The 55,525-nt window shown below is 63.8% G+C and carries 53 protein-coding genes (1 of these 53 cut by a window edge); 28 read left to right on the top strand and 25 right to left on the bottom strand.

Annotated elements, in window-relative coordinates; translation table 11 throughout:
* The first annotated feature begins 181 nt into the window (after positions 1–181).
* From AC1RRT_RS04365 to AC1RRT_RS04350, 4 genes are all read left to right on the top strand, one after another.
* The gene (locus AC1RRT_RS04365) at positions 182–1,324 is read left to right on the top strand and encodes a TRAP transporter substrate-binding protein (RefSeq protein WP_493012504.1); all 1,143 of its coding nucleotides are present in this window, start codon (positions 182–184) and stop codon (positions 1,322–1,324) included.
* A 116-nt stretch (positions 1,325–1,440) separates the two neighbouring features.
* Complete coding sequence (locus AC1RRT_RS04360; protein ID WP_493012502.1) at positions 1,441–2,034, top strand: TRAP transporter small permease subunit; 594 nt, start codon at positions 1,441–1,443, stop codon at positions 2,032–2,034.
* Entirely contained in the window at positions 2,031–3,461 is a 1,431-nt protein-coding gene (locus AC1RRT_RS04355; protein ID WP_493012500.1) for a TRAP transporter large permease, read from the top strand. Before AC1RRT_RS04360 ends, AC1RRT_RS04355 begins: the two co-directional genes overlap by 4 nt.
* Positions 3,462–3,659: 198 nt before the next feature.
* Entirely contained in the window at positions 3,660–5,333 is a 1,674-nt protein-coding gene (locus AC1RRT_RS04350; protein WP_493012498.1) for an L-lactate permease, read from the top strand.
* 68 nt (positions 5,334–5,401) lie between these two features.
* On the opposite strand, the gene AC1RRT_RS04345 is transcribed toward AC1RRT_RS04350, so the two are convergent.
* From AC1RRT_RS04345 to AC1RRT_RS04315, 7 genes are all read right to left on the bottom strand, one after another.
* Positions 5,402–7,531, bottom strand: a complete 2,130-nt coding sequence (locus AC1RRT_RS04345) for a 3-hydroxyacyl-CoA dehydrogenase NAD-binding domain-containing protein (protein ID WP_493012496.1) — start codon at positions 7,529–7,531, stop codon at positions 5,402–5,404.
* Between the two features lie 29 nt (positions 7,532–7,560).
* Positions 7,561–8,769: an acetyl-CoA C-acetyltransferase gene (locus tag AC1RRT_RS04340; protein ID WP_493012494.1), complete on the bottom strand. Its 1,209-nt coding sequence runs from the start codon at positions 8,767–8,769 to the stop codon at positions 7,561–7,563.
* A 66-nt stretch (positions 8,770–8,835) separates the two neighbouring features.
* The gene (locus AC1RRT_RS04335) at positions 8,836–9,984 is read right to left on the bottom strand and encodes an acyl-CoA dehydrogenase family protein (RefSeq protein WP_493012492.1); all 1,149 of its coding nucleotides are present in this window, start codon (positions 9,982–9,984) and stop codon (positions 8,836–8,838) included.
* A 67-nt stretch (positions 9,985–10,051) separates the two neighbouring features.
* Complete coding sequence (locus AC1RRT_RS04330) at positions 10,052–11,845, bottom strand: acyl-CoA dehydrogenase C-terminal domain-containing protein (RefSeq protein ID WP_493012490.1); 1,794 nt, start codon at positions 11,843–11,845, stop codon at positions 10,052–10,054.
* A gap of 38 nt (positions 11,846–11,883) precedes the next feature.
* Positions 11,884–14,202, bottom strand: coding sequence for a 3-hydroxyacyl-CoA dehydrogenase/enoyl-CoA hydratase family protein (locus AC1RRT_RS04325; RefSeq protein ID WP_493012488.1), 2,319 nt, complete (start codon positions 14,200–14,202; stop codon positions 11,884–11,886).
* Between the two features lie 25 nt (positions 14,203–14,227).
* Positions 14,228–15,364 (bottom strand): thiolase family protein, encoded by a 1,137-nt coding sequence (locus AC1RRT_RS04320; protein WP_493015131.1) that lies wholly within the window; start codon positions 15,362–15,364, stop codon positions 14,228–14,230.
* Between the two features lie 96 nt (positions 15,365–15,460).
* Complete coding sequence (locus tag AC1RRT_RS04315; RefSeq protein ID WP_493012487.1) at positions 15,461–15,913, bottom strand: MerR family transcriptional regulator; 453 nt, start codon at positions 15,911–15,913, stop codon at positions 15,461–15,463.
* A gap of 164 nt (positions 15,914–16,077) precedes the next feature.
* On the opposite strand from AC1RRT_RS04315, the gene AC1RRT_RS04310 reads away from it, so the two are divergent.
* The 6 genes from AC1RRT_RS04310 to AC1RRT_RS04285 all read left to right on the top strand — a co-directional run bounded on the left by AC1RRT_RS04310 (position 16,078) and on the right by AC1RRT_RS04285 (position 23,264).
* On the top strand, positions 16,078–16,449 hold the full coding sequence (locus AC1RRT_RS04310; RefSeq protein ID WP_493012485.1) for an Mpo1-like protein: 372 nt from the start codon (positions 16,078–16,080) through the stop codon (positions 16,447–16,449).
* A 153-nt stretch (positions 16,450–16,602) separates the two neighbouring features.
* Positions 16,603–17,526 (top strand): sulfite exporter TauE/SafE family protein, encoded by a 924-nt coding sequence (locus AC1RRT_RS04305; RefSeq protein ID WP_493012484.1) that lies wholly within the window; start codon positions 16,603–16,605, stop codon positions 17,524–17,526.
* A complete protein-coding gene (locus AC1RRT_RS04300) occupies positions 17,523–18,296 on the top strand; it encodes a TIGR02186 family protein (protein ID WP_493012482.1) in 774 nt (257 codons plus the stop codon). Before AC1RRT_RS04305 ends, AC1RRT_RS04300 begins: the two co-directional genes overlap by 4 nt.
* A gap of 81 nt (positions 18,297–18,377) precedes the next feature.
* The gene (locus AC1RRT_RS04295; protein ID WP_493012481.1) at positions 18,378–19,538 is read left to right on the top strand and encodes an acyl-CoA dehydrogenase family protein; all 1,161 of its coding nucleotides are present in this window, start codon (positions 18,378–18,380) and stop codon (positions 19,536–19,538) included.
* Between the two features lie 4 nt (positions 19,539–19,542).
* Complete coding sequence (locus AC1RRT_RS04290) at positions 19,543–20,805, top strand: MFS transporter (protein ID WP_493012480.1); 1,263 nt, start codon at positions 19,543–19,545, stop codon at positions 20,803–20,805.
* Positions 20,806–20,930: 125 nt separating this feature from the next.
* Complete coding sequence (locus AC1RRT_RS04285) at positions 20,931–23,264, top strand: xanthine dehydrogenase family protein molybdopterin-binding subunit (protein WP_493012478.1); 2,334 nt, start codon at positions 20,931–20,933, stop codon at positions 23,262–23,264.
* A 74-nt stretch (positions 23,265–23,338) separates the two neighbouring features.
* Here the strand turns inward: AC1RRT_RS04285 and AC1RRT_RS04280 are convergent, their stop codons facing one another.
* Both AC1RRT_RS04280 and AC1RRT_RS04275 read right to left on the bottom strand, forming a co-directional pair.
* A complete protein-coding gene (locus tag AC1RRT_RS04280; RefSeq protein ID WP_493012477.1) occupies positions 23,339–23,788 on the bottom strand; it encodes a response regulator in 450 nt (149 codons plus the stop codon).
* 25 nt (positions 23,789–23,813) lie between these two features.
* Positions 23,814–25,286, bottom strand: coding sequence for a sensor histidine kinase (locus AC1RRT_RS04275; protein ID WP_493012475.1), 1,473 nt, complete (start codon positions 25,284–25,286; stop codon positions 23,814–23,816).
* A gap of 110 nt (positions 25,287–25,396) precedes the next feature.
* Between AC1RRT_RS04275 and AC1RRT_RS04270 the strand changes: the two genes are divergently transcribed.
* The 4 genes from AC1RRT_RS04270 (at position 25,397) to AC1RRT_RS04255 (ending at position 29,744) form a co-directional block, all read left to right on the top strand.
* A complete protein-coding gene (locus AC1RRT_RS04270; protein WP_493012474.1) occupies positions 25,397–25,828 on the top strand; it encodes an NUDIX hydrolase in 432 nt (143 codons plus the stop codon).
* Between the two features lie 80 nt (positions 25,829–25,908).
* Entirely contained in the window at positions 25,909–27,018 is a 1,110-nt protein-coding gene (locus AC1RRT_RS04265; protein WP_493012473.1) for a hypothetical protein, read from the top strand.
* Positions 27,015–28,430 (top strand): hypothetical protein, encoded by a 1,416-nt coding sequence (locus AC1RRT_RS04260; protein WP_493012472.1) that lies wholly within the window; start codon positions 27,015–27,017, stop codon positions 28,428–28,430. Before AC1RRT_RS04265 ends, AC1RRT_RS04260 begins: the two co-directional genes overlap by 4 nt.
* Positions 28,431–28,478: 48 nt before the next feature.
* On the top strand, positions 28,479–29,744 hold the full coding sequence (locus AC1RRT_RS04255) for a pentapeptide repeat-containing protein (RefSeq protein WP_493012471.1): 1,266 nt from the start codon (positions 28,479–28,481) through the stop codon (positions 29,742–29,744).
* 12 nt (positions 29,745–29,756) lie between these two features.
* On the opposite strand, the gene pgi is transcribed toward AC1RRT_RS04255, so the two are convergent.
* From pgi to AC1RRT_RS04235, 4 genes are all read right to left on the bottom strand, one after another.
* Positions 29,757–31,406, bottom strand: coding sequence for a glucose-6-phosphate isomerase (gene pgi / locus AC1RRT_RS04250; RefSeq protein ID WP_493015129.1), 1,650 nt, complete (start codon positions 31,404–31,406; stop codon positions 29,757–29,759).
* A gap of 44 nt (positions 31,407–31,450) precedes the next feature.
* Positions 31,451–33,088, bottom strand: a complete 1,638-nt coding sequence (locus AC1RRT_RS04245; RefSeq protein WP_493012470.1) for an alpha-D-glucose phosphate-specific phosphoglucomutase — start codon at positions 33,086–33,088, stop codon at positions 31,451–31,453.
* 14 nt (positions 33,089–33,102) lie between these two features.
* A complete protein-coding gene (glpX, locus tag AC1RRT_RS04240; protein ID WP_493012469.1) occupies positions 33,103–34,065 on the bottom strand; it encodes a class II fructose-bisphosphatase in 963 nt (320 codons plus the stop codon).
* Between the two features lie 207 nt (positions 34,066–34,272).
* Complete coding sequence (locus AC1RRT_RS04235; protein WP_493012468.1) at positions 34,273–35,121, bottom strand: DUF1194 domain-containing protein; 849 nt, start codon at positions 35,119–35,121, stop codon at positions 34,273–34,275.
* Positions 35,122–35,223: 102 nt separating this feature from the next.
* On the opposite strand from AC1RRT_RS04235, the gene AC1RRT_RS04230 reads away from it, so the two are divergent.
* The 5 genes from AC1RRT_RS04230 (at position 35,224) to AC1RRT_RS04210 (ending at position 39,193) form a co-directional block, all read left to right on the top strand.
* A complete protein-coding gene (locus AC1RRT_RS04230) occupies positions 35,224–36,480 on the top strand; it encodes a UbiH/UbiF/VisC/COQ6 family ubiquinone biosynthesis hydroxylase (RefSeq protein ID WP_493012467.1) in 1,257 nt (418 codons plus the stop codon).
* A 92-nt stretch (positions 36,481–36,572) separates the two neighbouring features.
* Positions 36,573–37,742 carry a PepSY-associated TM helix domain-containing protein gene (locus AC1RRT_RS04225; protein ID WP_493012466.1) on the top strand — a complete coding sequence of 390 codons (1,170 nt, stop codon included), beginning with the start codon at positions 36,573–36,575 and terminating at the stop codon, positions 37,740–37,742.
* Complete coding sequence (locus AC1RRT_RS04220) at positions 37,742–37,909, top strand: hypothetical protein (RefSeq protein ID WP_493012465.1); 168 nt, start codon at positions 37,742–37,744, stop codon at positions 37,907–37,909. The genes AC1RRT_RS04225 and AC1RRT_RS04220 overlap by 1 nt, the downstream gene beginning before the upstream one ends.
* Positions 37,910–38,041: 132 nt before the next feature.
* Positions 38,042–38,206: a hypothetical protein gene (locus tag AC1RRT_RS04215; protein WP_493012464.1), complete on the top strand. Its 165-nt coding sequence runs from the start codon at positions 38,042–38,044 to the stop codon at positions 38,204–38,206.
* A 21-nt stretch (positions 38,207–38,227) separates the two neighbouring features.
* The gene (locus tag AC1RRT_RS04210) at positions 38,228–39,193 is read left to right on the top strand and encodes a TAXI family TRAP transporter solute-binding subunit (protein ID WP_493012463.1); all 966 of its coding nucleotides are present in this window, start codon (positions 38,228–38,230) and stop codon (positions 39,191–39,193) included.
* A 30-nt stretch (positions 39,194–39,223) separates the two neighbouring features.
* Here AC1RRT_RS04210 and AC1RRT_RS04205 read toward each other — a convergent pair whose 3' ends face one another.
* Genes AC1RRT_RS04205 through AC1RRT_RS04190 form a run of 4 tightly spaced genes read right to left on the bottom strand, consistent with a single transcriptional unit; the run spans position 39,224 to position 41,568 of the window.
* Positions 39,224–39,619 carry a gamma-butyrobetaine hydroxylase family protein gene (locus tag AC1RRT_RS04205; RefSeq protein WP_493012462.1) on the bottom strand — a complete coding sequence of 132 codons (396 nt, stop codon included), beginning with the start codon at positions 39,617–39,619 and terminating at the stop codon, positions 39,224–39,226.
* A gap of 7 nt (positions 39,620–39,626) precedes the next feature.
* Positions 39,627–39,866: a Trm112 family protein gene (locus tag AC1RRT_RS04200; RefSeq protein ID WP_493012461.1), complete on the bottom strand. Its 240-nt coding sequence runs from the start codon at positions 39,864–39,866 to the stop codon at positions 39,627–39,629.
* Positions 39,867–39,893: 27 nt separating this feature from the next.
* On the bottom strand, positions 39,894–40,583 hold the full coding sequence (locus AC1RRT_RS04195; protein WP_493012460.1) for an LON peptidase substrate-binding domain-containing protein: 690 nt from the start codon (positions 40,581–40,583) through the stop codon (positions 39,894–39,896).
* Positions 40,584–40,587: 4 nt separating this feature from the next.
* The gene (locus AC1RRT_RS04190; protein ID WP_493012459.1) at positions 40,588–41,568 is read right to left on the bottom strand and encodes a tetratricopeptide repeat protein; all 981 of its coding nucleotides are present in this window, start codon (positions 41,566–41,568) and stop codon (positions 40,588–40,590) included.
* A 199-nt stretch (positions 41,569–41,767) separates the two neighbouring features.
* On the opposite strand from AC1RRT_RS04190, the gene amt reads away from it, so the two are divergent.
* Positions 41,768–43,891, top strand: coding sequence for an ammonium transporter (gene amt, locus AC1RRT_RS04185; RefSeq protein WP_493012458.1), 2,124 nt, complete (start codon positions 41,768–41,770; stop codon positions 43,889–43,891).
* Positions 43,892–43,895: 4 nt separating this feature from the next.
* On the opposite strand, the gene AC1RRT_RS04180 is transcribed toward amt, so the two are convergent.
* Positions 43,896–44,084, bottom strand: a complete 189-nt coding sequence (locus tag AC1RRT_RS04180; RefSeq protein ID WP_493012457.1) for a hypothetical protein — start codon at positions 44,082–44,084, stop codon at positions 43,896–43,898.
* A gap of 79 nt (positions 44,085–44,163) precedes the next feature.
* Here AC1RRT_RS04180 and AC1RRT_RS04175 point away from each other — a divergent pair, with 79 nt between their 5' ends.
* Complete coding sequence (locus tag AC1RRT_RS04175; protein WP_493012456.1) at positions 44,164–45,054, top strand: LysR family transcriptional regulator; 891 nt, start codon at positions 44,164–44,166, stop codon at positions 45,052–45,054.
* Here AC1RRT_RS04175 and AC1RRT_RS04170 read toward each other — a convergent pair.
* Positions 45,051–45,998, bottom strand: coding sequence for a LysR family transcriptional regulator (locus AC1RRT_RS04170; RefSeq protein WP_493012455.1), 948 nt, complete (start codon positions 45,996–45,998; stop codon positions 45,051–45,053). The two genes, AC1RRT_RS04175 and AC1RRT_RS04170, sit on opposite strands and share 4 nt — an antisense overlap.
* 72 nt (positions 45,999–46,070) lie before the next feature.
* Between AC1RRT_RS04170 and AC1RRT_RS04165 the strand changes: the two genes are divergently transcribed.
* Together AC1RRT_RS04165 and AC1RRT_RS04160 are read left to right on the top strand one after the other, a co-directional pair.
* The gene (locus AC1RRT_RS04165; RefSeq protein ID WP_493012454.1) at positions 46,071–46,664 is read left to right on the top strand and encodes a carboxymuconolactone decarboxylase family protein; all 594 of its coding nucleotides are present in this window, start codon (positions 46,071–46,073) and stop codon (positions 46,662–46,664) included.
* Positions 46,665–46,675: 11 nt separating this feature from the next.
* Positions 46,676–47,104 (top strand): nuclear transport factor 2 family protein, encoded by a 429-nt coding sequence (locus AC1RRT_RS04160; RefSeq protein WP_493012453.1) that lies wholly within the window; start codon positions 46,676–46,678, stop codon positions 47,102–47,104.
* Here AC1RRT_RS04160 and AC1RRT_RS04155 read toward each other — a convergent pair.
* Positions 47,068–47,469 (bottom strand): hypothetical protein, encoded by a 402-nt coding sequence (locus AC1RRT_RS04155; RefSeq protein WP_493012452.1) that lies wholly within the window; start codon positions 47,467–47,469, stop codon positions 47,068–47,070. The genes AC1RRT_RS04160 and AC1RRT_RS04155 overlap by 37 nt on opposite strands.
* Before the next feature lie 294 nt (positions 47,470–47,763).
* Between AC1RRT_RS04155 and AC1RRT_RS04150 the strand changes: the two genes are divergently transcribed.
* From AC1RRT_RS04150 to AC1RRT_RS04140, 3 genes are read left to right on the top strand one after another with little or no spacing between them, the layout of a single operon-like run.
* Positions 47,764–48,528 (top strand): outer membrane protein, encoded by a 765-nt coding sequence (locus AC1RRT_RS04150; RefSeq protein WP_493012451.1) that lies wholly within the window; start codon positions 47,764–47,766, stop codon positions 48,526–48,528.
* Positions 48,529–48,537: 9 nt separating this feature from the next.
* Positions 48,538–49,029, top strand: a complete 492-nt coding sequence (locus AC1RRT_RS04145; RefSeq protein ID WP_493012450.1) for a hypothetical protein — start codon at positions 48,538–48,540, stop codon at positions 49,027–49,029.
* Position 49,030: 1 nt separating this feature from the next.
* A complete protein-coding gene (locus AC1RRT_RS04140) occupies positions 49,031–49,252 on the top strand; it encodes a nuclear transport factor 2 family protein (protein ID WP_493012449.1) in 222 nt (73 codons plus the stop codon).
* A gap of 6 nt (positions 49,253–49,258) precedes the next feature.
* Here the strand turns inward: AC1RRT_RS04140 and AC1RRT_RS04135 are convergent, their stop codons facing one another.
* From AC1RRT_RS04135 to AC1RRT_RS04120, 4 genes are all read right to left on the bottom strand, one after another.
* Entirely contained in the window at positions 49,259–49,759 is a 501-nt protein-coding gene (locus AC1RRT_RS04135) for a hypothetical protein (protein ID WP_493012448.1), read from the bottom strand.
* 64 nt (positions 49,760–49,823) lie between these two features.
* A complete protein-coding gene (locus AC1RRT_RS04130; protein WP_493012447.1) occupies positions 49,824–50,843 on the bottom strand; it encodes a zinc-dependent alcohol dehydrogenase family protein in 1,020 nt (339 codons plus the stop codon).
* A 17-nt stretch (positions 50,844–50,860) separates the two neighbouring features.
* On the bottom strand, positions 50,861–51,652 hold the full coding sequence (locus AC1RRT_RS04125) for a 2-keto-4-pentenoate hydratase (RefSeq protein ID WP_493012446.1): 792 nt from the start codon (positions 51,650–51,652) through the stop codon (positions 50,861–50,863).
* Positions 51,653–52,741, bottom strand: a complete 1,089-nt coding sequence (locus AC1RRT_RS04120) for a malate/lactate/ureidoglycolate dehydrogenase (protein WP_493012445.1) — start codon at positions 52,739–52,741, stop codon at positions 51,653–51,655.
* A gap of 81 nt (positions 52,742–52,822) precedes the next feature.
* On the opposite strand from AC1RRT_RS04120, the gene AC1RRT_RS04115 reads away from it, so the two are divergent.
* Both AC1RRT_RS04115 and AC1RRT_RS04110 read left to right on the top strand, forming a co-directional pair.
* On the top strand, positions 52,823–53,263 hold the full coding sequence (locus AC1RRT_RS04115; RefSeq protein WP_493012444.1) for a hypothetical protein: 441 nt from the start codon (positions 52,823–52,825) through the stop codon (positions 53,261–53,263).
* Between the two features lie 14 nt (positions 53,264–53,277).
* Positions 53,278–53,583 (top strand): NIPSNAP family protein, encoded by a 306-nt coding sequence (locus AC1RRT_RS04110; RefSeq protein ID WP_493012443.1) that lies wholly within the window; start codon positions 53,278–53,280, stop codon positions 53,581–53,583.
* Between the two features lie 20 nt (positions 53,584–53,603).
* On the opposite strand, the gene polA is transcribed toward AC1RRT_RS04110, so the two are convergent.
* On the bottom strand, positions 53,604–55,525 hold the 3' portion of the coding sequence (polA, locus tag AC1RRT_RS04105) for a DNA polymerase I (RefSeq protein WP_493012442.1). It continues 988 nt past the right edge of the window; only the last 1,922 of its 2,910 coding nucleotides appear in the window; its start codon lies off the right edge, out of view; its stop codon occupies positions 53,604–53,606.

Below are 55,525 nucleotides of genomic sequence, written 5' to 3'. Positions count from 1 at the left end.
GAAATCAGCCGTAGACGGCTTAAACCGGTCGACGCCTGAAGAATTGTGCAGTGCAAGGAGTAACCCGCGCATAAAAAAATCTGGACGGGTTCAGCGTATACGTCCAATGATGACGGCGCTCGAATTTACGTTTCGAAATTATAGGCCGGCTACCGGCGCAAAACACCAACGGGAGGGAACGATGACCGAGCAGTCCAAGAGCACAATTACGTCCAAAAAGAGCGGCCGTCGCCAGTTCCTGCGTGGGGCCGGCCTGGCCGGCGCTGCCGCTGCCGCCACTGTGGCGATGCCGAACGTGTCGCGTGCCCAGACGGTGACGTTGAAGTATCAGTCGACCTGGCCGACCAAGGACATCTTCCATGAGATGGCCACCGACTTCGCCACCCGTGTCAACGATCTGTCGGGCGGCCGCCTGAAGCTCGACGTTCTAGCCGCCGGTTCGGTAGTGCCCGCCTTTGGCATGCAGGACGCCGTGCACAGCGGCGTGCTGGATGCCGGCCATGGTGTGGCGGCCTACTGGTACGGCAAGCACAAGGCCTTCTCGCTGTTCGGTACCGTGCCGCCATATGGCTGGGACGCCAATGGCGTGATGGCCTGGATGAACTACGGTGGCGGCTATCAGCTCTATAACGAGCTGATGCACGACATCCTGAAGCTCAACCTCGTCGGCTTCATGTCAGGGCCGATGCCGGCGCAGCCGCTAGGCTGGTTCAAGAAGGAAATCAAGACCGCCGACGACCTGAAGAACATGAAGTACCGCACGGTCGGCCTCTCGGCCGATCTGTTCAAGGAAATGGGTGCGGCCGTCACCATCGTGGCCGGTGGCGAAATCGTTCCGGCGATGGATCGCGGCCTGCTCGACGGCGCGGAATTCAACAACCCGTCGTCGGACCGTGTGCTCGGCTTCCCGGACGTTTCGAAGGTCTACATGCTGCAGAGCTATCATCAGGCAGCCGAGATGTTCGAAATCCTGATCAACAAAACCAAGTACGATGGCCTGCCTGCCGAGCAGAAGCAGATCCTCAAGTATGCGGCCGAAGCCGCATCTTCCGACATGTCGTGGAAGGCGCTCGACCGTTACTCGAAGGATCTGGCCGAGATGCAGACCAAGGACAAGGTCCGCGTCTTCCGCACGCCGCGCGTCGTGCAGGATGCGCAGCTCAAGGCCTGGGATAATGTGCTCAAGGCGCAGAACGAAGAAGCCTTCTTCGCCAAGGTGAGCAAGTCGCAGCTGGAGTGGGTCCGCCGCACGGTGCGTTACGAACTGCTGAACAACCCGAGCAAGGAAGTGGCCTACAATCACTTCTTCAATCGCAAGGGCTGAGTGCAAATACATTGAGTATCAGGGGAACCGCCGGGTGACCGGCGGTTCCCTTCGTTTAAGAAGCAGCCTCATAAAATCCGCATAAACATAGAGGCGGAAGGGCATACGGGGAGCGCATGGATAATCGATTGGTATTCTGGATCGACACGATCAATACATGGATCGGTAAGATCTTTGGCTGGTGTATCGTCCTTCTGACGGCGGCGACGTCATATGAAGTCTTCGCGCGCTATGTGCTGCAAGCCCCCACCGAGTGGGCCTTCGATGCGGCCTACATTCTGTACGGCACCCTGTTCATGATGGCCGGCGCCTACACACTGGCGCGCAACAGCCATGTGCGCGGCGACTGGATCTATCGCAACTGGTCACCCCAAACGCAGGCGAAGTCGGACCTGATCCTTTACTTCCTGTTCTTCTTCCCAGGCATCATCACGCTGCTCTACACGGGCTGGGATTACGCCGCCTATTCCTGGTCGGTGAAGGAGCGCAGCCTGTTCACGCCGGCCGGCCCGATCATCTATCCGTTCAAGACCGTCATTCCGATCGCCGGCACCATGCTGATCGCCCAAGGCGTGGCTGAAGTGCTCCGCTGCGTTTATTGCATCAAACATGGAAACTGGCCGCCCCGGTTGGGCGATGTGGAGGAGTTGGAGCAGGTGTTGCAGAAGCAGTACAGTACCGATGGTAAGTCTGGGGAGACCGGCAAATGACTGATCCCCAGGTTGGCATTCTGATGCTGGTGGTGTTCCTGTTTGCCATCGGCTTCGGGTTTCCCATCGCTTTCACCCTCATGGCCATTGGCGTCGGCTTTGGCTACTACGCCATGGGCAGCCATATTTTCGAGCTGTTCGTGCAGCGCACCTTCAGCGTCATGGCCAATGACGTTCTGATCTCGGTGCCCCTGTTCCTGTTCATGGGTTACATCGTCGAACGCGCCAATATTCTCGACCGATTGTTCCTGAGTATCGAGCTGGCAGCGAAAAACCTGCCAGGCTCGCTGGCAGTGGCGACGCTGCTGACCTGTGCGCTGTTCGCAACCGCGACAGGCATTGTTGGCGCAGTGGTGACGCTGATGAGCCTGCTGGCTCTGCCGGCGATGCTGCGTGCGGGGTATGATCCCAAGCTGGCGGCCGGTGTTGTCTGCGCTGGCGGTTGCCTGGGCATCCTGATCCCGCCCAGCGTGTTGCTGATCCTCTATGGCGCCACGGCCGGCGTCTCGGTGGTCAAACTCTATGCCGGCGCCTTCCTGCCGGGCCTGATGCTGGCCGGCCTGTACATGGCCTATGTGATTGGTCGGGCCGTCATCAATCCCTCGCTGGCGCCCAAGCCGCCGAAGGAAATCCTGGATGTCCCGCTCAAGAAGGTGATCTGGGCGCTGGCGACCTCCTTCCTGCCGCTGGCTTTGCTGATCGTCACCGTGCTTGGCGCGATCCTGTTTGGCCTGGCGACACCGACGGAAGCTGCGGCGGTGGGTGCGGCCGGCGCGGTGGTGCTGGCGATCTGCTACAACAGCTTCAGTATCGCCAAGCTGACCGAGTCCGTGTTCCTCACGGCCCGTTCGGCGGCGATGGTCTGCTGGCTGTTTGTCGGCTCGGCCACCTTCTCGGCGGTCTTCGCCTATCTGAACGGCCATGAAGTGGTACGCGCGCTGATCGACTACCTCGATCTGTCGGGCACGCAGTTCATGATCCTGGCGCAGTTTATTATCTTCCTGCTGGGCTGGCCGCTGGAATGGACCGAGATCATCGTGATCTTCGTGCCAATCTTCATGCCGTTGCTGCAGCATTACGGCGTTGACCCGCTGTTCTTCGGCATCCTGGTCGCGCTGAACCTGCAGACGTCGTTCCTAACCCCGCCTGTGGCGATGGCGGCCTTCTATTGCAAGGGCGTGGCGCCAAAAAGCCTGTCGATCGATGAGATATTCAAGGGTATCTATCCCTTCGTCTTCATTGTGCTGTTCTCGATGGTGCTGATGTACATCTTCCCCGAGATCGCCCTGTGGCTGCCGGATCAGCTGTATGGCAGTGGCGGTGAGGTGGGAGATGCATTGCCAGGCAGCGAGGGTGGCAACACCACGTTGTTCGATACATCCGACGATCCATCGTCGGGTGAAGGTGAAGTGGCAGCGCCAGACTGATCGGCGCCAAGTCTGCTCAATAAAAAGGCCGGGGGAACCCGGCCTTTTTTTATGCGTTGTTTACGCGGTTTCGCGGAAAAGCAGCGCAAAAACGCTTTCCCTTGCCGCGAATCAAAAAGCCGTTTCTCATCCGCGGGCGATCCGAAGCGGTCGCGAGGAAATGCTCAACATCAATTAGAGATTATTGGAGGGGCCTCCATGTGGAGTCAGGTCTATAACCCGCTCGGCAGCGCAGTGCTGTCTACCGCCATTGCCGCAATCCCGATTGTCATTCTGCTCGGTCTGATCGCCTTTGCCCGCATGCAGGCGCATCTGGCCGCCGTGATTGCGCTGATCGGCGCAATCGTCGTCGCCGTCTTCGGCTTCACCATGCCGATGGATCTGGCGCTCAAGGCCTCCTGGCTCGGCCTGCTCACCGGCCTGTTCCCGATCGGCTGGATCATCCTCAACGTCATCTTCCTCTATCGCCTGACGCGCGATAACGGCTATTTCGAGATCCTGCAGAAATCCATCGCGGGCATCACGCCGGACCGCCGCCTGCAGCTGCTGATGGTGGCCTTTTCGTTTGGCGCCTTCTTCGAGGGCGCGGGCGGTTTCGGCACGCCGGTAGCCGTCACGGGCGCGATCCTGATCGGCCTGGGCTTCTCGCCGCTGGCAGCCTCGGGCCTGTCACTGATCGCCAATACGGCCCCGGTGGCCTTCGGCGCACTCGGCACACCGATCGTGACGCTGGGCGCCGTGACCGGCATGGATGTATTCCAGCTTGGCGCCATGGTCGGCCGTCAGCTGCCGTTCTTCTCGCTGATCGTGCCGTTCTGGCTGATCTGGGCCTTCGCCGGCTGGCGCGGCATGATCGCCATCTGGCCGGCCATCCTGGTCTGCGGCGCCAGCTTCGCCATCCCGCAGTATCTGGTATCGAACTACCACGGCCCCTGGCTGGTCGACGTGGTCGCCGCCCTGGTGTCGATGGGTTGCCTCTTCGCCTTCCTCAAGGTCTGGAAGCCGGCGGAAATCTGGCATTCGCCCAAGCTGCGCAACCGCGAGGACAATTCGGCGGTTGGCGTACCCGGCGTGGGTGCGCCGGCGCCCAGCATTGCCTCGCCCTCGCAGGGTCAGGTGCTGGCGGCCTGGATTCCGTGGATCATCCTCTGCGTCTTTGTCTTCGTCTGGGGCACCCAGACCTTCAAGGATGCGGTGAATCCCTGGTTCTTCCCCAAGTTCACCATCGAGGGCCTGCATAACATGATCCAGAAGGTCCCGCCGGTGGTGGCCAAGCCGATCCCCGAGGGCGCGATCTTCAACTTCAACATCCTGACCATGACGGGCACGGCGATCTTCCTCGCCGCGATCATCTCCGGTCTGGTGATGAAGTACTCGCCGATGCAGCTGGTCAAAGCCTATGGCGCGACCATCTGGGCGGTGCGTTACTCGCTGATCACCATCGCCGCCATGCTGGCGCTGGGCACGCTGACGCGCTACTCGGGCGTCGATGCGACACTCGGTCTGGCTTTTGCAGCAACCGGCGTGCTGTATCCCTTCTTCGGCACCCTGCTCGGCTGGCTGGGCGTGGCGCTGACCGGTTCGGATACGGCCTCCAATGTGCTGTTCGGCGGCCTGCAGAAGATCACGTCTGAACAGCTCGGCCTGTCGCCGATCCTGATGGGCGCCGCCAATTCATCGGGCGGTGTGATGGGCAAGATGATCGATGCCCAATCCATTGTGGTGGCCTCCACCGCCACCAACTGGTTCGGCCATGAAAGCGAGATCCTGCGCTATGTGTTCTGGCACTCGATCGCGCTAGCCTGCCTGGTTGGTGTGCTGGTGACGTTACAGGCCTATGTCTGGCCGTTCTCGGCCATGGTTATCCACTGAGGATCGCCTGATCCAAAAAAAGGCCCGGGGAAACCCGGGCCTTTTCGTTTGTGGCGGTATTCGTTGCGTCAAGCGGCGTAGAAGGATTTGCCTCCTGCCGCCATGTCGCGCAGCAGCTTGGGCGGCGTGAAGCGCGCGCCGTGCTTCTGGGCCAGTTGGTCGCATTCGGCCACGAAGGGCTGCACGCCCACGGTATCGATGTTGCTGATGGTGCCGCCACGGAAGGGCGGGAAGCCCCAGCCCATGATCGAACCGACATCGGCATCGCGCACGTCGATGATGACGTTCTCTTCCACGCAGCGGGCGGTCTCGACCGACTGGATATAGACCAGACGCTTGATCACATCGGACAGCGCCGGCTGTTCGGCCTTGACCGGGAAATGCTTGCCCAGCTCGGTCCACAGCTTCTTTTTGCCATCGGCGGGATATTCGTAGAAGCCCTTGGCCGCTTTCTTGCCCAGGCGTCCGAGCTTTTCGACCATCAGCGACAGCACGGGAGCCGAGCCGTCGGGCTTGTAGGCATCGCCCAGGTCCTTCTGGGTCTGGGTGCGCACGCGGTGCATCAGCTCCAGCGAAACCTCGTCAGCCAGCGCCAGCGGGCCGACCGGCATGCCGGCGGCCTTGCCGGCATTCTCGATCAGGGCCGGTGCCACGCCCTCGGACAGCAGGGTCAGGCCCTCGCTGACGTAAGTGGCGAAGACGCGGCTGGTATAGAAGCCACGGCTGTCATTGACGACAATCGGCGTCTTGCGGATTTTCTTCACGAAATCCATGGCGCGCGCCAGCGTCTCGTCCGAGGTCTGCTTGCCGCGGATGATCTCGACCAGCGGCATCTTGTCGACCGGCGAGAAGAAATGCAGGCCGATGAAGTTGGCCGGCCGGCTGCTGGCCTCGGCCAGGCCACTGATCGGCAGGGTCGATGTGTTGGAGGCAAAGATGGCGGTCGGCGCGATCTGCGCCTCGGCCTTCTTGGTCACATCGGCCTTGATGGCGCGATCCTCGAACACGGCCTCAATCACCATGTCGCAGCCCTTGAGGTCGTCATAGGAGGTCGTGGCCTTGATCAGGCCGAGCTGCTTCTCCTTGTCGGCCTCGCTGGCCTTCTTAGCCTTGACGCGCTTATCAAGAAGCCCGGCGGTATAGGCCTTGCCCTTGTCGGCCGAGTCCTGGGTGCTGTCGAGCAGCACGACCTGCAGACCGGCCGAGGAGGCGGAATAGGCGATGCCCGCGCCCATCATGCCGGCGCCCAGGATACCGATCTTGGTGTAGGCCTGGGTCGGGATGTTCTTCGGGCGATTGGCCAGCTTGTTGGCGTCGCCGATCGAGAAGAACAGCGAGCGGATCATGTTTCGCGCTTCCTTCGACTGGGTGCAGGCGACGAAATAGCGGCTTTCAATCTTCAGGCCGGTGTCGATATCGACCAGCATGCCCTCGTAGACGCAGGACATGATGTATTGCGCATTGGGGTAGTTGCCCATGGTCTTGGCCCGCAGCATGGCGTTGCCGGCGGTGAAGATCTGCGCGCCCTTCGGTGTGTTGGCGGCTTCCGGCACGCGGAAGCCCTTCTGGTCCCAGGGCTTCACATGGCCGGTCTGGCCCTCGGCCAGGATCCAGGCCTTGGCGCGGGCCAGCAGCTCAGCGGGTGCGACAATCTCGTCGATCATGCCCATGCCAAGCGCCGTCTTGGCGTCGACCTTCTTGCCTTCCAGCATCATCGGCAGCGCCTTGGACACGCCGATCAGGCGCGGCAGGCGCTGGGTGCCGCCGGCACCCGGCAGCAGCCCGATGGTGGCTTCCGGCAGGCCGATCAGCGTCTTGGGGTTATCGGCGGCGATGCGGCGATGGCAGGCAAGGCAGATCTCGTAGCCGCCGCCTAAAGCTGTGCCATTGATGGCCACCGCGAAGGGCTTGCCGGCCTTTTCGATGTCGCGGAACAGCTTCTGCAAAGCGAAGCTGTTCTGCAGCGCCTTGGCCGGATCCTTCGATTCTTCCAGCATGCTGACTAGGTCGCCGCCGGCGACGAAGTCGGGCTTCGCCGAAGTGACGATCACGCCCTTCACGGCCTTGTCGCCGATGGCCTTGGCAACGGCATCGCGGAAAGCGCCGATGCTGTCCCTGTTCATCACATTCATCGGCCGGTCGGCCATGTTCCAGGTAATGGTGGCGACGCCGTCGCCGTCAACGGAATAGTCGATCATGGAATCAATCTCCGAAATGCAGCGGCGCTTTAGACGCGCTCGATAATGGTGGCAGTACCCATGCCGGCGCCGACGCAGAGCGTGATAAGCGCCGTGCTTTTGCCGCTGCGCTCCAACTCGTCGACCATGGTGCCCAGGATCATCGCGCCGGTCGCACCCAGCGGATGGCCCAGCGCGATGGCGCCGCCATTCACGTTGATCTTGTCATGCGGGATGTTGAGCGCCTGCATGAAGCGCAGGACGACCGAGGCAAAGGCCTCGTTCAGCTCATAGAGGTCGATATCAGACGGCTTCATGCCGGCCAGCTTCAGCGCCTTTTCGGCTGCGAAAGACGGGCCGGTCAGCATGATGGTCGGCTCTGAACCGATGGAGGCGAAGCTGCGGATGCGGGCGCGTGGCTTCAGGCCTGATGCCTTGCCGGCGTCCTTGTTACCGATCAGCACGGCGGCCGCGCCGTCCACGATGCCCGAGCTGTTGCCGGCATGATGGACATGCTCGATGCGCTCGACTTCGGGATAGCGCTGGGTGGCGACGGAATCGAAGCCGAACTGCTCGCCCATCACCGTGAAGGACGGATCGAGCGAGGCCAGCGTCTGCATGGTGGTGTCGGGGCGCAGATGCTCGTCGCGGTCCAAAATGGTCAGGCCGTTGATGTCCTTGACCGGGATGATCGACTTCTTGAAGCGGCCCTCGTCCCAGGAGCGCTTGGCGCGCTTCTGGCTCTCGACCGCGTAAGAATCGACATCGTCGCGGCTGAAGCCGTATTTGGTGGCGATCAAGTCGGCCGAGATGCCCTGCGGCACAAAATAGGTCGAGATCGCCACGGCCGGATCGGTGGCCCAGGCGCCGCCGTCGGAGCCCATCGGCACGCGGCTCATGCTTTCCACGCCGCCGCCGATCGCCATCTGCGACTGGCCCGACATCACCTGCGCGGCCGCCATGTTGCAGGCTTCCAGGCCCGAGGCGCAGAAACGATTGATCTGCACGCCGGCGGTCGTCTCGGCATAGCCGGACTGGATCACGGCGACGCGGGCGATATCCGAGCCCTGTTCACCCACCGGCATGACGCAGCCGAGAACCACGTCATCCACGAGCGAGGTGTCGAGCTCGTTGCGGTCGCGCACGGCTTCCAGCGCCGTGGTGGCCAGGCGCATCGGGGTGACTTCATGCAGGGCGCCGCTGGCGCGGCCCTTGCCGCGCGGCGTGCGCACGGCGTCGTAGATGAAGGCTTCGGTCATGGTTCTCTCCCTAGGCTTGTTTGTTCCGCCGGATTCCCGGATATCGATTCAAAGCGCCATACTTGCTCAAAGCGTACGACTGATCAGTTCCTTCATGATTTCGTTGGTGCCGCCATAGATGCGCTGCACGCGGGCATCGGCATAGGCGCGGGTGATCGGGTATTCCCACATGAAGCCGTAGCCGCCGAACAGCTGCAGGCAGCGATCCAGGATCTTGCACTGCAGGTCGCTGCACCAGTATTTCGCCATCGCCGCCGTGGCCGGGTCCAGCTTGTGCTGGGCCACCAACTCGATGCATTTGTCGACAAAAACGCGGGCGATCTGCGTCTCGGTCTTCATCTCGGCCAGCTCGAACTTGGTGTTCTGGAAGTCCAGCACGCTCTTGCCGAAAGCCTTGCGCTCACGGGTGTAGTCGATGGTCCATTTCAGCGCACCCTCGCAGCCGGCCACCGCCATGATGGCGATCTGCAGCCGTTCCCAGGCCAGTTCCTGCATCAGGTAGAAGAAGCCCTGGCCTTCACCGCCCAGCATGTTCTCTGGCGGCACGCGCACGTCGGAGAAGAACAGCTCCGAGGTGTCCTGGGCCTTCATGCCCAGCTTTTCCAGGTTGCGGCCCTTGGTGAATCCCTCGCGACCGGCCTCGACCAGGAACAGCGTGGTGCCCTTGGCGCCCTGCTTGGGATCGGTCTTGGTCACCACGATCACCAGATCGGCATTCTGGCCGTTGGTGATGAAGGTCTTCTGGCCGTTGATGACGTATTCATTGCCGTCTTTCAGCGCCGTGGTCTTCACGGCCTGCAGATCCGAGCCGCCGCTGGGTTCGGTCATGGCGATGGCGCCGATCACTTCGCCGGTGGCCATCTTGGGCAGCCACTTTTTCTTCTGCTCTTCCGAGCCATAGGCGAGGATATAGGGGGCGACAATGTCGGAATGCAGCGAGAAGCCCGGGCCGGTGCAGCCGGTATAGGCCTGCTCTTCCATCAGGATGGCCGAATAGAGGCGATCGACGCCGGAGCCGCCATATTCCTCCGGCATGGTCGGGCAGAGGAAACCGTTCTCGCCGGCCTTGCGCCAGATCTCCTTCGGCACCACACCGTCCTCTTCCCACTTGGGGTGGTTGGGGACGACTTCGCGCTCGAAGAACTTGCGCGCCGCCTCACGGAACATCTGATGATCTTCCGTGTAGATGGAACGCGGGATGCCGTATTCGGTCATTCTTGTCGTTTCCTCCGGCTAGACCCAGATTCTTGCACTGGGGCCACGTATTACGCGGCTTGCATGGTCAGAAATTGGCGGCCTTCAGCATCATGGTGCTTTCCGAGCCGGCCTGGATCTTGGCCAGCTGCGCCGCCGTATCGGGCAGCATGCGCTCCATGAAGAAGCGGGCGGTGATCAGCTTGGTCTCGTAGAATTCCTTGTCGCCCTCGCCATCGGCCAGCTTCTGCTTGGCCACCTTGGCCATGCGGGCCCACATGTAGCCCAGCGCGACCAGCGCAAAGAGATTCAGGTAATCCCACGAGGCGGCGCCGGCTTCGTCCGGGTTCTTCAGGCCACGCTCAGAGACCAGCGCGGTGGCGGTCTGCAGGCGGGCGAAGGCCTTGGCCAGCGGCATGACGAAGTCCTTGCCGATGCCAGAGTCCATCATGTTCTCTTCGACGAAGCTCGAGACCGGATGGAAGAAGCGGCGGGCGAGGCGGCCGATGCCGGTGGGCAGCTTGCGGCCAACCAGGTCGAGCGCCTGGATGCCGTTGGCGCCTTCATAGATCATGGCGATGCGGGCATCGCGCACGAACTGCTCCATGCCCCATTCGGCGATATAGCCGTGGCCGCCATAGACCTGCTGGGCCATGGTGGCGCACTGGTAGCCGTAATCGGTCATGTAGGCTTTCACCATCGGCGTCAGGAAGGCGACCAGATCGTCGGCCTCCTGGCGGCGGTCGGCATCCGGATGCTTGGCAGAAATGTCCAGCTCGATGCCGGTCCACAGCGCCAGTGCGCGGCTGCCCTCGGTGAAGGCCTTGATGGTCAGCAGCATGCGCCGGATGTCGGGATGCACGATGATCGGATCGGCCGGCTTTTCCGGGTTCTTCGTGCCAGTGATGGCACGACCCTGAAGGCGGTCATTGGCATAGGTCAGCGCGTTCTGGTAGGCGACTTCGGCCTGGGAGAGGCCCTGTACGCCGACACCGAGGCGGGCGGCGTTCATCATCACGAACATCGCCTGCATGCCCTTGTGCATCTGGCCGACCAGCCAACCCTTGGCGTTGTCGTAATTCAGCACGCAGGTGGAATTGCCATGGATGCCCATCTTGTGCTCGATCGAGCCGCAGGAGACGCCGTTGCGGGCGCCGAGCGAGCCGTCATCGTTCACCAGGAATTTCGGCACCACGAAGAGGCTGACGCCCTTGATGCCTTCCGGGCCGCCCGGAATCTTGGCCAGCACCAGATGGATGATGTTCTCGGCCATGTCATGTTCGCCGGCCGAGATGAAAATCTTGGTGCCGGTGATCAGGTAGCTGCCGTCCTTCTGGGGTTCGGCCTTGGTGCGCATCAGGCCCAGATCGGTGCCGCAATGCGGCTCGGTCAGGTTCATGGTGCCGGTCCATTTGCCCGACGCCATGTTCGGCAGATACTTGTCCTTCTGCTCTTCCGAGCCGTGACGCAGCAGCGCCTCATAGGCGCCATGGGTCAGGCCGGGATACATGGCAAAGGCCATGTTCGCCGAGGACTGGATTTCCGCCATGGCGATGCCCAGCACATGGGGCAGGCCCTGGCCGCCGTATTTCTCTTCAGCGGTCAGCGCGCCCCAGCCGGCTTCGCAATACTGCTGGTAGGCTTCCTTGAAGCCGGTCGGCGTGGTGACTACGCCATTGTCCCACTTGCAACCTTCCAGGTCGCCGACGCGGTTCAGCGGCGCGGTGACCTCGCTCATGAACTTGCCGCCTTCTTCCAGCACGGCGTCGATCACGTCGCGGCTGGCATCGGTGAAGCCCAGCAGGTTGCTCATCTTTTCCATCTGCAGCACATCGTGCAGCACGAACTGGAAGTCCTTTACGGGGGCGGTATAGCTCGGCATGGCCTGTCTCCCTCAACTCTCTGCTCAGAATGGGCTGCTCAGTTACGCAGCGGCTTGCCCTTGGTGAGCATGTGTTCAATGCGATCCAGCGTGGCGTTGGTCTTGATCAGCGCCATGAAGTTCTCGCGTTCCAGCTCCAGCAGCTTCTTCTCAGTCACCACCTCGGTGATGTCGGTCTTGCCGCCCGAGACCACATTGGCCAGGGCACCGGAGACGACGACATCATGCTTGGTGGCCTTTCCCTGCTGGGCGAAGCCTTCGACAGCCAGGCTCATCGCCGCCTTGGCCGTGGGGCCGGGCAGGCTGATTTCCACCGGCACCGGCGGCTTGTAGTCCTTGCTCAGCTCCAGCGCCTTGGCCTTGGCATCGGCCAACAGGCGGCGGCGGTTCATGGTGATGCTGTCGCTCTCGCGCAGGATCAGCATGTCGCGCGCTTCCATGGCCGAGGTCGCGACCTTGGCGGTCGAGATCGCCTCGAACACCTGGGCCAGCGCCGGCATCGGGCCGCCGGGGCGCCGCTTGTTGGTGATGGCGCGGGTGATCAACTCCTTGCAGCCGCCCCAGCCGGGGATGACGCCGACGCCGACTTCCACGAGGCCCATGTAGCTTTCGGCATGGGCCTGGATGGCAGAGGAATGCAGCGTGATCTCGCAGCCGCCGCCCAGCGCCATGCCGGCGACCGCCGACACGACCGGGAAGGGGGCATATTTCAGCTTCATATAGGCGTCCTGGCCCTCGCTGATGCCCTGCTCGATGGCGGGCCACATGGCGATGTTGGCCTGGAACAGGGCAATGCCGACATTGGCGCCGACCGAGAAGTTGTCGGAGTCAGAGCCGATGATCAGCGCCTTGAAGCCCTTCTTGTCGATCTTGCCGGCTTCCTTGACCATGGCGATGATGTCGGCATCCACCGCATTCATCTTGGTGTGGAATTCCAGGCAAGCGACGCCGTCGCCGACATCCCAGATGCTGGCGCCACGGTTGGACAGGATCGGCTGCTTGCCGCGCTTCTTGTCGGCCAGCGTCCAGGCGTCGGGCGCGACCACGATCTCGGCGTAGTCGCCCTTCGGCGTCAGGCGATACGCCTTGTCGCCTTCTTCCTTGTAGAAGGGGCGGCCAGCGGCGATCTCCACCATCTTCGGCACGGGCATGCCCGATGCCTTCAGCTTGTCGGCGAACCACTGGGTGCCGAGCTGGTCGATCTGCTGGTAGGGGCCGTATTTCCAGGCGTAGCCGGTCTTCATCGCGGTATCGACCGCTGCGATGTCGTCGACGATCTCCGGCACCAGGTCGGCGGCATAGCTCAGCACGCGGCTGAGTACGCCCCAGGCATACTGGCCGCCCTTGTCGGGATGCTCGACCAGGGCGCGCAGACCCTTCTTGGCGACCTTGGCGGATTCGAGATTCGCGCGGATGGTGGCGCGGAATTCGCCGGTCTTGAGGTCCAGCGCTTCCTTGCCACGGGCGCGGTAGAAACCGCCCTTGCCTTTGCGGCCGGTATAGCCGTCCTTGATCATCTTCTGCATCAGCGCGTTCAGCGGGTGATCGGCCTTGTAGAACTGCAGCAGCGGATCGGTCTTGGGCAGGGTCCTCAGCATCGAGCCGACCACATGCGGGCCAAGGTCGATGCCGGTCAGGTCGGCCAGGCCGAAGATGCCGGTCTTGGGCACGCCCATCGGACGGCCGACGATGCTGTCGGCTTCCTCGACGGTCAGGTCGAGGTCATAGGCCAGTGCGGTGGCGACCGTCGACCAGTAGATGCCGATGCGGTTGGCGATGAAACCCGGGCGGTCCTTGCAATCGACCACTTCCTTGCCGAGCTTGACGTCGCCGAACTGGCGCAGCGCGTCGATCACGGCGGGCTTGGTCTTGGGGCCCTTCACCAGTTCGAACAGGCGCATGTAGCGCGGCGGATTGAAGAAGTGCGTAACAGCGAAGTCGGCCGCGAAGCTTTCCGGCAGGCCTTCGGTCAGCAGGTCGAGCGGGATCGTCGAGGTGTTCGAGGTGACGATCGAGCCCTTCTTGCGCTTCTGCTCAAGCTGGGCATAGAGCTTCCGCTTCAGCTCGACATTCTCGATGATCGCCTCGCAGATCCAGTCCACGTCGGCGAGCTTGTCGAGGTCGTCTTCCAGGTTGCCTGGCGTGACTAGCTTGGCCACGCGCGGATGCATGAAGGGCGCAGGTTTGGTCTTCAGCATCTTGTCGATGGCGCCCTTGGCCAGCGCGCTGCGGTCGTTGGCGCCCTGCGGCACGATGTCCAGCAGGATGACAGGGATGCCGGCATTGGCGACATGGGCGGCGATGCCGGAGCCCATGACGCCCGCCCCAATCACCGCGACTTTCTTGATCTCGGTCATACTTCGAACTCCAGTCGCGGTGGCGTTAGACGGCTTCCAGAACGGTGGCGATGCCCTGACCGCCGCCGATGCACTGGGTGGCCAGCGCGAACTGCTTGCCTTCACGCTTCAGCAGAGACGCAGCCTTGCCGGTGATACGTGCGCCGGTGGCGCCCATCGGATGGCCGAGCGCGATGGCGCCGCCATCGAGGTTGACCTTCTTCATGTCGTATTTAGCTTCGGCGACGCAGGCCAGCGCCTGGGCGCCAAAGGCTTCGTTCAGCTCGATGATGTCGATATCGCCCAGCTTCAGGCCGGCGCGCTCCAGCGCCTTCTTGGTGGCGGGCACCGGACCGATGCCCATCATCTCAGGCGCGCAGCCGGCGACGGCGACGGACTTGATGCGGGCCAGCACCTTGAGGCCATGGGCCTTGGCGAAATCTTCCGAACAGACCAGCGTGGCCGAGGCGCCATCGGTCAGCGGCGACGAGGTGCCGGCGGTGACGGTGCCCTTTTCGTCAAAGGCCGGGTTCAGGCCGGCGAGGCCTTCAGCCGTGGTGTCCGGGCGGATGCAGCCATCGAGCTCGACGCGGTTGTTGCCGTCGACGATCGCGACGATCTCGTCCTTCAGCTTGCCGGCTTTCTGTGCCGCGAGTGCCTTGGCATGGCTTTCAACGGCCATCTGCTCCTGCGCCTTGCGGTCGATGCCGTACTTCTTGGCCAGGTTTTCCGCGGTGATGCCCATGGAGACATAGGCCTGCGGGTATTCCTTCAGGAGGGTGGGGTTGGGCATGGTGTTGAAACCGCCCATCGGCACGCGGGTCATGCTCTCGACGCCAGCGCAGATGAAAGCTTCGCCGGCCTTCATCTGGATGGCGCCGGCGGCCTGGTGGATGCTCTGCATCGACGAGCCGCAGAAGCGGTTGACCGTGGTGCCGGCCGCATCCTGCGGGATGCCGGCGAGGAAGCTGATCAGGCGGGCGACGTTCAGGCCCTGCTCGCCCTCGGGGAAGGCGCAGCCGACGATGACGTCTTCGATGGCCTTGGGGTCAACGCCGGTGCGCTCGATCAGGGCCTTGATCACCTGCGCGGTGAGATCGTCGGGACGGACCTTGGCCAGCGCACCCTTGCGGGCGAGCGTGAACGGCGAACGGGCATAGCCGGCGATCACCACATTGCGCATCATGACGAATCTCCTTGAGTGCGGACGGTCTTTTATTTGGGTAGCGAGGAAACGGATGGGAAGCGGCGCCGCAGACTGTTGCGGCGCCAGGCTTGCTTATTCGGCGACGGCAGCGAACTCTTCGGTGCGGCTGCGCACGAAATCCTTGAATGACACGGCGCTGGGCCGGTCACGGCTCTGCTTCAGGAAATCGTCCAGAATGCGGACATCCTGCTTGAGCTGGGTGATGGCCTCTTCGATGTCGTGCCGCTGGGTCTCCAGGGCGGCAAGGCGGTCGCGCGAGCGCTTGAGCGTGAGCGTCAGTTGCTCGATACGGCCATCGCCCAGGTCGTAGAGGTCGATCATCTCGCGGATCTCGGCCAGGCTGAAGCCCAGACGCTTGCCGCGCAGGATCAGCAGCAGGCGGGCGCGGTCACGCTTGGTGTAGACCCGCATCATGCCCTGGCGGGATGGATGCAGCAGACCTTTGTCCTCGTAGAATCGAATCGCGCGCGCGGTGACTTTGAATTCGTGCGCCAGATCGGTGATCGTGTAGGTTATATCCGACACGGCAGGCCCTCCCTAAAGGCTCAAATTTGAGTCGAGCTGAGTCTTAGTTTCCGCTTACGTCAACGTCAACTCGAATCTCATTTGTGGACAAATGTTGGATTAATTCGCGGAATTCCAGTAAAAACGACATAAGCCGTCAACAACAGAGTATGGAGGAAATCACAATGTCCGACAATCGGATATCTTCATATGCCGAGTTCTGGCCCTTTTACCTGCGCGAGCATGCCAAGCCGCTGACGCGTGCCTGGCACTACTTTGGCACCACCCTGGCGCTCAGCAGCCTGGCCGCCCTGGTCGTCACCGGGCAGTGGTATTGGCTGGTGGGCGCGCTGCTGATCGGCTACGGCCCCGCCTGGATCGGGCATTTCTTCGTCGAGAAGAACAAGCCGGCCAGTTTCAAATACCCGCTCTGGTCCTTCATTTCGGACTTCCGCATGTATTTCGCCTTCCTCTCGGGCCGGATCGGCCGCGAGCTCGAGCAGGCCGGCGTGCCGGCCGGCATGGGGCATAACAGTGGCGCCGGGGCGGCCGGCTGAGGGATCATTTGTTCGGGAAAATCACACGAACACCATGATATGGCGTGGCAGTTTGGCCCCAGAGCTTTATAAGAAAATTGGGCTTTATAATGAATCAGGCTTCATAAGCAGGTGAAGCCGCAAGCCGCGTAGTCGTAGGGTCCGGCCACAATTATGCAGATATACCTCCCCATCGCCGAGCTTTCGGTCAGCATATGGCTGCTGCTCGGGCTCGGCGGAGCGGTGGGGTATCTGTCGGGCCTGTTCGGCGTGGGCGGCGGTTTTCTGCTCACCCCCATGTTGATCTTCATCGGCGTGCCGCCGCCGGTGGCGGTGGCCACCTCGGCCAACCAGGTGGTGGCGGCCAGCGTCTCGGCCGTCTATGCGCATTGGCGCAAGGATAATGTCGATTTCAAGATGGGCGCGGTGCTGCTGGTTGGCGGCCTGATCGGTTCCAGCTTCGGCGCCTATCTCTTCACCGTGCTCAAGCGCATCGGCCAGCTCGATGCGGTGATCGCGCTCTCCTATGTGATCATCCTCGGCACCATCGGCGGCATGATGATGACCGAAAGCGTGCGCGCGCTGCGGGCCAAGCCGAGCAGCACGCCGGTGGTGCGCCGCAAGCGGCTGAACGATCACGACCTGATCCGCGCGCTGCCCTTCAAGATGCGTTTCCGCAAGTCGCAGCTCTACATCAGTGCGCTGATGCCGCTGGCGCTCGGTTTCCTGGTCGGCATTCTCGCCGCCATCATGGGCGTCGGCGCCGGCTTCCTGCTGGTGCCGGCAATGATCTACCTGCTCGGCATGCCGACCGCCATCGTGGTTGGCACCTCGCTGTTCCAGATCATCTTCGTCACCGCGAATGTCACCATCCTGCATGCCATCACGACGCAGACCGTGGATGTGACCTTGGCGCTGCTGCTGCTGCTTGGCTCGGTGATCGGCGCTCAATACGGCGTGCGCCATGGCGCCAAGCTGCGCGGCGAACAGATTCGCGGCCTGCTGGCTGCGTTGGTGCTGGCGGTGGCGATCGCGCTCGCCATCGAACTGATCCTGCCACCCGATGACCAGTTCTTCCTCGAGGCGGGGCCAAGATGAGAAGGCTCCTGCTGCTGCTCATCCTTCTGGCCGGTACGGGCGAGGTCTTCGCCCAGGCGACGCCGAATGCGCCGCGCGGCCCGGCGCCGGCCGATTCACCGCTGATCACCGATCTTTCCTCGCATCTGATCGCGATCACCTCCAGCTTCACCGGCACCGAACTGCTGCTGTTCGGCGCCATCGATGAGCCGGGCGACGTTGTTGTGGTGGTGCGCGGACCGACAGCGACCTCGGTGGTTCGGCGCAAGCGACCCACACTGGGCCTGTGGTTGACGCGGCGCTCGGAAAGCTTCGACAACGTGCCGTCCTATTACGCGGTGGCCAGCAGTCGGCCGTTGCGTGAGATCGCGCCTGCCAGCCTGCTGCAGCGCTTGCAGATCGGCACCGAGAATCTGCGCTTCCGCTATCTGGGGCTGCGCCGCTTCGACAATATCGGCGATTACGAGAAATCCATTGTGCGTCTGAAAATCCGCGATGGGCTCTATCGCGAGAATATCGGCGCCATCGATTTTCTGGGGCCGAAGCTGTTCCGCACCGAAATCAGCTTCCCCTCCACCGTGCCGGTCGGCACCTATCAGACCGAAGTCTATCTGGTGCGTGGCGAGCGCATCATCGCCGCCCAATCGACGCCGCTGTTCATCGACAAACAGGGCGTTGAGCAGGAGGTCTATGAATTCTCGCGCACGGAACCTGCGGTCTACGGTCTGGTGGCCGTACTGATGGCTGTCTTCTTCGGCTGGATGGCTGCCATCGCGTTCCGTCGCGGCTGACGCGAAGTTTTTCTCTCTCCGGCTTGCGCTCCGGTCTGATTGTGCCAAGCTGTATACAGACCATTTGGCAGAGTGACGACCATGGATACCGACACCCTTGAACAGACCCGGCAAGGTCTGCGCCGCTTCGTTCGCGAACGGCTGGTTCCCCTCGAGAAACAGGTTGCTGACGAAGACAAGGTGCCGGCGGAGATCCGCAGTGCCTTCGCCGAGATGGGCCTGTTCGGCATTTCTATCCCTGAAGAATATGGCGGTCTTGGCCTCAATCTGGCCGAAGAGGTCGAGCTGGTGTTCGAGCTTGGCTGGACCTCGCCGGCCTTCCGCAGCATGTTCGGCACCAATGTCGGCATCGGCAGCCAGGGCATCCTGATCGACGGCACGCCGGAGCAGAAGCAGACCTGGCTGCCGCGCCTGGCCAGCGGCGAGGTAATCTCCAGCTTCGCGCTGACCGAACCCGATGCGGGCTCCGATGCGGCCAGCGTGAAGACGCGCGCCGAGAAGCAGGGCGATCATTACGTCATCAACGGCGCCAAGCGCTTCATTACCAATGCGCCGCAGGCCGGCATCTTCACCCTGATGGCCCGCACCGATCCATCCAACAAGGGCGCTGGTGGCGTCACCGCCTTCATCGTCGAGGCCAAGACGCCGGGCATCAGCATCGGCAAGCCGGACAAGAAGATGGGCCAGCGCGGTTCGCATACCGCTGACGTGATTTTTGACAATGTGAAGGTCCCTGCCGCCAATATCATCGGCGGCAAGGAAGGGCAGGGCTTCAAGACCGCGATGAAGGTACTGGATCGCGGCCGCCTGCATATCTCGGCCATGTGCGTCGGCGCGGCCGAGCGTCTGATCCATGAATCGGTGTCTTACGCGCGTGACCGCAAGCAGTTCGGCCAAGCCATCGCCGAGTTTCAACTCATTCAGGCCATGTTGGCCGACAGTAAGACCGAGGCCTATGCCGCACGCTGCATGGTGCGCGATGCCGCTGGCCGCTATGCTGCAGGCGAAAACGTTTCAATGGAAGCCAGCAGCTGCAAGCTGTTCGCCTCGGAGATGGTCGGTCGCGTCGCCGATCGCGCCGTGCAGATCCATGGCGGGTCGGGCTACATCCAGGAATATGCCGTCGAACGCTTCTACCGCGATGTGCGGCTGTTCCGGCTCTATGAAGGCACCAGCCAGATCCAGCAGCTGGTGATCGCCAAGCAGATGCTGCGCAAGGCCGAAACCGGCATGGAGTCCTGAGCGCATGCCGGAGGACGGATCAGGACGGACCAGCGCTGCCCGCACGGGCGTGCTGCTGGTGGGCATCTGCTTCCTGCTCAATGCGCTGTCGCGCGGCAGCGGCGAAACCTTCACCACCTTTCTGCTGGCGCTGACCGCGGAATTCCAGGCCAACCGCGCCGATGTCGCGGTGATCTACTCGCTGCAGATGCTGCTGGCCGGCGTCTGCGCGCCGGTGGCCGGCTACTGCTTCGACCGCTTCGGCCCGCTCAAGCTCTATATCGGCGGCCTGATCCTGCTGGCGACCGGCTTGTTGTTGGCCTCTTTCGTCAGCGCGATCTGGCAGCTCTATATCTTCATCGGCATCGGCGTCGGCGGGGCGGCGGCCTTTCTGGGCAATGCGCCGCATTCGGCACTGCTGGCGCGTTGGTTCGAGAATATCCATCTGTCGCGTGCAATGAGCGTGGTCTATGCCGCGTTGGGCATCGGCTCACTGCTGCTGGTACCGCTGGCGCAGCTGGTGATCGAGACGTGGGGCTGGCGCAACGCCTATCGCATGCTGGCCGTCATTGCCGTGGTGGTGGCGCCGGTGCTGCTGCTGGTCTCCTGGCCGACAGCCCAGGTTGGCCGCATCCGCCCGCCGCAGCCGGCGACGAAGGAGGGTGGCGACGTCGTCGAGAAGATTGCCGTGATCGAATGGACCATCGGCACAGCGATGCGCAATCCGGCTTTCTGGGGTCTGGCCTCGGTTTTCTTCTTCACGTCTGCCGGCATGTTCTCGGTGCTGGTGCAGGCGGTGGCTTATTTGGTCGAACTGGGCTATGCGCCGCTGAAGGCCGCCTCGATCTATGGCCTGGTCGGCGTGCTGACGCCGATCGGCATCCTGGGCTTTGCCTGGATGGATGGCCGCATCGGCCGCCATGCTTCGGCTGCGATCTCTTATGCTTTCAGCCTCACCGGCCTGGGCGCGCTCTGGGCCCTTAAGGCTTGGTCCTCGCCGCTGCTGCTCTGGGTCTTCGTGCTGCTGGTCGGCCTGTCCTTCGGCGCCCGCGGCCCCATGGTCGGCGCGACGGCGGCGCGCATTTTCCACGGGCCGCGCTTCGGCATGATTTTCGGCACCATTATGGTGGGCAGTGGCTTCGGCGTCGCCTTCGGCACCTTCTCGGGCGCCACCCTGCACGACATGACCGGCGGCTACACCGCGGTTTTCCTGTTTTCGGCCTTCTGCGTGGTCATGGGCGCACTGCCTTTCTGGACCTACCGCTCGTTGCGGGCCTATGGCCCATAACTTTGTCGGGTAACAATCCGGTGGGTTGAAAGGGCAGGGAGAATCCCTATCATTTTCCCACCCAATGCCCCCCAGAGACGCCCCGGAAAGCCTGGGCCCGCGTCTCTCCTGAAAGGAATGCCCGCATGACCAAGTTCGGCCAGAGCCAGCCGGTTCGCCGTGTCGAGGACCAGCGTTTCATCACCGGCAAGGGCCGTTACGCGGATGATATCAGCCTGGAGAACCAGGCTTATGGCGTCTTCCTGCGGTCGCCGCATGCGCATGCCAAAATCCTGAAGATCGACACCACGGCGGCGAAAGACGCGCCGGGCGTGTTGGCCGTCTATACGCTGGCCGATCTCAAGGCTGCCAATGTCGGCGATCTGCCCTGCACCATCCCGCTCAAGAACCGCGACGGCAGCAACCGCGCCGACCCGCCGCGCCCGGCACTGGCCGACGGCATGGTGCGCCATGTCGGCGATCCGGTCGCCTTCGTGGTGGCCGAGACGGTGGCACAGGCGCGCGACGCGGCCGAGCTGATCGAGGTGGATTACGACAGCCTGCCGGCCGCCGCCGACCTCAACACCGCCATGGATGCCGGCCAGCCGCAGATCTGGCCCGAGGCGCCCAGCAATCGCGCCTTCGATTGGGAGATCGGCGACAAGGCCAAGGTGGATGGCATCTTCGCCGGCGCCGCCAAGACCGTGAAGCTGACGCTGGACAACAACCGCGTCATTGTCGCCTCGATGGAGGCGCGTGCCTCGCTGGCCTCCTTCGACAAGGATACCGGCCGCTTTGCCCTCTATGTACCCACCCAAGGCGTATGGGTGCAGAAGAAGCTGCTGGCCAAGATATTCGGCCTGCCGGATGAGAAATTCGCCGTCTACACCAACGACGTCGGCGGTGGCTTCGGCATGAAGATCTTCATCTATCCCGAACAGGTGCTGACCCTGTTCGCCGCCCGCGCGCTTGGCCGCCCGGTCAAATGGACCTCGGAGCGCAGCGAGGCCTTCCTCACCGATACCCATGGCCGCGCCAACCTGACCCATGCCGAGATGGCGCTGGACAAGGACAATCATTTCCTGGCGCTGCGCATCCACAACATCGCCGATATGGGGGCCTATCTATCCACCTATGCGCCGATGATCCCGACCATGGCCGGTACCAAGGTGCTCAGCTCGGTCTATCGTTTCCAGGCCGTGCACAGTCGCGTCGAGGGCGTGTTCACCAACACGGTGCCGGTGGATGCCTATCGCGGCGCCGGCCGCCCGGAATCGAATTACGTGATGGAGCGCCTGATCGATGTGGCGGCGCGCGAACTGAAGATCGACCGCGCCGAATTGCGTCGTAAGAACTACATTCCGCCGACCGCCTTCCCCTGGACCAGCGCCATGGGCCTCACTTATGACTCGGGCGAGTTTGAGAACACCGCCGACACTGCGCTGAAGGCGATCGACTGGGCCGGCTTCGAGACCCGCCGCGCCGAGGCCAGGAAGCGCGGCAAGCGTCGCGGCATCGGTATGGCCTATTATCTGGAAGCCACCGGTGGCGCGCCGACCGAGCGCGCCGAAATCCGCTTCGCCGAGGACGGCTATGTCGATGTCTATGTCGGCACACAGTCGACCGGTCAGGGGCATGAAACCGCCTATACCGAGATCGTCGCCGATCAGCTGGGCGTGGACTTCGACAAGATCCGCATCAAGCAGGGCGACAGCGACATGATCCCCACCGGTGGCGGCACCGGCGGTGCGCGCTCGCTCTATTCGCAGGGTGGCGCCATCCTCAAGACCAAGGATGCCATCATCGAAAAGGGCAAGACGGTAGCAGCCGAGATGCTGGAAACCGCCATCGGCGACATCGAGTTCGCGGCCGGCCGCTTTGCCGTGGCCGGCACAGATCGCGGCGTCGGCATCCTGGATGTGGCCAAGGAGGCGCGGATGCGCGCCGGCGTCGGCTATGACCAGGCCGCCGGTCTGGATACCGCCACCGATCACCAGATCCAGGCGATCACCTTCCCCAATGGCTGTCATGCCTGCGAGGTCGAGATCGACGAAGCCACCGGCGTCGCCGAGGTGGTGCGCTATGTGGTCGCCGACGACATGGGCAAGGTGATCAATCCCACCATCGTGAAAGGCCAGATTCATGGCGGTGTGGTGCAGGGCGTGGGTCAGGCGCTGTATGAGCATGTGGTCTATGACGCCGACGGTCAGCTGCTGACCGGCAGCTTCACCGATTACTGTCTGCCGCGCGCCGATAACTTCCCCGATATCGACGTGATCCTCTGCGAGGTGCCCTGCAAGACCAATCCGCTGGGTGTGAAGGGTGCGGGCGAGGCGGGCGCTGTCGGTTCGGCCCCGGCCACTATCAGCGCCGTGGTCGATGCGCTGGCCGATCTGGGCGTGAAGCATGTCGACATGCCGGCCACGCCGCAGAAGCTGTGGCAGATTCTGCACGGCGGTATGAGCCAGGCTGCCGAATAAGCGGCAGTTCCAGCCGGAAACGCAAAACGGCGGGCTATGCCCGCCGTTTTTTTATGGTCCGCGGAACCCTGCGGTCAGTGCTTGCCGTTTTGCGGCACTTGCATGACTGTCAGGAACAGGCCCAGCTGGCGGATCGCCTGAGCGAAATTCTCGTAATTCACCGGTTTGGTGATGTAGACGTTGCAGCCCAGCTCATAGCAGCGCTGGATCTCGGTCTTATCATCAGTGGTGGTCAGCACCACGACCGGCGACAGCGCAACGCCAGGGCTGTTCTTTACGGCCTTCAGGATGTCGGTGCCCTGCATGTCGGGCAGGTTAAGGTCGAGCAGGATCAGCAGGGCATTGCCCTTGTGGACTTCGCCGGTGCCGTCGGCGCCGAGCAGGAATTCCAGGGCGGGGGCGCCGGCACTGAAGCCCACAATCTCGTTGTTGACGCCGGCGCGACGGATGTTCTTTTCGATCAGACGGGCATGACCTTCATCATCCTCGATCATCACGATGGTTACGGGCTTATTCTCGGACATGATGCAATTCCTGACACTGAAGAGACTACGGTGTCCATGCTTTGGGTAAAATAACAGTAAAGGTTGTACCTTTGTTGATCGCGCTGTCAACTTTGATGGTGCCGCCGATGCGGCGAACCAGTGCGCGCACATGCGCAAGGCCGATGCCCTCACCCGGACGATCCTGTGTGCCGGCGCGGCGGAACAGCTCGAAGATACGTTCGTGATCTTTCGGATCGACGCCGCGACCGTTGTCAGAAACCTGGATGTGGACAAAGCCGCGCCGCGTGTCGCCGGTGATGTCGATCTGGCCAGCTATGTCGCTGCGCAGGTATTTGATCGCGTTGTCTAGCAGATTGGAGAAAATCTGTTCCAGCGCCAGGCGGTCGCTGGAGATGGACGGCAGATCGCCGATTTCGATCCTGGCATTGGCTTCGAGGGCGCGATGGGCGATGTCGTTGGCAAGGCCCTTCGCCAGGACGGTCAGATCGACCGGCTGAGACGTGAATTCGCGCCGGCCGGCGCGCGAAAGCTGCAGAATGGCGTTGATCAGCCGGTCCATCTTGGCGATCGAGGTCTTGATGAAGCCGAGCGCCTCGTTGAATTCCTTGCGCTGTTCCTCGCGCTTGTCGGTATTCTCGCCGGCCTTGTCGGTGAAGATCTCTTCCTGCAGGGCCGATAGCTCGCTGGTGAAGCCCATGATGTTGACCAGCGGCGAGCGCAGGTCGTGGCTGACGATGAAGGCGAAGCGCTGGATTTCTTCATTGGCCTCGCGCAGATCGGCGGTACGTTCAGCAACGCGGTCTTCCAATTGGGCGTTGGTTTTCGCCAGCGCCGCATTGGCCTCGGCCAGCTCGGCATGCGCCTGGGCGAGCTGCAGGTTGCGCTTGCGGATCAGCGAGATCGAGGCCAGCGCCAGCACCGCGATGATCAGACCGCCGGCGAAGTTGACGATGAACAGCAGCAGGTTGGTACGGTCGGCATAGTCCTGCCGCTCTTCCAGCAGTTTGCGTTCGTCGGCGATCATGGCGAGGATCTGGGCCAGCAGCCGGTTCATCAATTCCAGGCCCTGGCCGGTGCGGGTCAGTGCGGCGGCTTCCTCCTGCCGGCCGGAGGCCATCAAACGCACCGTCTCGGACAGTTCCGTCAGCTTGGCTTCCAGGGCCGGCTGCAGGCTGGCGAATTTCGCCTGCTGGGACGGATTATCGGAAATTAGGCGCTCGAGTTCGGGGCGGATTTCCCGCATCCGGGCCAGGCCGATCTCGTAATCAGACAGGTAGGCGCGGTCGCCGGTCAGAAGGAAGCCGCGCTGGCCGCTTTCGGCCCGGCGGATGGCGCCTTGGAAGACGACAATGGCATTGTTCACTTCCAGGGTATGGGAGACCTGCTCGGAGGCGGTGTCGGTTTCCCGCGACAGCCACAGCGAGGTCAGGCTCATGGTGACCAGCACGACGAAGCCGGAGATCAGCAGGGCGAACTGAATCGGAATACGGAGATGCAGGGGGCGGATTTCGATCATGAAAATGCCGGAACCACGCTTAAATCATTGAGCAATTTGTCTTTTATAACGAAAATCAGCACCCGACGCAAAACAATGATCCGGCCGGCAAGCCGGGGTTTGGAGCTCTCATGTCGCGCGAATATCCGGACCGGCCGATTGTCGGGCTGGGCGCCATCGTCTGGAAGGACGGCCGGGTGCTGATGGTGCAGCGCGGCCGGCCGCCACGGGCCGGTATCTGGAGCTTGCCGGGCGGGGCGCAGGACCTGGGTGAGACGGTCGCCGAGGGCATCCGGCGCGAGATCGCCGAGGAGACCGGGATCGAGATCGAGCTGCTGGGGCTGGTCGAGGTGATCGACTCTGTCCAGCGCGATGCCACCGGTGGGGTACTGTATCACTACACCATCATCGATTATGTCGCCCGCTGGACTGGTGGCGAGGCGGTGGCCGGCGATGATGCCGCCGCTGTCGCCTGGGTCGATCCCGCCGAGTTGCATCGGATGGACCTTTGGGACGAGACCATCCGGGTAATCGAAAAATCACGCGCTTGGATTGCCTCCTGAGGCCCAGATCATTTGCGCCGTCCGTGCCATGTGGTTAAGTAGGGTCGCCTATTTCTCTATTCTACCGTCGGGCGTGGGGGATGAATTTTCCGAAAGGCGCGGGACAACAGTTCCAGCCCACCAAATTCGATGAGCGCGGCACGGCGGTGGCTTTCACGACGCCGGCGCTCAGCCAGGCGCGCGTGCGCATGGATAATCGCGACCAGCTCGAACTCACGGTCTCGGCCTTTTCCGGCGTGAAGGGCAATTACGTCATCCGCTGGAAAGACGTGCCCGACATCTTTTCGCTGACCATGCATGACCGCGCACTGCAGGAAGCGATCTTCAAGGAGAATTCCTGCCTGCCGGCCGATGTGCGCCGCGCCACGCTGGAAACCGCCCGCACCGGCCTCGCCGGTCCGGAATCGCAGCGCAGCGCTGAGGAAGCGATCGCCGAGGACGAGAATGAGGCGCTGCTGACGCGCTTCTATCTGTTCAAGTCGGCGGTGGAGAAGCTGTCTGGCGGCGAGATGAAGCTGCATTTGTCCGATTTCACCTCATCGGCCGGACGCGAGCGGGTCAAAAACGACCTCGGCGATATCGCCCAGCGCTTCGGCACCACCGCCAACGAGCTATATTCCCGCTTCGAGCTCTGGGGGCAGATGATCGCCCCGCTGGGCATGCCGGGCACCACCAAGGACTGCCGTCTGCGTCGGCTGGTCCGGGAGATCGGCACGCTCTCGGATCGCCTGAACCAGTGGTCGATGACCGACAAGTCAGAGGCCGCCGATCTGGCGCGCGGCATCGCCAAGGTGGCCGCCTTCACCGAAAGTTTTGCCGCCGATCTGGCCAGTGTGGCCGTGCGGCCGGTGGATTACGCCGAACGCGTGCTGGCAAACTGGGACAAGGCGATGGAAACCCTGCAGAAGGACATCGAGCGGCTATACTGGACCGTCGATGGCTGGGAGTTCATCAGTCTGCTGTGGAAGGATGCCGAAGGGCAGGATCGGGATCATCAACGGGCAGCAGTAACGGAAATTTATCGAGTTCTGCCGATGATCCCCGAGAAAGAAGCGTTGAACCGGCCGAATGTGCAGGCAATGCAGGAAAACACGCGCATGCAGGTGCGTGCCCTTGAGGGATGGAACTCCGGCTCACTGGATATCGAGATGATCCGCCGTGTCGAAAATGTGAAGCGGAGACGGATATGACCGATCTTGCCTCCGAACTGCGCGATATCGAGCGCAAGCTTTTCGAAATTCCCGACGAAAAGGTTGCCCAGCTCACCTTGCTGATCGAACGCTCGCGCGCCGTGGTGTTGTCGGCGGCGCTGGCCGATGCCGCTTTGGGGACGCTGCGTCCGCGCCTGGCCAAGACCCGCCCGCCGCGCCATCTGACCCTGCAGCGCATTTTCTGCCATCCCTTCGAAGACCTGCTGGTCATCCCCGAAGACAACGACAAGCAGTTCGGCCGCATTTCGCGTGCCTCGCTCGCGCCCTGCTGGGATTTCGTGCTCAGTGGCCTCGACCAGGCCGCGGTCAAGGAACTGGAAGCTTCCTTGCGCAAGGAAACGCCGCCGGCCATGGGCGCGGTGGCCGATCCGCGCATCGCCAAGCTGGGTGAAACGTTGTGGTCCATTGCCACGCGCCACCTGCATGCGGAGATTGATGCCGCCGAGACCGACCCGGCCAGACGTGCCGAGCTGGTGGCCAAGCTGGGCAGTGAGACGGTCTATCTCGACCTGATCGACATGCTGGGCATGCTGGAGATCGCCGCCTTCCTCGAGGCGCTGCGCGAAGAGCTGTCGCCCAAGCCGGTCGGCAAGTTCCTCGACAGCCAGATCGAGGCGATCAAGGACACCTATGCGGCACTGTGCAACTTCGGCACGGTGCGGCCGGGCTACATGATCGCCTTCGTGCTGGCGCGTATGACCGACGCCTTCCAGGCTCTGCCGATCTTTGGCGAGATGGGCGACATGCCGACCGGTGTCGCCGATCTCAAGCCCGGCCAGTATGCGCGCCGCATGATCGCGGGCGACAGCAAGCGCTTCTTCAAGGCGATCGGGCGCAGCGACGCCAGCAAGATGGAAGCCGGCAACATTGCCGGCATGGTTGACGATTTCGTGCGCATGATCGGCCGCCTGAAAGCTGACGGCATGGCCGAGGGCCCGCAGCCCGAAATGGATGCGGCCGGCGTGAAACTGCGGGACATGGTGAAGACCGGCGTTCTGGCCGGTGCGGACGACAAGGTCCTCAATGCGCTGGCTACGCCGGCCAGCATCGAGCCGGGCCAGGAAGCCGCCATGAAAGAAGCGATTTTTGAGGCCAAGGTTGAGGCGGAAAACCGCGTCTATGCCATCCAGAAGGTGGCGAAGGTGGCGGGCGAGATCGGCGCCGACAAAGATGTGAGCGTCACGCTGAAGCAGCTTGGCGGCCAGATCGAAGAGGGCGGCGGCACGCTGATTGCCGATATCAAATCCGGCAAGCTGAACGCGCTGGGCAAGGAGGCGGCCCGGCAACAGCTTTATGGCGCGGTGCGCATGCTGGAACTGGTCAGCGGCGGCACCGCTGCGGCCAAGCTGATGAAGGATGGCCTCGCCGCCATTGAAAAGATGCCGGCCTGACGCCATCTCCCTCTCGAGGGGCGATAAGCCCCGCGCGGAGGAGATGGGATGGACAACAGTCCGAAGCAGGTGCCGCCGGGACCAGCCCCGCAAGTGGGCGTGGTCCGCAAGAAACTGTCCCAGGCGGATATCAACAGCGTCATCAAGTTGCATCAGGATTATCGCAACGGCGTCTATGGCGGGCGGCGCGCGATCCTGTCATTCCACGATCTGGAAGGGATGCTGTTCGCAGGCGCCGATCTGAGCGATGCTGACTTCACCGGTGCGGCGCTCTATGGCGCCAGCCTGGGCGGCTGCAACCTGGATCGCGCCGTGTTTTTCGGGGCCGATCTGCGCAATGCCAATCTCACCGGCGCCAGCCTGGTGCGCGCCGATCTGCGTGGCGCCATCCTGCAGGGTGCGAACCTTACCCAGGCCAACCTGTTCGATGCCGACCTGCGCGATGGCATGATCGCCGAGCGCGATAACCAGACCCGCGACATCAAGGCCATGCAGTACAAGCCCGGTGCGGTCGAGATGCAAGGCGCGGCGATGCAGGGCGCCAATCTGACCAAGGCGCGCATGACTGGCGCTGTGGCGCATCATACCGACTTCACCGATGCGATCATGGTGGGGTGTAATCTGGTGCGTGCCAACCTGGCGCATGCCAACCTGACCAATGCTGATCTTTCCGGCGCCGATCTGTCGGGCGCACGGCTCACCGGCGCGACGCTGACCAATGCGGTGCTGACCGAGGCGAAGTTGCAGATGGCGGACATGTCCGGCGCCAAGACGGATGGTATGCTGGGCGACAAGCCGGCCGGACGGCCACTGGAAGAGCTTGGCATGACGCCGGAAGAGGCGCTGCGCCTGCATGGCCTCTGGGTCACGTCGGGAGGTGCGGAAGGCAAGCTGGTGGATTTCAGCGGCTTCGACCTGCGCAAGATCGGCAGTCTCTACAAGGCCCAGCTGACCGGCCTGATGGCAGTGAAAGCGGTATTCTTCGGACTCAATCTGGAGGGTGCCGCCATGCAGGGCGCGCGGCTGACTGGAGCCGACCTGCGCAACTGCCGGCTGACACGGGCGGATCTGCGCGGCGCCAATCTCAAGGAAGCCAAGCTCGGCCATGCCGATATGCGGGGGGCCGACCTCAGTCCGCTGGTGGTTGCGCCGACGCGCAGCTTCGCCTGTCACTTGGATGGTGCCAACCTGCGGCACGCGGATCTGCGCAATGCAAACCTGAAGGGCGCTGTGCTGACCGATGCCGATTTGCAGGATGCCAACGTCGAGGGCGTCGATTTCACCGATGCGGTGGGCCTGCCGCCACCGGATTAGGGTGCTACCGGATCAGGCTTTCGGCACGCGCGCCAATGCAATCAGGCCGCTGGTGGCGCTGTCATGCTCGTGCTGCACGGATGCGTCGCTCAATTCTTCCAGGATCGGCTTGGCCAGTTGCTTGCCCAGCTCAACGCCCCACTGGTCGAAGGAATTGATCCCCCAGATGACGCCCTGGGTAAATATCTTGTGCTCATACAGCGCGATCAGCATGCCGAGGTGATAGGGGTCGATCTGCGGCAGCAGTAACGTGCTGCTGGGGCGGTTGCCGGGGAAGACCTTGTGCGCGGCAAGTGCAGCCACGGTGGTGTCATCCGCACCGGCGTCGCGCAGTTCCTTTTCAGCCTCGGTTCGGGTCTTGCCGCGCATCAGGGCTTCGGCCTGGGCAAAGACATTGGCGAGCAGCATGTCGTGATGCTTGCCCAGCGGGTAGCGGCTTTTCAGCGGCGCGATGAAGTCGGCCGGAATCACCTGCGGACCCTGATGCAGCAGCTGATAGAAGGCATGCTGGCCGTTGGTGCCGGGTTCACCGAATACCACAGGGCCGGTGGCGTAACCCAGCGGTCGGCCCCAGCGATCGACGCTCTTGCCGTTACTTTCCATATCCGCCTGCTGCAGATACGGCGCCAGCTTGGACAGGCCCTGGTCGTAGGGCAGCACGGCGAGCGCGGTCGAACCGAGGAAGTTGATGTTCCACACGCCGGCCAGCGCCATCAGCACGGGCAGGTTCTCACCCAGCGGCGTGGTGGCGAAGTGATGATCCATCGCATGCGCGCCATCCAGCATCTGGCGGAACTTGTCCATGCCGATGCTGAGCGCGATGGGAAAGCCGATCGCTGACCACAACGAATAGCGGCCACCCACCCAGTCCCAGAACTGCAGGACCTGCTCGGGCCGGATGCCGAACTTGCCAGGCACCGTGGTATTGGCCGACAGACCCATGAAATGCCGGGGCCAGTCGATGATACCGGGGCCGAGCTTTTCCTGCAGCCAGGCCCGCGCCGTCTCGGCGTTGGCCATGGTTTCCTGGGTCGTGAAGGTCTTCGAAGCCACGATGAACAGCGTGGTCTCGGCGTCGCATTTCTCCAGCGCGCGGGCGATATCGGCGCCATCCACGTTGCTGACGAAATGGATGTCGATATCGGGCAGGCGGTCGGCGGTCAGTGCTTCCAGCGCCATCCGCGGTCCAAGATCCGAGCCGCCAATGCCCATGGCGACGACGCTCTTGAATGGCTTCTCGGTGGTGCCGCGCCAGGTGCCGTCGCGCAGCGCGGTGATGATCTCTTCCATCCGCGCCAGTTCGCCATGCACCATGGCGGCGATGTCGGTGTTGCCCACCAGCAGGCTGCTGCCTGCGGGCAGACGCAGGGCGGTGTGCAGGGCAGCGCGATCTTCAGTGGTGTTGATATGCTCACCGCGCAGCAGGCGGTCGCGCCAGCCTTCCACATCGGCGGCCTTGGCGAGATCGAGCAGTAGGTCCAGTGTCTCGCCATCGATGCGCTGGCGCGACAGGTCGAGCAGCATGTCGCCGCAGCGATAGGAGAAGGTCTCGAAGCGCGCGGGATCGGCGGCAAACAGGTCGCGCAACTGCCGCGTCCGGGTAGCCGAGGCATGGGCGGCCAGGGCACGCCAGGCAGGTGTCTGGTCGATCGGCGGCGGCAGCGACATCATCCCTCCGACGGTTGCATGAAAGTGTTACGCAGATCTTACGTGATCACATCGGGACCGGTGCGGCCACTACTGGCGCGCAAGCCGGTCAGCCGTTCGGCCAGCTCGATCATCGGTTCAAGGCGGGTTTGCACGTCGTCGCCCTGTCGCGCCGGATCGGCATCGAACAGCTCGAAATACAAACGAACGGTGGCGCCTTCGGTGCCCGTGCCGGACAACCGTGCGATCAGGCGGGCCTGCTCGCCGAAAATCACCCGCAAGCCCTGGCCCTTGCTGACCGAGTGGTCGATCGGGTCGGTATAGGCGAAATCGTCGGCGGCCGTGACCGTCATGCCGGCCAGGGTCTGGCCCACCAGGCCCGGCAGGGCGGCGCGCAGGCGATCCAGCGAAGCAGTCGCGATCTTTGCATCCACGGCGTCATAGTCATGGCGGCTGTAATAATGCCGGCCAAAGCGCTTCCAGTGCGCCTGCAGCAGCGACAGCACGGTTTCGCCCGGTTGCGCCGCCAGCAGGTTGAGCCAGAACAGCACGGCCCAGAGGCCGTCCTTTTCACGCACATGGCTGGAACTGGTGCCGTAGCTTTCCTCGCCACAGAGCGTAATGCGGCCGCTATCCATGAGATTGCCGAAGAATTTCCAGCCGGTCGGGGTCTCGAAGCTTTCGATCTTCAGTGCGGCAGCCACCGCATCGGCGGCGCGGCTGGTCGGCATGGAGCGGGCCACGCCACTGATACCCTTGGCATAGCCCGGCACCAGCGTCGCATTGGCGGCCAGCACGGCGAGGCTATCACTGGGCGACACGGCGATGCCCTTGCCCAGGATCATGTTGCGGTCGCCGTCACCGTCGGAAGCGGCGGCGAAGTCCAGTACGCCGTCGGCGACCGCAGCCTTATACAGCTCAGGCGCATAGGCCGGGTTGGGGTCGGGGTGGCCGCCGCCGAAATCTTCTTTCGGCTCGGCATTGATCACACTGGCTGCCGAAGCGCCCAGCATCTGGATGAAGAGGCGCTTCGCATACGGCCCGGTGACCGCATGCATGGCGTCAAAGCGGAAGCGGAAGCCTGGCCTGGCGATCAGGCGACGGATGGCGTCGAAATCGAATAGCGTCTGCAGCAGCTCGGCGTAATCGGCGACCGGATCGAAGATGCTGACGCTCATCTCCCCCAGCCTGAATTCGCCGATGCGATCCAGGCCCGGCGCGTCAATCTCCAGGATGCGGTAGCGGTCGATCACCTGCGTGCGGGCGTAGATCGCCTCGGTCACGGCTTCCGGAGCAGGGCCGCCATTGGCGATGTTATACTTGATGCCGAAATCGCCGTCGGGGCCGCCGGGATTATGGCTGGCCGACAGGATCAGGCCGCCATTGGCCTGGCGACGGCGGATCACCGCGCTGCAGGCAGGCGTGGAGAGAATGCCGCCTTGGGCGACCAGCACGCGGGCGATGCCATTGGCGGCCGCCATGCGCAGGATGACGCGGATTGCCTCGCGATTGAAATAGCGGCCGTCGCCGCCCAGCACCAGTGTTCCACCTTTCAGGTCAGGGCGCGTGTCGAACACCGCCTGCACGAAGGCTTCCAGATAGCCGGACTTCTGGAACACGGTCACCTTCTTGCGCAGGCCCGATGTGCCGGGCTTCTGCCCCTCGAAGGGCGAGATCGCGACGTCGCGCGCGTTCATGCGGGTGCTCTGGCTCAGGTCCGCGGGAAGCGGCTGGAGATATCGTAGCGCGCGCCAGTCCTGGCCATCAGGATCACGCTGTGGGTATAGGCCTGACCATCCTGGATGCTGACGCCGCGGCAGACCGGCCCGGAGTTGATGCCGGTGGCAACAAAGACAGCGTCGTCGCTCTTCACCAGCTCGGCGCCCGATAGCCACTTGGTGCTGTCGAGGCCGAAGGCTTTCACCTTCTGGGCTTCGTCATCGCCCTGCGGGTCGACGCGGCCGAAGAACTCGCCACCCATGGCGCGCACGAAGATCGCGGTGATGATGCCTTCGGGCGAACCGCCGGTGCCGAACAGGGCGTCAACGTTGCTGCCCTTCTGCACGGCCATGAATGCGCCGGCGACATCGCCGTTCTCCTGCAGCACGGTGCGCGCGCCGGCGTCGTGGATTTCCTTGATCATCGCGTGATGACGCTTGCGGTTCAGCACGAAGATGCGCAGCTCGGATACCGGCTTCTTCAGTGCTTGGCCAAGCGCTTCCAGCTTCTTCTTCACCGGCCAGTTTGGGTCGACCTTGCCCTTGGCGGGCGCGGGCAGCACCAGCTTGTCCATATAGAAGCTCGGGCCGAGGTCGAACATCGCACCACGCGGGGCCATCGCCATCACGGCCATCGAATTGTCGGTGCCGTTGGCCATGTTGGTCGTGCCTTCGATCGGGTCGACGGCGATCTCGATTTCCGGTTCGCCGCTGCCGATGCGCTCGCCGCGATACAGGAGCGGTGCATTGTCCTTCTCGCCTTCGCCGATCATCACGATGGCGTTGACGTTGATGCTGCCCAGCGCCTTGCGCATGGCTTCCACCGCGGCGCCATCGCCATCTTCCTTCCTGCTGCGGCCGACCCAGTCATAGGAGGCGACAGCCGCCGCTTCGGTCACGAGACGAAGGGCGAACGGAAAATCGGCGCGGTCGAAGGGACCGGGACGGGTGGTCATGGGAGATACTCCGGGACAGCAGCAGATAAGACGGGTGGCCGGGTCGGTTTTTCAGTCCGGTCGGTTATTCCGTGGAAATACGGCAAAAACCGGGCGAGGCCAAGGCGTGGGCGGGTGAATTCAAAGCTGGAAGCGGTGATTTCGGCGGGCCTCAGGGCCGGGCGAGGGCTGCGGCTGCGGTTTTCCGCGCCCGCTGCTGATCCATGGCTACTGGTCGATGCGGCGGCGCCAGAATTCCTGGCTCTGGCGCTCGCCGATATCGCACCCCTTGGAATAGCGCGCGCCGCCTGACTGGGCCTTCTGGAAGACCGGGGGGCCGATGCGCTGCCAGGCCGGCGGCACCAGCTGCGGCGTGCTGGCGATTTCCATGATCAGTTTGCGCCGGACCGCCTCGCCGAAACTTTTGAAGTCTTCGGCCACCACCACGAAGGATCCTGGTCCGCCGATGACGCAGCCTTCGTAATAGAGGTCGAGGTCTTCCAGTGCGGGGAAGCCCCAGGGACTCGGTCGGTTGTTGTTGATCGGCAGGCCGTTGATGATGATGCCGGCGGCTAGCGCCTTGTCGCGGGCGAGGTCAACCGGGCCGCCGTCGTTGTTGGGGCCGTCGCCGGAAATATCCAGAACCTGCCGCACGCCCTTGTAGGGGCCGGCACCAAAGCGCGGAATGGCATAGGCGATGGCGCCGGTGATGCTGGTCCGGCGTGCCGTGCGGGTCGGCTGCTCCAGCAGCTTGCGCGACACCGCTTCGGCGCTGGCCTGGTCATGCACCAGCACCCAGTCGATCACCTCGGTCTGCATATAGGAATCCGACCAGTCGAAATAGGCGAGCGCAATCTTGCCGTGGATGCCGCCGCGGATTGCCTTCACCACCTGGGGATCGACCAGGGCGCGGGCATAGCCTTCGCGCTGCATCCGGGCTTCCTCGGCGTCGATGCTGCCTGAGATGTCGATGGCCAGCATCAATTCCAGATCGACGGGCATCTTCTCGGCGGCCAGCGCCGGGAAGCCCGTCAGCCATGCCAGCACAAGGAGAAGCGCCTGCGGCCTGAACTGCATGGTTCAAAAGCTAGTACGGGATACCCCGGTCGTCCAAAGAAATTGCCGTGGATGGCTCCGGGCCGGCTGGACAAGTGACCTCCGTCTGCGGATGGTACGTCCATGACCGCGTCCTCATCCCCTGCCCGAGAGCTGTTCGACGTCGCCGTGATCGGCGGCGGCCTGAATGGCCTGACCCAGGCCATCGCCTTGGCCCGCCATGGCATTTCGGTGGCGGTGATCGACCGGGAAGATCCGGTTCGGGCCACCGCGGCCGGTTTCGACGGCCGCGTCTCAGCCATCGCCCTGGCCTCCCAGCGCATGCTGGCTGCGATTGGTCTGTGGGACCATGTGGCAAAGGCCCAGCCGATGTGGGACATCCGGGTCTCCGATGGCGACTCGCTGCTGTTCCTGCATTACGACCACCGTGATCTAGGTAGCAATCCCTTCGGGTACCTGGTCGAGAACCGTGTGATGCGGCTGGCCCAGCAGGCGGCGATCGCCAGTCATCCGAACCTCGAACTGATCGCGCCGATGACGGCGGGCGACATCGTCTATGGCGCGTCCGGGGCTGGTGCGCCGGCCGAGCTGACCCTGGCCAATGGTCGCCGCATCCGCGCGCGGTTGGTGGTGGGCGCCGATGGCAGGAATTCCACGATCCGGCAGCAGGCCGGGATCCGCACCCTGAACTGGGACTACCACCAGACCGGTATCGTCTGCACCGTGCAGCATGAGCTGCCGCATGAAGGCGTGGCGCAGGAACGCTTCCTGCCGGCCGGGCCTTTCGCCATCCTGCCGATGACGGATGACGATCAGGGCCGGCATCGCTCCTCCCTGGTCTGGACCGAGCCGACGGAGCGCGCCGCCGTCATCATGGCGCTGGATGACGCGGCTTTTGCGGCCGAGATGCGTCAGCGCTTCGGCAGCGGCTACGGCGCTTGCGACGTCACCGGCCCACGCTGGTCCTATCCGCTCAGCTTCCTGCTGGCGCAGCGGTATACCGGTCATCGCCTGGCTTTGATCGGCGATGCGGCGCATGGCATCCACCCCATCGCGGGGCAGGGCCTCAATCTGGGCCTGCGCGACATCGCGGCGCTGACCGAGGCGGTGGTCGAGGCCAAACGGCTCGGCCTCGATATCGGCCGCATGGATGTGCTGGAGCGCTACGAGCGCTGGCGCCGCGTCGACAATGTGGTGCTGGGCACGGTGACTGATGGCCTGACGCGGCTGTTCTCCAACGACATTGCGCCGCTGCGGATGGCGCGTGATCTGGGGCTCGGCCTGGTCGAGCGCCTTCCGCCGCTGAAAAGGCTGTTCATGCGCCATGCCATGGGCGATGTGGGCCAGCTACCGCGGCTGCTGAAGGGCGAGCCCGTCTAAAAACCGAAAATTCCGTTCCGGTTCCGGCCGGTGGATTCGTCTAACAGGGCAGAGCCCTGTTTTTCGCGTCTCTTAAGCTGCCGGAGTGCCCCATGACCGTGAAAATCTTCAAGATCTGGTATCTCGTCCATAAGTGGACCAGCCTGATCTGCACGGTCTTCCTGCTGATGCTCTGCATCACCGGCCTGCCGCTGATCTTCCATCATGAGATCGAGCATCTGCTGGGCGACAGCGTCGAACCGTTGGTGGTGCCGGCCGGCACGCCCGACATGGCGCTCGACCGCCTGGTCGCCAGCGCCGCCGGAAAGTGGCCGGGTGAAACCGTCATGTTCGTCTCCTGGGACCCGGAAGAGGCGGGGCTGGTCTTCATCACCACCGGCCCGGATCCGAAGGTCAACGAGAACCTGCATTTCCTGACTTTCGATAACCGCACCGGCGACATCCTGTCCGAGCAGTCGCAGAACAGGCTGACTTTCATGCATGTGATGCTGCAGCTGCATGTCGACATGTTCGCCGGCCTGCCGGGCAAGCTGTTCCTCGGCTTCATGGGCCTGCTGTTCGTCGTGGCCATCGTCACCGGCATTGCCGTCTACGGCCCGCTGATGCGCAAACTGGATTTCGGCACCGTGCGCAAGCAGCGCAGCAGACGCGTCAAATGGCTCGACCTGCACAACATGCTGGGCATCATCACGGTAGCCTGGGCGTTGGTCGTGGGGGGTACCGGCGTGATCAACACCTGGGCCGATCTGATCTTCAAATACTGGCAGTATGACCAGCTTGCGGCGATGACTGCACCCTATGCGGGCCAGCCGGTGTCGCAGCAGCTCGGCTCGCTGGATGCGGCGATGGCAACCGCAAAGGCCAATGCACCCGGTATGAACCCGGGCTTCGTCGCTTTCCCGGGCGGCAATTTCAGCAGTCCGCATCACTATGCGATCTTCATGCGCGGCAATACACCGCTGACCGCGCGGCTGTTCAAGCCGGTGCTGGCCGATGCGCAGACCGGTGCCTTCACCGACAGCCGCGACATGCCCTGGTACGCGACCGCGCTGCTGCTGTCGCAGCCGCTGCATTTCGGCGACTACGGCGGCCTGCCGCTGAAAGTTATCTGGGCGCTGTTCGACGTTTTCACCATCGTCATCCTCGGCAGCGGGCTGTACCTCTGGCTCAAGCGCCGCCGCAATCCGGTGGAACAGCGCATCCGCGAGCTGGAGCAGGATGCCGGCGCCCAGCTCGATCTCGCCGCGCGGAGCAGTGTGTGATGCAAGTGAAGCTGTGGGGCATGCCGATCCTGCTGGGTGTCATGAGTCTGGTCGGCTTGATCTCAGCGCTGCTGGAGGACGGCATCTGGGACGCGCTGTCCTGGCTGACGCTCGGCATCCCGGTAATGCTGATCCTGTGGTATTGGAGCAAACCGGCGTCGCACTAGCGCGGGCGGTATGGGCTTGACAGTTTGCCCATCCCCGGATTTGTAGTCGCAGTACCCGGGGCAGCCGATGCCGAGATTGTCTCGCTGCCGAAATCTTTGGCAGGCCGCAATGATCATCGTAAGGTGGCATTCATGACTGAGGCTGGCCTGTTCCAGGCCCTGGCCGGAATACCCACCGTCGTGATTGGCCCGGGTTCAATTGCCCAGGCCCATATCGCCGATGAATGGATTGCCGAAAGCGAATTGGCCCAGTGTGAGGTTTTCATCGACCGTCTGATCCATATCTGTCAGACATGACTCAGAATGGGGGAGTACAAGATGCGTGTATCGAAGATGACGGCCCGGTTCGCTGCGATGGCACTTGGCGGATTGCTGATGGTGGTCGCGCCGGCCTATGGTCAGGCGCCGTCCCTCAAGCTGCTCAGCGGTGCGAAAGGCGGTACTTTCTTTGAATATGGCGAGGCGGCGGCCAAGTTCATCACGGCCGAGACCGGTATACCGGTTGCCGTGGAACCCAGCGGCGGCAGCTACGAGAATATCCGCGCTCTGCATGATGCGAAGGCCGATCTCGGCCTGGTGGCGATGGGGCCGGGCTTTGAGGCCTGGAACAACAGTGCGGCCTGGACCAAGGGCGACACAATGCGCCAGCTGCGTGCGTTATTCCCGATGTATGAGACTCCGTTCCATATGGGCCTGCGTCCCGATGCTGGCGTCGGTACCATTGTCGGGCTGGATGGCAAACGTGTTGGCGTCGGGCCGGAAAATGGACCGGGCGCGGCGATGTTCCGCGATATGGCGGCAGAGCTGAAGATCAAACCGGAGATCGCGTTCGGTGCGCCGCAGACGCTCGCCGACGACCTGATGGCGGGTCGCCTTGATGGCTTCTTCTTCGGCGCCGGCGTGCCGGTGCCGGCTTTCCAGCAAATGGCTGACAAGGATCGCCTGCGCCTGCTGCCGCTGGATGGTCAGGCCGCCGCCGCCTTGCGCAAGCACTACCCTTATCTGGTTGATAGCGCCATTCCGGCGGGTACCTACAAGGGGCAGCCACAGGCAGTTGCGGCAGTCTCGGTGTGGAATTTCGTGGCCGCCCGCGAAGGGCTGCCCGAGGAGGTCGCCTACCGTATCACCAAGGCGATGATGGGTGATCCGGGCAGGGCGACGAAAATCCATGTCACGGCAACAGGCACGACGGTGGGGAATGTGAAGGCCAATACCTTCATGCCGTTCCATCCCGGCGCGGTGCGCTACTTCAAGGAAGTCGGCATTCCGCTGGCAGTGCAGTAGGCTATCAGCGCGCCCGGCTAACGCGCCCGGCTAACGCGCCCTGGGGTCGCGGCTGAGGCCGCGCGCTTCCAGCCGGTTGAGATAGTCCTGCCACAGCGCGTCCTGGTCATGGCCGCGGTCGTAGAACCATTCCCAGCTGTACAGGCCACTGTCATGCAGGTCGTCGAATTTCAGGCGCACCGCATAGGTGCCGACCGGTTCGATGCCAATGATCCCGACATGGCGACGGCTGGGCACGAGGGTCTTCTGGCCCGCGCCATGGCCCTGCACTTCGGCCGACGGGCTTTCGATGCGCAGGAACTCGGCGGTGAAGCTGAAGCTCTTGCCGTCCTCGAACACTACCTCCAGCCGCTTTTCGGCCGAGATGTAGCGCAGGTCGGTGCAGGCCGGTCGGCCGGCCTTCTGGTAGATGCCATATTCGGTCATGGATGCCTTACGGCGTATCGTCGAGCTGACGTGCCTCGTCGACCAGCATGATCGGGATTCCGTCGCGGATCGGGAAGGCGAGGCCGGCCTTTTCGCTGACCAGCTCGCCACGGGCACGGTCATAGGTCAGTGGGCCTTTGGTGACGGGGCAGACCAGCAGTTCCAGCAGCTTGGGGTCGACCGGCGCATTGCTGTGCGAGGGCGGCAGTGGCTGCTGCGGGACGGGGGGTGTGAAACCTTCGGTCATGTCGGTCGTCCTCAATCGGAAGCTGGCTTAGTTGGGCTTGTGACCGCGCGGCAGGCTGGCAGCGTCCAGCATCGCCATTTCCAGCAGGCTGACCAGCAGGGCGGCGCGCGCCTTGAAGTTTCCAGCCTCGAGCAGAGCCTGTTTCTCGCCGGCGGTAAAGGGGCAGATCATCGCCAGCGAATGGACCAGCAGGTCGTCATTCACCGCGGTGATCGCATCCCAGTCGGCCGGCAGGTTGTGGCGCGCGCAATAGCCCTGCAGCGCATGCAGCAGGCGGTTGCGGTCGCACAGGCCGTCCATCTGTGGCTTCAGGTCCTCGGCGTAGGGCGCGTAATCGGCCTCAACCTGGCGGTAGGGCGTATCGGCCGGCAGTTCGCGCGCGATGTGGAAGCGGCACAGGCCGCGCAGGGTCAGCAGGAAGCGGCCGTCGTCCGTCTCCGTTGCAGAGACGATCTGGCCGAGGCAGCCGACGGGCTGCACATCGGCGGCCTTGTCGGGCGGCGACTGGCCGCCGCGGCCGAAGGGTTCGCTGGGCTGCACCATGCCGATCAGCTTCGCGCCGTCCAGGGCAGCCCGCGTCATCGCCAGATAGCGTGGCTCGAAGATGTTGAGCGGCAGCAGCCCGCGCGGCAGCAGCAGCACACCCGTCAGCGGAAAGATCGGAATGGTGCGGCTGAGCGCTCCGATATTCTCCGGTGTGGTGCCGCTGTCATGCATGGGGTTACGCGAACAGGATGGAGGAGAGTTTGCGGCGGGCGTCGACCACCAGCGGATCCATCGGGCCCAGTGCTTCGAACATGGTCACCAACTGCTTGCGCGCGGCTTCCTCGTTCCATTTGCGGTCGCGCTTGACGATGTCCAGCAACTGTTCGAGCGCCTCGCCCTGCCGGTTGTCGCCCACCAGCGCCAGCGCATAATCATAGCGCGCCTGATGGTCGTTCGGATTGGCGGCGACGGCGTCTTCCAGCGGCTTCAGGTTGCCAGCCGCCTTGGCACCGTCTTCCAGCAGCTGCAACGCCGAGCGCGCAGCATGAATCTCGGCATGCTCGGCGATCGCCGGCGGCACGCCGTCGAGAATTTCCTTGGCGGCGTCCACTTCGCCCATGCCGATCAGCGCGCGCGCCAGGCCGCCCAGCGCTGCCGGATTTTCGGGTTCCGCGCCGAGCGCGTCCGAGAAAGCGGCCGCGGCATCTTCAAAGGCCTGCGTGCCGAGTGCGGCCTTGCCGGCCTCGATGGCATCGGCGGCGGCGTCCTGCACCGGACCGGCGCCCGGCAGGCTTTCGACGAATTTCTTCAGTTGGCTTTCCGGCAATGCACCGACGAAGCCATCGACCGGCTGGCCGCCCGAGAAGGCATAGACCGCCGGGATCGACTGGATGCGCAACTGCTGCGCCAGCGGCTGGTTCTTCGGATCGTCGACATTGATCTTGACCAGGCGCAGCTTGCCGCCGGCACCCTTGACCAGCTTTTCCAGTGCCGGCGTCAGCTGCTTGCAGGGGCCGCACCACGGAGCCCAGAAGTCGACCAGCACCGGGCCGTTCATGGAGGCCTGCACCACGTCCTGCATGAAGGTCGTGATGTCGGCATCCTTGATCAGATCGCCCGCCGCGGTTGCAGGTACGGGTGCTGACATGGGCGCGGCGGGATCGGCGGAAAAGCCGGTCAGGCCGGGATTACCGGTGGGCTTGGCTGAAAGGTCCATGGCGGTCTTCACAATCGCAAAGTTATGAGTCGGCTTCACAGATAAGGGGGTAGGGGCCAAAAGCCAACTGCCTCCGCCGCAAATGCCGACAGGCCTGGCGAAAATATAGGCAGGCGCGCACCGGGGGCAAGGCGGCTTTCGTCACGGGAATCGGGCGTTTCACGCTGGTATGCGTCTTGCTACATCGGACAGGGGGCTCATGACGTCGGATCGCATCGACATCGTCTGGATTTTGGTGGCGACCTGCATGATCTTCACCATGCAGGCTGGTTTCTGCTGCCTGGAGAGCGGCTTTGTCCGCGCCAAGAACAGCATCAACGTAGCGTTGAAGAACCTGGCCGATTTCTGCATCGCCGGCCTGCTGTTCTGGGCTTTCGGCTTCGGCCTGGCTTTCGGCGACAGCGCCGGCGGCTGGATCGGTGCCAGCCACTGGATGTTCGACGGCCGCGGCGCCATTGCCGCTGGCGCCTTCTTCCTGTTCCAGCTCATGTTCTGCGGCACCTCGGCCACCATCGTCTCGGGCGCGGTGGCCGAGCGCGTCAGCTTTGCCAGCTATATCGTGATCACCATCGTGATCTCCGGGGTGATCTATCCGGTCTATGCGCACTGGGCCTGGAATACCGGCCAGTTCGGCAGCAGTGCCGGTTGGCTGGCCGAGCTTGGCTTCATCGATTTCGCCGGCTCCAGCGTCGTGCATTCGATCGGCGGCTGGGTCTCGCTCGCTGCCGTGCTGATCATCGGCTCGCGCAAGGGCCGCTTCTCCAAGGGCCAGACGGCGATGCGTGGCCACGACCTGGTGATGTCGACGCTCGGCGTCATGCTGCTGTGGTTCGGCTGGTTCGGCTTCAACGGCGGCTCGACATTGGCGCTCAACGAAACCGTGCCCTCGATCCTGATCAACACCACGCTGGGCGGCTGCGCCGGCGCGGTGGCGACGCTGCTACTCTCGCAGATGCTGCACGGCAAGATCCGCGTCGAGGATTTCCTCAACGGCACGCTGGCCGGCCTGGTCGCCATCACCGCCAACTGCCACAACACATCGGGCCTGAGCGCCGTGATCATCGGCGGCATCGGCGGCGCGGTGGCGCTGGCCGCCGCCGAGGCGATGGAGCGGCTCCGGATTGACGATGCGGTCGGCGCCGTGCCGGTGCATCTGTGCGCCGGCATCTGGGGCACGCTGGCTGTGGCGATCTTCGGCGACCCTGCGGGCTGGCCGGTCGAACATGACCGCTGGACCCAGTTCGGTATCCAGCTGCTCGGCTGCGCGGCGGCCGGCGTCTATGCCTTCGGCGTCACCTATGGCCTGCTGCGTCTGGTCAACCTGGCGCTGCCGCTGCGCGTCTCGCCCGAGGCCGAGGCGGTCGGCCTCAACCAGGCCGAACATGGCGCCGGTTCGGCCATGCTCGATCTGGTCAACGACATGGAGCGCCAGCGCGGCGAGGGCCGCTTCGACCAGCCGGTGCGTGTCGCCGTCGGCTCGGAGGTCGAGCCGATCGCGCTGCAGTACAATCGCGTGATCGCGCGGGTGAACCGCGATGCCGATGCGCTGCGCCGCGCCATCGAGGACCTGACGCGCGCCAAGCTGGCGGCCGAAGAGGCCAACCAGGCCAAGAGCGCCTTCCTCGCCAATATGAGCCACGAACTGCGCACGCCGCTCAACGCCGTGATCGGCTTTTCCGAGATTCTCACCGGCGAGCTGTTCGGCACGCTGGGCGATCCGCGCTACCGCGATTACGCCACCGACATCCTCGCCAGCGGCCGCCATCTGCTCAGTCTGGTGAACGACCTGCTGGACCATACCCGCATCGAGGCCGGCGCCACCGAACTGCGCGAGGCCGAGATCGACGTACTGGAGCAGGGTACGATGGCGCTGCGCATGATGCGCGAGCGCGCCGAGGCGGCGGGCGTGATCCTGCAATCCGACCTGGCGCCGGATCTGCCGCTGCTGGTGGCCGACGAGCGCGCGTTGCGGCAGATCCTGCTCAACCTGTTGGGCAATGCCGTGAAGTTCACGCCGGCCGGCGGCAGCGTCACGCTCACCACCCGGTTGGAAGAGGACGGCCGGCTGGCCATCACCATCACCGACACCGGCATCGGCATGAAGCGCGAGGATATCCCGCGGTCCTTCGAGCCCTTCGTGCAGTTGCATCACCACATGAACAAGGCCTATGGCGGCACCGGTCTCGGCCTGCCGCTGGTGCAGGCGCTGATGCGTCTGCATGGCGGCTCGGTCACCATCGACAGTCGCGAGGGCCTGGGCACGGCGGCGACCATCCGTTTCCCGCGCGCCCGCATCCGCCGCCTCGATACGGCAGCAGCCTAAAGCATCACAGCATGTAGCCCTGACCGCGCAGCGTGGCGGCCAGCGCCTGCGCATCGGCGGGCACGTCCGCCTGCGCAGGCAACCCCATATCGGCATGCAAGGCCGGGGGGGGCTGGTCGGTCCTGGCTGCCGTCTCCGCCTCGGCGGGGCTCAGGAAAACGGGCCAGTGGAAAAGCGGCAGACTGAAGCTCATGGCCGCATTCTGCATTCTGGCGATTTTCGTGAAAATAAGTTAATATGATGATATATTATCTCAAAAATAGGGATAATAAATGTCAGAATTAGCAGATTACCGGTCTTTTGTGGCTATCGTGGATCGCGGCAGCCTGACCGGGGCGGCACGCCAGCTCGGCCGTTCGCTGCAGGCGGTCAGCCGCTCGCTGCAGATGCTGGAGCAGGAGCTGGGCGTCGAGCTGGTGGCGCGCACCACGCGACAGAGCCGCGTCACCGATGCCGGCCGCAAGTTCTACCAGCGCCTGAAGCCGGTACTGGCCGATCTCGACCTGGCGCGTGAAGCGGTGGCTGAAGAGGGCATCGGCCTGGCCGGCCGCATCCGCGTCGCGGCGTCTTCGCGTTTCGGCGTCGCCCATGTGCTGCCGGTGTTGACCGCCTTCATGGAGCGTCATCCCGCCGTTGATATCGAGCTTTCGCTGGAGGACCGCTATGTCGACCTGCTGGCCGAGAATTTCGATCTGGCCGTGCAGTTCGGATTCCTCGAGGATTCAACATTGCGCGTGCGACGCCTGGGCCTGATACGGCGTGTCATCTTCGCATCGCCGCGCTATCTGGCGGCGCGCGGCCGGCCGCAGGTGCCCGAGGATCTGAAGGCGCATGACTGCGTGACGCGCTTCAGCCATCACAGCAACGACGCCTGGCAGTTCGGCGAAGGCGAGACGGCAGAGCAGATACCGGTGAAGGGCCGCTTCCGCTCCGACACCGCGCCGGCCCGCATCGAGGCGGTGGTGGCGGGCTTAGGGATCGGTCAGGCGCCGCTTTATCAGATCAGGCCCTATCTCGATGACGGCCGGCTGGAGCTGCTGCTGTCTGAATTCGAGACCTCGCCGATGCCACTGCAGATGGTCTGGCTGCCCGGCGTGATGCCGGCGCGCCTGCGGCTGCTGATCGACTTCATCGCGGCGCGGCTTTCGCTGGCCGGGCTCTAGGCCGCTTTCCGCTTCTGTCTGTCGATCTCGCGGCCGACCGCGATCAGATGCTGGCGCAGCCAGATCGCGCCGGGATCGTTCTGGGTGCGCGTCGGCCAGAATACGTATTCGGTATCGCCCTCCGGCGCGATGGGCGGCTGCACGGCGATGATTCCCAGCTGGTCGCTCAGACTGGCGATCATGCGGCTGGGCACGAAGGCGACCAGGTCGCTGCGCGCCACGATATGCAGGGCCTGCAGATAGCTCGGCACGGTCAGCGCCAGCGGCCGGGTATAGCCCGCATTGGCCTGCAGCCAGGTGTCGATCAGGTCCTCACGCAGGCCCCGCCCGATCACGCCGACATGGCGGGCGGTCAGGAACACCGCGCGTTTTTTCAGCGTCGCCGCCAGCGGATGGCCGCGCCGCACTGCCAGCACATCGCAATCGCCGAACAACCGCTGATAATGAAAGCCCGGGAAGGCATCGTTATGGCAGTTCACCACGAAGTCGATGCTGCGTGAGAAATCCGGCCCCAGGTAGGAAATGCCGCGCCAGGGCGTCACATCCAGCCGCAGGCCCGGCGCTTCCGCGGCTACGCGCTGCACCAGTGGCGGCATGATCAGGTTGGTCAGGTGATCGGGCACCATCAGCGCGAAACGCCGGCTGCTGCTGCTCGGATCAAAGCCATCAGCGACGAACAGCCCGCGCACCTGCTCCAGCGTCTCGCGCAACGGTGCGCGCAGGCTCTGGGCGCGCGGCGTCAGCTCCATGCCTGTCCCCACGCGCACCAGCAGGGGATCGCCCAGAATGTCGCGCAGGCGGCGCAGCGCATGGCTCATCGCCGGCTGCGACAGGCCCACGCGGGTGGCGGCGCGGCCGACATGGATGTCGGTGACCAGCGCATCCAGCGCCACCAGCAGGTTGAGGTCGAGGGCGGATAAATTCATGAAACGAATATAGGTCATATCAATCATCGATTGGAAGAATGATTCGATCCGGCGCATGCTCCGCCCTGAAACCGCTATCGGAGAGACGCCATGACCACGACCCGCATCGCCGCCCGTCCGCGCCCGCCGCGCATTGACCTCGCCTCGCCGCCCCATGCGCCCGACATCCAGGCCGTGCTCGACCGCCTGCCGACTGGCTGGCAGCCGCCCTTTGCGCTGTTCACCGCCCTGGCGCGCGACGGCAACCTGTTCCACCGCTTCGTCAAAGGCGCGCCGATCTATTTCGAGGGCAGCAATGTTGCCCTGCACCAGCGCGAGGTGCTGCTGCTGCGCGTCACGGCGAACTGCCGTTGCGAATATGAATGGGGCCTGCGCATCCGTTTCTTCAGCAAGGATGCCGGCCTGGATGACAACCAGATTTTCTCCACCGTCTACGGCAATGCCGAGGATGCCTGCTGGGAGGCGGATGACCGGCTGATGATCCGGCTGGCCGATGCGCTGCATGCCAGCGCCGATATCCCCGATGGCCTGTGGGGCGAGCTGAGCGGTCGCTACAGTCCGGAGGCCATCATGGAGCTGCTGCTGCTGGCCGGCTATTACCGCACGGTGGCCTATCTGGCCAACGGGCTGCGCCTGCCGATGGAGCCGATGGCGGCTGCCTTCCCGCGTGGGGTGGCGGCATGACGGCGCACGGCATGAGCAGCGCAGCCGACAACAAGCGCCGCCTGCAGGAGGCCTTCGCCGGCACGGCCGAGGGCAACGGCCGGCTGTTCGTCGGGCTGATGGCCGATGACGTGACCTGGACGATTGCCGGCGGCAGGGACTGGCCGCTGCACTATGCCGGCAAGGCGGCGGTGCTGGGCGATCTGCTGGCCAAGGTGAATGCCCAGTTCGATGGCCCGAACCGTTGCGTGGCCGAGGCCTTCATTGCCGAGGGCGATCGTGTGGTGGTGGAGGCGCGCGGGCTTAATCGCACCAAGCGTGGCGCCTACGAGAACCGCTATTGCATGATCTTCACCTTCCGTGACGGCCAGGTGGCGGCCATCACGGAATACATGGATACGGCGCTGGCCGAACGCGTGCTGCCCTATGCCGACAGCGCGGCGGGCGACGCGGCGCGATAGTTGCGCACCGCCAGGATGCCGAGCACGACGAACAGCGCCAGCGTCAGGCTTTCGGTGATCAGAAAGGGCGGTTCCGACTGCGTCGGCGCCACGGCGCGTAAGCCTGGCACCTTGGCAAAGGTCTGGGCGATGGCCACGAAGACAAGCAGGAACAGGCTGGCCACCGTGCCGCCGGCATAGATCGCGCGCCAGGCGCCGGCCATCCCGAAGCGATAGCGCGCCGGCAGGATCACGGCCAGCACCAGCAGCGCCACGATGGCGGTGCCATGTGAGGGCAGGAAGACGGCGAAGGGAAACAGGAAACCGGTGGCGCTGGTCAGCAGCGCGGTGGCCAGGAAACTGGTGGCGAGGCGGGGCGGGAGCATGCGGTGCAGGCTAGTGGCCGGTTTATGCGACGTCTAGCCGCGCTGCAGCACCTGATCCGGCTCTGATAATGCGCGGTCTGGTTCGCGCCACCGATATCGCTGGCGAGTAAGAATTTGGAACGCATACATGGTCTGCTTGTGCAAAGACGACGCAGGCCACGGCAGGCTTTCTTATTTGTCGCACTTGTTTGTCCAATCCGTCTCAAATCCACCGGGGCGGGCTGTTGCCCAGGTGACAAACCCCGCAATTATTGCAAATCTGGCAATAAGTGGGAGCATGCTCGGGGGGGCAATATGCGCTGTTTTGTGATTGGTGTGCTGGGGGTGCTGACCGCCGGGGCTGGCGGCAGCGCGATGGCGCAGTCGGCGCCAGCCGTCGTGGACTGGTCAGGTCTGTATATCAGCGGCCTCGCGGGCGCGACCAACGGAACCGCGGATATGAAGACGGTTACCGGGCGGCTCCAATACTTCGATGCGACCGATGCCAGCCAGATCGCCCGGGTCGGCAAGAACGATATCGACCAGTGGCGTCCGTCCGGCGCTCTGGCCGGCGGCTACGGGATGCAGTTCGGCCATGTCCTCGTCGGCATCGAGGCGAGCGCCAATACCCTTTTCATCGATCAAGAGAGTGTCCGGCGACAGGAGATGGATGCGAATCCGGGTTCGCAGAGCACCATCCGGCAATCGGTCAAGGCCGACTGGATGGCAACGCTGCGTCCCAAGCTGGGATGGGCGCAGGATAACTGGCTCGGTTACATCACCGGCGGCGTCGCCGCCACGCGGGTGAAATTCGACGCCCAGTATACCGACAACGCCTTCAGTGGGTTTTCCAAGGTCTCGAAAGAGCAGTTCGTGGCGGGCTGGAGCATCGGGTTCGGCGGCGAGTATGCGCTGAGCGGCAACTGGTCGCTGCGGGGTGATTATCTCTTTACGCGGTTCGGAGAGGTCAACTCGGTGTCTAATGTCACCTCGACCAATAACTCGGGCGGCACCATGCTTCACTCGGCCGATCTCGATACCCATGGCCTGTTCCTCGGCCTCACGTACCGCTTCAACTAGGCCGGGGACATGGCAGCCTGCAGGCTTCTCTATCTCGCCCTTGCGGCATTGCTGTCGGTGCTGGCGCCGGCGCCAGCCCAGGCGCAAGTCGAGCAGATCAAATTCCAGGGCTGGATATGGAACGGGACCGGCGCCGCTATCACGGTGCAAAGGGTGACGATGCAATGCTGGGACGCGCAGCAGCTCGCCTATCATCAGATCCAGCCCAATGCCTTATGGAGTTTTGTCACCGAGAGCGACCATTATCCCACCTGCGGCAGCGGCTTCATTTCCGCGAATGTCTTCGACCAGAACAACACCCTGCTGTACTGGTTTCAGATCGTCGATAATTTCGTTGAGAATACGTGCTATATCTATCTCTTCTTTCCCGGTGGCACGACCCTCTTCGACATCCTGCCGCCGGTGGCTTGCGATCACACCGAAACGATCTCCTACACGATGTATGTTTGGGGCCCCGCACCGAATGTCCTGATCAGCACGGGCTTGAACCCCCCACCCTGAGGTGAATGCCCAGTTCGATGGCCCGAACCGTTGCGTGGCCGAGGCCTTCATTGCCGAGGGCGATCGTGTGGTGGTGGAGGCGCGCGGGCTTAATCGCACCAAGCGCGGCGCCTACGAGAACCGCTATTGCATGATCTTCACCTTCCGTGATGGCCAGGTGGTGGCCATCACGGAATACATGGATACGGCGCTGGCCGAACGCGTGCTGCCTTACGCGGGATAGACAGTCTTACGCAGGATAGGTTGCGCCGGCAGACACCGCAGTCTGGCGCGCCTTGCGCACCACCAGCCAGCATAGCGGCGCGAAGACCACCAGCGCGATGGCCTGCGCGACGGCAAAGGGCGGCTCGCCCAGCGTCGGCGCATAGGCACCGATGCGTGGCACGCGCAGGAAGGCCTCGGCGATGAAGACGAAGGTGAGCCAGTAGACGCTGACCACCAGGCTGGCGGCATAGATCGAACGCCAGCGGCCGGCCAGTTTCTTGCGGCGTGCCAGCAGCGCGACGGCAAAGGTCAGCAGCGCCGCCGCGCCCACGATATGCGGCGGGGTGATCTGCGTGGCGGGGAACAGGTAGCCCGAGGCGCTGGTGAACAGCGCGGTCCAGATGAACAGCTTCTCCCAGCCATCGGGGGTGCGGCCGCGCAGCCGGTCGGCCAGCATCACCACGCCGGCAAAGGCGGCGACGATGCTGATGGCGACATGGATGAAGGTGAGCAGGAAGAGATACATGGCGGAGCTCGGGGCAGCGGCTGATGATGCCCAAGTATGCCCGAAAGCGGGATTTCTGGATACTTTAATCCAGCTCGATCACAATCTTACCGAAGTGAATGCCGCCGCCCATATGGCCATAGGCGGCGCGCACGTCGTTCTGCGAGAATTCAAACGTGGTGTCGAGCACCGGATGCAGCTTCGCCAATGTCATGGCGCGCAGCATGGCGTCCAGGCCGTCCTTGGCGCCCACCGTCACGCCCTGCAGCCGCACCTGCTGCATCACCACCAGCGGCAGCAGCAGATCGTTGCTGGCGGCGCCCGACAGCACGCCGATCATGGCAATGAAGCCGCCGGGACGGACGGCGCGGATCGACTGCATCAGCGTGCCGGCGCCGCCGAGCTCCACGATATGGTCCAGCCCCGCGCCGCCGCTCAAGGCCCGCGCCGTACGGCCCCATTGCGGGTCGGTCTTGTAGTTGATGGTGTGGTCGGCGCCCATGGCCTTCACCCGCAGCAGCTTCTCGTCGCTGGACGAGGTCATGATCACCTCGGCGCCGCAGAGCTTGGCAAACTGCAAGGCGAACAGCGCCACGCCGCCGGTGCCCTGGATCAGCACGCGGTCGCCGGGCTTGACCTGGCCGTGGGTGACAATGGCGCTCCAGGCGGTCAGCGCCGCGCAGGGCAGGGCGGCGGCTTCCTCATAAGTCAGGTGCTCGGGAATGGGCGACAGCGCCTCGGCGCGATAGACGCGCTGCTCGCAGAGCCAGCCATCGAGCGGGCCGCCCATGGAGACCGAGAATTTCTCCACGCTGGGTTCGCCGCTGAGCCAGGCCGGGAAGAAATGCCCCAGCACGCGGTCGCCGGTCTTGAATTGCGTGACGCCGGTCCCCACGCCGATCACTTCGCCGGCGCCATCGGAAATGGGAATCAGCGGCAGCCTCTGCTTCGGATTGTAGCTGCCCAGCGCCATCAGCCAGTCGCGGAAGTTCAGCGACACGGCTTTGACCTTGACCAGCACCTCGCCCGGGCCGGGCAGCGGCTCGGGGCGCTCGGTCATGGTGAGCGCGTCGACCGAGAAGCTTCGCAGTTCGATCGCGCGCATGGGCTGTTCCTGTCTGTTTACTGGGCTGCGAAGGCGATACTGCAGCGTCCGAGGCCCTCGGCGATCACCTCGAACTGGTCGCCGGGGCTGGCGGGCTGCATCGGGAAGTAAGTCCCGGTCATGATCACGTCGCCCGCTTTCAGCGGCATTTCATCCAGCACCATGCGGCCGGCGAGCCAGGTCAGCGCATGGAGCGGATTGCCGTAGACCAGTTCGCCGGTGCCTTCGGCGATTGTCTGGCCGGCCTTGGTCATGTGCATCGGCATGCGGCGCAGGTCGAGGCCGTCCAGCTTGCGCACCGGATTGCCCAGCACGAAGGCGCCGCCATTGGCATTGTCGGCGATCAGGTCGACGGTCTTGGCGTCCAGGTTGGCGATGCGGCTGCCCACCACCTCGATGGCGGTGACGCAGTAGCCCACGGCGCGATAGATGTCGGCCAGCGTCGGCTGTTCCATCGCCAGGTCGCGCTCCAGCACGATGGCGACCTCGCCCTCGACGCGCGGCTGCAGCACGCGGCCCAGCGCCACCTCGTCGCCGTCGCCCAGCAGCATGTCGGCATAGAGTATGCCAAAGGCCGGCTCCTTCAGGCCGAGCGACGTCTGCGCCGCCTTGGCGCTCAACGCGATCTTGCGGCCGACCGCGCGGCGTCCCGACTTGAGCCAGTGGTCGCGGTTCACCGCCTGCACGGCATAGGCCGAGGCGAGATCCATCTCGGGGAACAGGTCGCGGATCGGCGCGCAGGCCTTGCCGGTTTCGCTGGCCTCGCGCAGGCGCTGCGCCGCCGTCTGGATAAGGTCGTCCTTGCTCATTTATGCGAGCCCCGCTGCTGCATTGGTCTGCGAGGCCGAGACTTTCACGGACTCGCCGGCCGCGATGATTTCCGTCCAGGTCGTCTCGTCCACCGGAATGCCCTCGGCGCTGCGCTTGGCCTTCGACTTGCGCTCAGGCTCGCCGGCCACCATGACGCCAGAACTGCCACTCCCCGGCGGCGACTTCTTCACCCAGTCGACAAAGGCGGCCGTCTCGGCTTTCCAGGTATCCGCGCCGCCCAGTTTCGAGGGATCGATGATAATGGAAAGCATGTTGTTGGTGATGGTGTTTTTCGCCCAGCTGCCATCATGCATGGTGATGCCGCCGGTCAGGGCGCCGGCCAGCAGCTCGGCGATCACGGCGAGGCCATAGCCCTTGTGCTCGCCAAAGGCCAGGATCGCGCCGATGGGCGTATTGAACATGGTCTTCGGGTCGTTGGTCGGTCCACCCTTTGAATCGATCAGTGTGCCGGGCGCGATCTGCTCGCCCTTGTTCATGGCGACGCGCACCTTGCCCATGGCAATGCGGCTGGTCGCCATGTCGAGCACGATCGGCTCGCCACCGGGCTCGGTCGCGGGGATGGCGCAGCAATAGGGATTGGTGGCGAAGCGCGCGTCCGCGCCGCCATAGGGCGCCACGAGAGCGGGGCGGCCAACCACATTCACATAATGCGTCGACACCATGCCGGCGGCGGCGCATTGCTCGCCCCAGTGGCCGATGCGGCCGATATGATGGCTGTTGCGTAAAGACACGATGCAGGCGCCGGTCTCCTTGGCGCGGCGGATGCCCAGCTCCATGGCTTCATGACCGATCACCTGGCCATAGCCCATGCCGCCATCGAGGTTGAGGATGGCGCCGGCATCGCTCATCACGCTGACCGACTGGTTCACCACCAGGCGTTTCTCCACGGCGGCCAGGATATACTGCGGCAGCATGCCGACGCCGTGGCTGTCATGGCCGGTCAGGTTGGCCAGCACCAGGTTGTCGGCGACCAGGGCGGCTTCGCGCTCGTTGCTCCCGCCGGCGATGCAGATATGGCGCACGGCGGCGCGCAGGTTGTCCGGCTTGACGGTGACATATCCACCCATGGTCTCGGGTCCTCCTGGTTGCCATCCGGTTTATCGGAAAGGGCGGGTCCGGACAACGGGTGAACCTTATACGGAGAAGGTTTGACCAGTCTTCCGCGTTGCGGCAAAGTGCATCTCATGCACAAGATTCTCTCCGCCTTCGCCGCCGCCGCAATGCTTGCCGGCTGTGCCTCGCCGCTGGAACACAAGGCCGAGCGCGCCCGCACCGAGCTGCTGGGCGTCAGCGGCGACCAGCTCAAAGCATGTGCCGGCCAGCCGACCGCGCTCAACCGCGAGAACGGCGTCGATATCTGGAGCTATTTCCGCGAGACCAGCCGCAGCGCCACGGTGCAGACCGGGGTCGGCTTCTCGCCGTCCGGGCGTGGCGAGATGGCGACGGATTATTTCCGCTACTGCGAGGCGACCTTCTTCCTGCAGAACAACCGCGTCACCGCCCTGGAATTCCGCGGCCGCACCGCCACCGGCCGTGAGGTGATGGAGCCCTGCGGCGCCATCGTCGACCGCTGCATCGCAGCCAAATAAGATAACGGCGCGAAATGATCACCTGCTTCCTGCGCTACGAAGTCGATGCCGACAAGCTGAAAGACTTCGAGGAATACGGGAAGATGTGGATCCGGCTGGTCAACAAGCTGGGCGGCACCCATCACGGCTACCTGATGCCATCCGAAGGCGCCAGCGACATTGCGCTTGCCTCGTTCAGCTTCCCCTCGATGGCGGCGTATGAGCAGTACCGCGTTGCCGCCGTGAAAGACCCGGACTGCCAGGCCGCCATGGCCTTCTACGCGCGGACGCAATGCTTCCGCCGCTACGAGCGCAGCTTCTTCCGGCCGGTGTTCGAGTAAAGCGAAAACAGGCGAGGCGCTTAATGCGCCTCTTCCCAGTTTAGGCCGACGCCGGCTTCCACGGTCAGCGGCACGTCGAGTGACGCAGCGCCCTGCATCACGCGCTTGGCCACCGCGATCAGCGCATCCACTTCCGCATCGGCGGCTTCGAACACCAGTTCGTCATGCACCTGCAGCAGCATGCGGGCCTTCAGGCCCTCGGCGGCAATAGCGGCAGGCAGCTTGGCCATGGCGCGTTTGATGATGTCGGCGGCCGAGCCCTGGATCGGCGCGTTGATGGCGGCGCGCTCGAGGAAATTGCGTTCGGCCGGGTTCTTGGAATTGATGTTGGGGAAATGCACGCGGCGACCATAGAGCGTGGTGACGAAGCCCTGTTCCTTCACCTGCTTCTTGGTGCTGTCCATATAGGCGCGGATGCCCGGATAGCGCTGGAAATAGGCCTCGATATAGCTCTGCGCCTCGCGCTGCGGGATGCCGAGTTGGGCGGCCAGGCCGAAGGCGCTCATGCCGTAGATGATGCCGAAGTTGATGGCTTTCGCGGCGCGGCGCACCATCGGGTCCATGCCTTCGACCGGCGTGGCAAACACCTGGCTGGCGGTCAGCGCGTGGATGTCGATGCCGTCGCGGAAGGCATCCTTCAAGGCGCCGATATCGGCGATATGCGCGAGGATGCGCAGCTCGATCTGCGAATAGTCGGCCGAGACCAGCTTGTGGCCCTTCTCGGCGACGAAGGCCTTGCGGATCTTGCGGCCTTCCTCGGTGCGCACCGGAATGTTCTGCAGGTTCGGATCGCTGGACGCGAAGCGCCCGGTATTGGTGGCCGAGAGCGAGAAGGAGGTGTGCACGCGGCCGGTCTTGGGGTTGATCGAGGCGACCAGCGCATCGGCGTAGGTGCTTTTCAGCTTGGCCAGCTGGCGCCAGTCGACGACGACGCGCGGCAGTTCATGGCCCTCGGCGGCCAGTTCCTCCAGGATTTCCGCGCCGGTCGAGTAGGCCCCGGTCTTGCCCTTCTTGCCGCCGGGCAGTTTCATCTTGTCGAACAGGATCTCGCCGAGCTGCTTGGGCGAGCCGATATTGAAGCTCTCCTCGGCCAGCTCATGCGCCTTCTTTTCGAAGGTCTCCATGCGCTGCGCGAAATCCGCCGACAGGCGGTTGAGTTCGGCCGGATCGACCTTGATGCCGGCGCATTCCATGGCGCAGACGACGCTGGGCAACGGCCGCTCGATGGTCTCGTAGAGCGTGACCTGTTTCTCGGCCAGCAGGCGCGGCTTCAGCACATGATAAAGCCGCAGCGTCACATCGGCGTCTTCGGCGGCATAGTCGCGCGCCTTGTCCAGCGCCACTTCGGCAAAGGAAATGCGCGCCTTGCCGGTGCCGGTCACCTCGTCATAGCTGATTGGCGTATGGCCGAGATGGCGCTCGGACAGCTCATCCATGCCATGACCATGTTTACCGGCATCGAGCGAATACGAGATCAGCATCGTGTCGTCGTAGGACACGATCTCGACGCCATGGCCGTTCAGCACCGCCATGTCGTATTTGATGTTCTGGCCGATTTTCAGCACGCCCGGATCGGCGAGCAGGGGCTTCAGCGCATCGAGCGCCTCTTTCACCGCCAGCTGCTTGATGGCGCCATCGCCCGAGAAATCCAGCCCGCCGCCGCCTGGCGCAATATGCCCGACCGGGATATAGCAGGCCTCGCCCGGCGCGACGGCCAGCGAAATGCCGACCAGGTTGGCCTTGGTCGGAGATAAGTCGGTCGTCTCGGTGTCGAAGGCGATGATGCCGGCCTCGAAGCCACGCGCGATCCAGCGCTGCAGCGCGCCCAGATCCTGCACCAGCTCATAGCGGTCGCGGCTGACCGCCGGCTGCTCGGGTCCGCCTTCACCGGGGTAGGCGATCGGCGTGGTGGCGCGATGCGACGAGGCTACCGGCGCACTCG

The organism is Ferrovibrio sp. GW821-FHT12B10, from assembly GCF_058807515.1.
Note: the sequence above shows the minus strand (reverse complement) of the source record. Positions and strands in the feature narration are given on the sequence as shown.

What these genes read in the sequence shown, in the direction of transcription:
- AC1RRT_RS04365 (WP_493012504.1), top strand. Translation starts at nt 182, where the DNA reads ATGACCGAGCAGTCCAAGAGCACAATTACGTCCAAAAAGAGCGGCCGT.
- AC1RRT_RS04360 (WP_493012502.1), top strand. Translation starts at nt 1,441, where the DNA reads ATGGATAATCGATTGGTATTCTGGATCGACACGATCAATACATGGATC.
- AC1RRT_RS04355 (WP_493012500.1), top strand. Translation starts at nt 2,031, where the DNA reads ATGACTGATCCCCAGGTTGGCATTCTGATGCTGGTGGTGTTCCTGTTT.
- AC1RRT_RS04350 (WP_493012498.1), top strand. Translation starts at nt 3,660, where the DNA reads ATGTGGAGTCAGGTCTATAACCCGCTCGGCAGCGCAGTGCTGTCTACC.
- AC1RRT_RS04345 (WP_493012496.1), bottom strand. Translation starts at nt 7,531, where the DNA reads ATGATCGACTATTCCGTTGACGGCGACGGCGTCGCCACCATTACCTGG.
- AC1RRT_RS04340 (WP_493012494.1), bottom strand. Translation starts at nt 8,769, where the DNA reads ATGACCGAAGCCTTCATCTACGACGCCGTGCGCACGCCGCGCGGCAAG.
- AC1RRT_RS04335 (WP_493012492.1), bottom strand. Translation starts at nt 9,984, where the DNA reads ATGACCGAATACGGCATCCCGCGTTCCATCTACACGGAAGATCATCAG.
- AC1RRT_RS04330 (WP_493012490.1), bottom strand. Translation starts at nt 11,845, where the DNA reads ATGCCGAGCTATACCGCCCCCGTAAAGGACTTCCAGTTCGTGCTGCAC.
- AC1RRT_RS04325 (WP_493012488.1), bottom strand. Translation starts at nt 14,202, where the DNA reads ATGACCGAGATCAAGAAAGTCGCGGTGATTGGGGCGGGCGTCATGGGC.
- AC1RRT_RS04320 (WP_493015131.1), bottom strand. Translation starts at nt 15,364, where the DNA reads ATGCGCAATGTGGTGATCGCCGGCTATGCCCGTTCGCCGTTCACGCTC.
- AC1RRT_RS04310 (WP_493012485.1), top strand. Translation starts at nt 16,078, where the DNA reads ATGTCCGACAATCGGATATCTTCATATGCCGAGTTCTGGCCCTTTTAC.
- AC1RRT_RS04305 (WP_493012484.1), top strand. Translation starts at nt 16,603, where the DNA reads ATGCAGATATACCTCCCCATCGCCGAGCTTTCGGTCAGCATATGGCTG.
- AC1RRT_RS04300 (WP_493012482.1), top strand. Translation starts at nt 17,523, where the DNA reads ATGAGAAGGCTCCTGCTGCTGCTCATCCTTCTGGCCGGTACGGGCGAG.
- AC1RRT_RS04295 (WP_493012481.1), top strand. Translation starts at nt 18,378, where the DNA reads ATGGATACCGACACCCTTGAACAGACCCGGCAAGGTCTGCGCCGCTTC.
- AC1RRT_RS04290 (WP_493012480.1), top strand. Translation starts at nt 19,543, where the DNA reads ATGCCGGAGGACGGATCAGGACGGACCAGCGCTGCCCGCACGGGCGTG.
- AC1RRT_RS04285 (WP_493012478.1), top strand. Translation starts at nt 20,931, where the DNA reads ATGACCAAGTTCGGCCAGAGCCAGCCGGTTCGCCGTGTCGAGGACCAG.
- AC1RRT_RS04280 (WP_493012477.1), bottom strand. Translation starts at nt 23,788, where the DNA reads ATGTCCGAGAATAAGCCCGTAACCATCGTGATGATCGAGGATGATGAA.
- AC1RRT_RS04275 (WP_493012475.1), bottom strand. Translation starts at nt 25,286, where the DNA reads ATGATCGAAATCCGCCCCCTGCATCTCCGTATTCCGATTCAGTTCGCC.
- AC1RRT_RS04270 (WP_493012474.1), top strand. Translation starts at nt 25,397, where the DNA reads ATGTCGCGCGAATATCCGGACCGGCCGATTGTCGGGCTGGGCGCCATC.
- AC1RRT_RS04265 (WP_493012473.1), top strand. Translation starts at nt 25,909, where the DNA reads ATGAATTTTCCGAAAGGCGCGGGACAACAGTTCCAGCCCACCAAATTC.
- AC1RRT_RS04260 (WP_493012472.1), top strand. Translation starts at nt 27,015, where the DNA reads ATGACCGATCTTGCCTCCGAACTGCGCGATATCGAGCGCAAGCTTTTC.
- AC1RRT_RS04255 (WP_493012471.1), top strand. Translation starts at nt 28,479, where the DNA reads ATGGACAACAGTCCGAAGCAGGTGCCGCCGGGACCAGCCCCGCAAGTG.
- AC1RRT_RS04245 (WP_493012470.1), bottom strand. Translation starts at nt 33,088, where the DNA reads ATGAACGCGCGCGACGTCGCGATCTCGCCCTTCGAGGGGCAGAAGCCC.
- glpX (WP_493012469.1), bottom strand. Translation starts at nt 34,065, where the DNA reads ATGACCACCCGTCCCGGTCCCTTCGACCGCGCCGATTTTCCGTTCGCC.
- AC1RRT_RS04235 (WP_493012468.1), bottom strand. Translation starts at nt 35,121, where the DNA reads ATGCAGTTCAGGCCGCAGGCGCTTCTCCTTGTGCTGGCATGGCTGACG.
- AC1RRT_RS04230 (WP_493012467.1), top strand. Translation starts at nt 35,224, where the DNA reads ATGACCGCGTCCTCATCCCCTGCCCGAGAGCTGTTCGACGTCGCCGTG.
- AC1RRT_RS04225 (WP_493012466.1), top strand. Translation starts at nt 36,573, where the DNA reads ATGACCGTGAAAATCTTCAAGATCTGGTATCTCGTCCATAAGTGGACC.
- AC1RRT_RS04220 (WP_493012465.1), top strand. Translation starts at nt 37,742, where the DNA reads ATGCAAGTGAAGCTGTGGGGCATGCCGATCCTGCTGGGTGTCATGAGT.
- AC1RRT_RS04215 (WP_493012464.1), top strand. Translation starts at nt 38,042, where the DNA reads ATGACTGAGGCTGGCCTGTTCCAGGCCCTGGCCGGAATACCCACCGTC.
- AC1RRT_RS04210 (WP_493012463.1), top strand. Translation starts at nt 38,228, where the DNA reads ATGCGTGTATCGAAGATGACGGCCCGGTTCGCTGCGATGGCACTTGGC.
- AC1RRT_RS04205 (WP_493012462.1), bottom strand. Translation starts at nt 39,619, where the DNA reads ATGACCGAATATGGCATCTACCAGAAGGCCGGCCGACCGGCCTGCACC.
- AC1RRT_RS04200 (WP_493012461.1), bottom strand. Translation starts at nt 39,866, where the DNA reads ATGACCGAAGGTTTCACACCCCCCGTCCCGCAGCAGCCACTGCCGCCC.
- AC1RRT_RS04195 (WP_493012460.1), bottom strand. Translation starts at nt 40,583, where the DNA reads ATGCATGACAGCGGCACCACACCGGAGAATATCGGAGCGCTCAGCCGC.
- AC1RRT_RS04190 (WP_493012459.1), bottom strand. Translation starts at nt 41,568, where the DNA reads ATGGACCTTTCAGCCAAGCCCACCGGTAATCCCGGCCTGACCGGCTTT.
- amt (WP_493012458.1), top strand. Translation starts at nt 41,768, where the DNA reads ATGACGTCGGATCGCATCGACATCGTCTGGATTTTGGTGGCGACCTGC.
- AC1RRT_RS04180 (WP_493012457.1), bottom strand. Translation starts at nt 44,084, where the DNA reads ATGAGCTTCAGTCTGCCGCTTTTCCACTGGCCCGTTTTCCTGAGCCCC.
- AC1RRT_RS04175 (WP_493012456.1), top strand. Translation starts at nt 44,164, where the DNA reads ATGTCAGAATTAGCAGATTACCGGTCTTTTGTGGCTATCGTGGATCGC.
- AC1RRT_RS04170 (WP_493012455.1), bottom strand. Translation starts at nt 45,998, where the DNA reads ATGACCTATATTCGTTTCATGAATTTATCCGCCCTCGACCTCAACCTG.
- AC1RRT_RS04165 (WP_493012454.1), top strand. Translation starts at nt 46,071, where the DNA reads ATGACCACGACCCGCATCGCCGCCCGTCCGCGCCCGCCGCGCATTGAC.
- AC1RRT_RS04160 (WP_493012453.1), top strand. Translation starts at nt 46,676, where the DNA reads ATGAGCAGCGCAGCCGACAACAAGCGCCGCCTGCAGGAGGCCTTCGCC.
- AC1RRT_RS04155 (WP_493012452.1), bottom strand. Translation starts at nt 47,469, where the DNA reads ATGCTCCCGCCCCGCCTCGCCACCAGTTTCCTGGCCACCGCGCTGCTG.
- AC1RRT_RS04150 (WP_493012451.1), top strand. Translation starts at nt 47,764, where the DNA reads ATGCGCTGTTTTGTGATTGGTGTGCTGGGGGTGCTGACCGCCGGGGCT.
- AC1RRT_RS04145 (WP_493012450.1), top strand. Translation starts at nt 48,538, where the DNA reads ATGGCAGCCTGCAGGCTTCTCTATCTCGCCCTTGCGGCATTGCTGTCG.
- AC1RRT_RS04135 (WP_493012448.1), bottom strand. Translation starts at nt 49,759, where the DNA reads ATGTATCTCTTCCTGCTCACCTTCATCCATGTCGCCATCAGCATCGTC.
- AC1RRT_RS04130 (WP_493012447.1), bottom strand. Translation starts at nt 50,843, where the DNA reads ATGCGCGCGATCGAACTGCGAAGCTTCTCGGTCGACGCGCTCACCATG.
- AC1RRT_RS04125 (WP_493012446.1), bottom strand. Translation starts at nt 51,652, where the DNA reads ATGAGCAAGGACGACCTTATCCAGACGGCGGCGCAGCGCCTGCGCGAG.
- AC1RRT_RS04120 (WP_493012445.1), bottom strand. Translation starts at nt 52,741, where the DNA reads ATGGGTGGATATGTCACCGTCAAGCCGGACAACCTGCGCGCCGCCGTG.
- AC1RRT_RS04110 (WP_493012443.1), top strand. Translation starts at nt 53,278, where the DNA reads ATGATCACCTGCTTCCTGCGCTACGAAGTCGATGCCGACAAGCTGAAA.